The sequence below is a fragment of the Bianquea renquensis genome, assembly GCF_014384895.1.
Taxonomy (GTDB): Bacteria; Bacillota; Clostridia; order Lachnospirales; family Bianqueaceae; genus Bianquea; species Bianquea renquensis.
On sequence record NZ_JACRSQ010000019.1, the window covers coordinates 1 to 57,671 of the forward strand.

Annotated in this window: 43 protein-coding genes, 1 tRNA gene and 1 other RNA gene (1 of these 45 running past the window's edge); 7 read left to right on the plus strand and 38 right to left on the minus strand. The window is 50.0% G+C overall.

The annotated features are described in order from the left end of the window. Together H8730_RS12155 and H8730_RS12160 are read left to right on the plus strand one after the other, a co-directional pair. The coding region (locus tag H8730_RS12155; RefSeq protein ID WP_249289870.1) for a transposase at positions 1-659 on the plus strand (659 nt) is incomplete at its 5' end. 217 nt (positions 660-876) lie between these two features. Beyond that, positions 877-2,100, plus strand: a complete 1,224-nt coding sequence (locus H8730_RS12160; RefSeq protein ID WP_249289871.1) for an ATP-binding protein — start codon at positions 877-879, stop codon at positions 2,098-2,100. A gap of 173 nt (positions 2,101-2,273) precedes the next feature. On the opposite strand, the gene H8730_RS12165 is transcribed toward H8730_RS12160, so the two are convergent. The 15 genes from H8730_RS12165 to H8730_RS12235 form a co-directional block, all read right to left on the minus strand. Continuing rightward, the gene (locus H8730_RS12165; protein ID WP_177715585.1) at positions 2,274-2,864 is read right to left on the minus strand and encodes a GNAT family N-acetyltransferase; all 591 of its coding nucleotides are present in this window, start codon (positions 2,862-2,864) and stop codon (positions 2,274-2,276) included. Between the two features lie 100 nt (positions 2,865-2,964). Next, positions 2,965-3,037 (minus strand) — tRNA-Ala (locus H8730_RS12170). A 23-nt stretch (positions 3,038-3,060) separates the two neighbouring features. Further along, positions 3,061-3,258, minus strand: a non-coding RNA gene (gene ssrS, locus H8730_RS12175) — 6S RNA. Between the two features lie 185 nt (positions 3,259-3,443). Continuing rightward, entirely contained in the window at positions 3,444-4,115 is a 672-nt protein-coding gene (locus H8730_RS12180) for a hypothetical protein (protein WP_177715586.1), read from the minus strand. A 373-nt stretch (positions 4,116-4,488) separates the two neighbouring features. Next, positions 4,489-6,723 carry a helix-turn-helix domain-containing protein gene (locus H8730_RS12185; RefSeq protein WP_177713693.1) on the minus strand — a complete coding sequence of 745 codons (2,235 nt, stop codon included), beginning with the start codon at positions 6,721-6,723 and terminating at the stop codon, positions 4,489-4,491. A gap of 19 nt (positions 6,724-6,742) precedes the next feature. Next, positions 6,743-7,828 (minus strand): sialidase family protein, encoded by a 1,086-nt coding sequence (locus tag H8730_RS12190; RefSeq protein WP_177713694.1) that lies wholly within the window; start codon positions 7,826-7,828, stop codon positions 6,743-6,745. A gap of 165 nt (positions 7,829-7,993) precedes the next feature. Beyond that, the gene (locus H8730_RS12195; protein ID WP_177713695.1) at positions 7,994-10,321 is read right to left on the minus strand and encodes a family 78 glycoside hydrolase catalytic domain; all 2,328 of its coding nucleotides are present in this window, start codon (positions 10,319-10,321) and stop codon (positions 7,994-7,996) included. Between the two features lie 41 nt (positions 10,322-10,362). Beyond that, on the minus strand, positions 10,363-12,939 hold the full coding sequence (locus H8730_RS12200; protein ID WP_177713696.1) for a GH116 family glycosyl-hydrolase: 2,577 nt from the start codon (positions 12,937-12,939) through the stop codon (positions 10,363-10,365). 101 nt (positions 12,940-13,040) lie between these two features. Continuing rightward, entirely contained in the window at positions 13,041-14,903 is a 1,863-nt protein-coding gene (locus tag H8730_RS12205) for a beta-N-acetylhexosaminidase (RefSeq protein ID WP_177713697.1), read from the minus strand. Between the two features lie 75 nt (positions 14,904-14,978). After that, the gene (locus H8730_RS12210) at positions 14,979-15,983 is read right to left on the minus strand and encodes a uroporphyrinogen decarboxylase family protein (RefSeq protein ID WP_177713698.1); all 1,005 of its coding nucleotides are present in this window, start codon (positions 15,981-15,983) and stop codon (positions 14,979-14,981) included. A 33-nt stretch (positions 15,984-16,016) separates the two neighbouring features. After that, complete coding sequence (locus H8730_RS12215) at positions 16,017-16,895, minus strand: N-acetylneuraminate lyase (RefSeq protein WP_177713699.1); 879 nt, start codon at positions 16,893-16,895, stop codon at positions 16,017-16,019. 15 nt (positions 16,896-16,910) lie between these two features. After that, positions 16,911-17,876: a glycoside hydrolase family 172 protein gene (locus tag H8730_RS12220; RefSeq protein WP_249289872.1), complete on the minus strand. Its 966-nt coding sequence runs from the start codon at positions 17,874-17,876 to the stop codon at positions 16,911-16,913. 214 nt (positions 17,877-18,090) lie between these two features. Then, on the minus strand, positions 18,091-19,785 hold the full coding sequence (locus H8730_RS12225) for an extracellular solute-binding protein (protein ID WP_249289873.1): 1,695 nt from the start codon (positions 19,783-19,785) through the stop codon (positions 18,091-18,093). A gap of 74 nt (positions 19,786-19,859) precedes the next feature. Next, positions 19,860-20,759, minus strand: coding sequence for a carbohydrate ABC transporter permease (locus H8730_RS12230; protein WP_177713702.1), 900 nt, complete (start codon positions 20,757-20,759; stop codon positions 19,860-19,862). 15 nt (positions 20,760-20,774) lie between these two features. Continuing rightward, positions 20,775-21,728, minus strand: a complete 954-nt coding sequence (locus H8730_RS12235) for an ABC transporter permease (RefSeq protein WP_249289874.1) — start codon at positions 21,726-21,728, stop codon at positions 20,775-20,777. Positions 21,729-21,973: 245 nt separating this feature from the next. Between H8730_RS12235 and H8730_RS12240 the strand changes: the two genes are divergently transcribed. After that, a complete protein-coding gene (locus H8730_RS12240; RefSeq protein ID WP_249289875.1) occupies positions 21,974-25,120 on the plus strand; it encodes a glycosyl hydrolase in 3,147 nt (1,048 codons plus the stop codon). A gap of 148 nt (positions 25,121-25,268) precedes the next feature. Here the strand turns inward: H8730_RS12240 and H8730_RS12245 are convergent, their stop codons facing one another. The 6 genes from H8730_RS12245 to H8730_RS12270 all read right to left on the minus strand — a co-directional run bounded on the left by H8730_RS12245 (position 25,269) and on the right by H8730_RS12270 (position 30,009). Then, positions 25,269-25,976 (minus strand): acyl-[acyl-carrier-protein] thioesterase, encoded by a 708-nt coding sequence (locus H8730_RS12245; protein WP_177713705.1) that lies wholly within the window; start codon positions 25,974-25,976, stop codon positions 25,269-25,271. Positions 25,977-26,044: 68 nt separating this feature from the next. Continuing rightward, complete coding sequence (locus tag H8730_RS12250) at positions 26,045-26,755, minus strand: endonuclease/exonuclease/phosphatase family protein (RefSeq protein ID WP_177713706.1); 711 nt, start codon at positions 26,753-26,755, stop codon at positions 26,045-26,047. 80 nt (positions 26,756-26,835) lie between these two features. Continuing rightward, entirely contained in the window at positions 26,836-27,612 is a 777-nt protein-coding gene (locus H8730_RS12255) for an HAD-IIA family hydrolase (protein ID WP_177713707.1), read from the minus strand. A gap of 79 nt (positions 27,613-27,691) precedes the next feature. Further along, positions 27,692-28,546: a basic amino acid ABC transporter substrate-binding protein gene (locus H8730_RS12260; protein WP_177713708.1), complete on the minus strand. Its 855-nt coding sequence runs from the start codon at positions 28,544-28,546 to the stop codon at positions 27,692-27,694. A 23-nt stretch (positions 28,547-28,569) separates the two neighbouring features. Then, complete coding sequence (locus tag H8730_RS12265) at positions 28,570-29,292, minus strand: amino acid ABC transporter ATP-binding protein (protein ID WP_177713711.1); 723 nt, start codon at positions 29,290-29,292, stop codon at positions 28,570-28,572. 18 nt (positions 29,293-29,310) lie between these two features. Then, positions 29,311-30,009 carry an amino acid ABC transporter permease gene (locus H8730_RS12270; RefSeq protein WP_177713709.1) on the minus strand — a complete coding sequence of 233 codons (699 nt, stop codon included), beginning with the start codon at positions 30,007-30,009 and terminating at the stop codon, positions 29,311-29,313. Between the two features lie 285 nt (positions 30,010-30,294). Between H8730_RS12270 and H8730_RS12275 the strand changes: the two genes are divergently transcribed. Then, positions 30,295-31,362, plus strand: coding sequence for an ArsR/SmtB family transcription factor (locus H8730_RS12275; protein WP_177713710.1), 1,068 nt, complete (start codon positions 30,295-30,297; stop codon positions 31,360-31,362). A 184-nt stretch (positions 31,363-31,546) separates the two neighbouring features. Here the strand turns inward: H8730_RS12275 and H8730_RS12280 are convergent, their stop codons facing one another. The 3 genes from H8730_RS12280 to H8730_RS12290 all read right to left on the minus strand — a co-directional run bounded on the left by H8730_RS12280 (position 31,547) and on the right by H8730_RS12290 (position 36,429). After that, positions 31,547-34,768, minus strand: coding sequence for an efflux RND transporter permease subunit (locus H8730_RS12280; protein ID WP_177713752.1), 3,222 nt, complete (start codon positions 34,766-34,768; stop codon positions 31,547-31,549). Positions 34,769-34,919: 151 nt separating this feature from the next. After that, positions 34,920-35,732 (minus strand): class B sortase, encoded by an 813-nt coding sequence (gene srtB, locus H8730_RS12285; RefSeq protein WP_177713753.1) that lies wholly within the window; start codon positions 35,730-35,732, stop codon positions 34,920-34,922. A gap of 4 nt (positions 35,733-35,736) precedes the next feature. Further along, positions 35,737-36,429, minus strand: a complete 693-nt coding sequence (locus H8730_RS12290; RefSeq protein WP_177713754.1) for an aldo/keto reductase — start codon at positions 36,427-36,429, stop codon at positions 35,737-35,739. A 136-nt stretch (positions 36,430-36,565) separates the two neighbouring features. Between H8730_RS12290 and pepF the strand changes: the two genes are divergently transcribed. Genes pepF through H8730_RS12305 form a run of 3 tightly spaced genes read left to right on the plus strand, consistent with a single transcriptional unit; the run spans position 36,566 to position 40,584 of the window. Beyond that, positions 36,566-38,368: an oligoendopeptidase F gene (pepF, locus tag H8730_RS12295; protein ID WP_177713755.1), complete on the plus strand. Its 1,803-nt coding sequence runs from the start codon at positions 36,566-36,568 to the stop codon at positions 38,366-38,368. A gap of 15 nt (positions 38,369-38,383) precedes the next feature. Further along, complete coding sequence (locus H8730_RS12300; protein ID WP_177713756.1) at positions 38,384-39,910, plus strand: DUF1538 domain-containing protein; 1,527 nt, start codon at positions 38,384-38,386, stop codon at positions 39,908-39,910. Further along, positions 39,907-40,584 carry a transcriptional regulator gene (locus H8730_RS12305; RefSeq protein WP_177713757.1) on the plus strand — a complete coding sequence of 226 codons (678 nt, stop codon included), beginning with the start codon at positions 39,907-39,909 and terminating at the stop codon, positions 40,582-40,584. Before H8730_RS12300 ends, H8730_RS12305 begins: the two co-directional genes overlap by 4 nt. Before the next feature lie 454 nt (positions 40,585-41,038). Here the strand turns inward: H8730_RS12305 and H8730_RS12310 are convergent, their stop codons facing one another. The 14 genes from H8730_RS12310 to H8730_RS12375 form a co-directional block, all read right to left on the minus strand. After that, positions 41,039-42,304 carry an FAD-dependent oxidoreductase gene (locus H8730_RS12310; protein ID WP_249289876.1) on the minus strand — a complete coding sequence of 422 codons (1,266 nt, stop codon included), beginning with the start codon at positions 42,302-42,304 and terminating at the stop codon, positions 41,039-41,041. Then, on the minus strand, positions 42,304-44,490 hold the full coding sequence (locus tag H8730_RS12315) for a helix-turn-helix transcriptional regulator (RefSeq protein WP_177713759.1): 2,187 nt from the start codon (positions 44,488-44,490) through the stop codon (positions 42,304-42,306). The genes H8730_RS12310 and H8730_RS12315 overlap by 1 nt, the downstream gene beginning before the upstream one ends. A 123-nt stretch (positions 44,491-44,613) precedes the next feature. Continuing rightward, positions 44,614-46,233 carry an extracellular solute-binding protein gene (locus tag H8730_RS12320; RefSeq protein ID WP_177713760.1) on the minus strand — a complete coding sequence of 540 codons (1,620 nt, stop codon included), beginning with the start codon at positions 46,231-46,233 and terminating at the stop codon, positions 44,614-44,616. A 37-nt stretch (positions 46,234-46,270) separates the two neighbouring features. Next, positions 46,271-47,179, minus strand: a complete 909-nt coding sequence (locus H8730_RS12325; RefSeq protein ID WP_177713761.1) for a carbohydrate ABC transporter permease — start codon at positions 47,177-47,179, stop codon at positions 46,271-46,273. Positions 47,180-47,190: 11 nt separating this feature from the next. Next, entirely contained in the window at positions 47,191-48,123 is a 933-nt protein-coding gene (locus H8730_RS12330; RefSeq protein ID WP_177713762.1) for an ABC transporter permease, read from the minus strand. 227 nt (positions 48,124-48,350) lie between these two features. Further along, a complete protein-coding gene (locus tag H8730_RS12335; RefSeq protein WP_249289877.1) occupies positions 48,351-49,604 on the minus strand; it encodes a 6-phosphofructokinase in 1,254 nt (417 codons plus the stop codon). A gap of 49 nt (positions 49,605-49,653) precedes the next feature. Next, a complete protein-coding gene (gene smpB, locus H8730_RS12340) occupies positions 49,654-50,121 on the minus strand; it encodes an SsrA-binding protein SmpB (RefSeq protein ID WP_177713764.1) in 468 nt (155 codons plus the stop codon). After that, positions 50,084-52,306, minus strand: a complete 2,223-nt coding sequence (gene rnr / locus H8730_RS12345) for a ribonuclease R (RefSeq protein WP_177713765.1) — start codon at positions 52,304-52,306, stop codon at positions 50,084-50,086. Before rnr ends, smpB begins: the two co-directional genes overlap by 38 nt. Positions 52,307-52,501: 195 nt before the next feature. Continuing rightward, positions 52,502-52,753, minus strand: coding sequence for a preprotein translocase subunit SecG (gene secG / locus H8730_RS12350; RefSeq protein WP_177713766.1), 252 nt, complete (start codon positions 52,751-52,753; stop codon positions 52,502-52,504). A 108-nt stretch (positions 52,754-52,861) separates the two neighbouring features. Beyond that, complete coding sequence (gene hpt / locus H8730_RS12355) at positions 52,862-53,407, minus strand: hypoxanthine phosphoribosyltransferase (RefSeq protein WP_177713767.1); 546 nt, start codon at positions 53,405-53,407, stop codon at positions 52,862-52,864. A gap of 28 nt (positions 53,408-53,435) precedes the next feature. Further along, positions 53,436-53,972, minus strand: coding sequence for a phosphodiesterase (yfcE, locus tag H8730_RS12360; protein ID WP_177713768.1), 537 nt, complete (start codon positions 53,970-53,972; stop codon positions 53,436-53,438). A 90-nt stretch (positions 53,973-54,062) separates the two neighbouring features. Then, positions 54,063-55,055, minus strand: coding sequence for a sensor histidine kinase (locus H8730_RS12365; RefSeq protein WP_177713769.1), 993 nt, complete (start codon positions 55,053-55,055; stop codon positions 54,063-54,065). A gap of 162 nt (positions 55,056-55,217) precedes the next feature. Further along, on the minus strand, positions 55,218-55,850 hold the full coding sequence (locus H8730_RS12370) for a DUF4397 domain-containing protein (protein WP_177713770.1): 633 nt from the start codon (positions 55,848-55,850) through the stop codon (positions 55,218-55,220). A gap of 70 nt (positions 55,851-55,920) precedes the next feature. After that, positions 55,921-57,671: the final stretch of a S8 family peptidase gene (locus H8730_RS12375; RefSeq protein WP_177713771.1), read on the minus strand. Its footprint extends 1,819 nt past the window's final position; 1,751 of the gene's 3,570 nt are visible here — the last part of the coding sequence; the start codon falls outside the window, past its right edge — the gene reads right to left on this strand; the stop codon is at positions 55,921-55,923.

A 57,671-nucleotide genomic window follows, 5' to 3' on the forward strand; every position in this document is an offset into this window, starting at 1 on the left:
TCTGGCATGTGGACTGTGTCCGCAAGATCGGGGTAAAAGCCTTTACAGAACGTTACAGGGCTTTCTGTAAGAAGCACCACTATATCTTCCAGCCCGACAAGCCTGAAAAGCTGTTCCATGCCTCCAGGGAACTGGTTGCTGTCTTTCCAAAGGAGAAGACCTACAAGCTGTTGATCCAGCAAAGCATCCAGCAGTTAAATCTTACTTCCGCGCATGTGGAACGGCTCCGCCAGGAAATGGATGAGCTGGCCTCTACGCTTCCCGAGTACAGTACCGTAATGGATATCTATGGTGTCGGGAAAACCTATGGTCCGCAACTTATCGCCGAGATTGGGGATGTGTCCAGATTTACCCACAGGGAAGCGCTGACCGCCTTTGCCGGTGTTGACCCTGGTGTGGATGAATCCGGCCAACACAAGTCCAAAAGCAACAAGGCCTCCAAAGTCGGATCCGCAAGGCTGCGTAAGACATTGTTCCAGATCATGACGACTCTGCTCCAAAATGCGCCGGAACACGATCCAGTGTACCGTTTTCTTGACAAAAAGCGGTCTCAGGGAAAGCCCTACTATGTCTACATGACAGCCGGAGCGAATAAGTTCCTGCGGATCTACTATGGCAAGGTCAAAGAGTGCCTGCGGAACTTAGAACAGGCAGAATAGCCATTATTTTCTAAATCACCCCTTTCAAAGCCGGCAGTTCTGGCGGCTTAAAAGTTATGCCTTAAAATATCAAATGGATTTTTTCAAATTTTCTTCAAATATCACTTGACTTTTTATTAGCAGGCTTTCTTAAATTTTGTGAAAATGGGTTGTTATTTTTCTCGAATTCGGCTATAATAATATTATATATTAAATTAGACGAAAGGAATGCTGTTCTGTGTATATCAAAAGACACGCTGAAAAAATCGTGCAGGAGCTGTCGCAGATGTTTGGAGCCGTCCTTGTTGCGGGACCGCGGCAGGTCGGCAAAACAACTATGCTTGAAAAAATAACCTCCGACGTTGGGTATGTCACGCTGGATGATCCTATCGTCCGCGCTAGCGCTGAGGAAGAACGCGGAACCTTCTTCAAGGACAATCCGCCGCCAGTCTTTGTGGATGAGATTCAAAAAGCGCCCGCTCTGTTTGAGCAGATCAAGCTGTATCTTGACCGCGAACGGAAAAAAGGACAGTTTTTCATGTGCGGTTCCCAGCAGTTCAAGATGATGAAGGGCGTCAGCGAATCCCTTGCCGGACGCATCGGCCTTGTCACGCTGCTTGGATTTTCCATGCGGGAAGAATACGGGATCGAATGCGATGCGCCGTTTCTTCCAACGGAGGAATACCTTTCCGTGCGGAGAGAGCAGCTTGCGGACATTGCCTATGACGAGGTCTGGCGAAGAATTCACAGAGGCCCCATGCCGGAGCTTTACAGTAATCCGGATTTTAACTGGCAGATGTTCTACGGCGCATATGTGCGCACCTATATTGACCGGGACGTGCGGGAGTTATCCGAAATCGGAGATACCGTAAAGTTTACACGGTTCATGGTCGCCGCTGCCGCATCCACCGGTCAGCTTCTGAATTTATCTTCTTTAGCACGGGATGTGGGCATCAGCCAACCTACCGCCGAACGATGGCTCTCCATTCTTGTGGCGTCCAATGTGGTTTATCTGCTTCAGCCCTATTCTACTAACATCACAAAAAGGGCAGTCAAAACGCCGAAGCTTTACTTTCTCGACACGGGGCTTGCCGCCTATCTGACCAGATGGAACACGCCGGAGGTTTTGAAAAGCGGGGCAATGGCGGGCGCGTTCTTTGAAAGCTTCGTGATATCCGAAATCATAAAGAGCTATTACAACAAAGGGATTCTGGAACCGCCGCTGTATTTTTACCGGGACAAAGACATGAACGAGATCGATCTGCTGATTGAGGAAAGCGGTACTTTGTATCCCATCGAAATGAAAAAACACGCAGATCCGGTCAAAAAAGACACGGACGCGTTTGCTCTGCTGGACAAAATTCCGGGAATCAGGCGGGGGGCGGGGGGCGTGATTTGTCTGTACGACAAACCGGTAACGCTTCGGGGGGACGACAGGGTGATCCCAGTAAACTACCTGTAAAACAATCGCTTCCCTCCAAATAGCAAGGGAAGAGGGTGTCGCAAAAGCTAGGAAAAATTAGATTCATAGCTTTTGCGACACCCTCTTTTGCGGAACATATCTTTTTTATGTTTCTATTCTGTGAGTGGCACATGAAAACGATTCATTCCTATATTGTTCGGTATTTCCGGTTGTTATTTTAATGCCTTCCGCACAGTTACCCTATCTTCCCGTTGGGCGTATTTGTCAAAGCCACATTTTAAATACATATCTAAAGGGCCCCTGAAGTCATGGTCTGTTTCAACAAATTTCTTGTTGACATAGGCCTCCACAAAATCGAAACCCTCATCTGCCGCATCTCTGCAAACGCGTTCCACTAATTTTGTGGCTACGCCCTTTCGTTGCATTTCCGGTGCGATCACAAAGCAAAATATGGATTTCACCTTAATATCCGCAGGGTATTCCTCTATTGGCCAGAAGGAACGCAAATACTTGATACACAACTGACAATTCGCGTTTGTGTTGCACCATCCCACGATCTGGTTGCCGCCATAGGCAAGATAGCCCTGTAAACTGCCAGATCTGACAAAGTGTAGAGCACGCTCCCTTCTTTCCTCCCGTGTTGGAAACCAGTGGTCACCATGGCTGGTATAGGAATCATCGCTACGCCAAGTCACGCAATAGCATTTATGTTCATCTATGTTGTCGTCGTGGGGCGTTACATCAAAAAAATGTACATACTCTTCGGCAAGGTCGGGTATCAGTTTTCTGATTTCAATATTCATCAAGACCACTTTCCTTTATCTGAAATAGCATCCCTATCACTATTATAACAAAAACCTGTCAAAAAGCAAATTTTTCGCTTTTCGGCAGGTTTTTGCCTTATGGACGAGAAGGGATTCGAACCCTCGGCCTCCGCGATGCGAACGCGGCGCTCTCCCAGCTGAGCCACTCGCCCTTGCGAGGATGCGGTTACACGCATCCTCTCCCAAGATGCCGTTCCCGATCTTTTGATCCCTAGCAAATGCTAGGTGGGTGTCCGCACCGTAAGCTCTGCCTTCCGCTGCCCAAAGGGAATTAACTTGCGGCCTGGCATTACTCAGCGATATTCGATAATTAGGACTCCCGTATTAAAGGTGTAGGTTCAAAATAACAGGCTGTCGAACATCTCAGGATTGAGTATACTCATTATACCCGAAATCCAATGATTTTGCAATAGGTATCGGCAAGAATTTTTTGCTAACTTTTCATACAATTTACGTATTGACAGAAAAGAGTACACAACCTCCCACAACTTTGACAGGAGAATACAGCTGACTGACCCCCATGTGGATTTCCTCGATTACAGCGCTCATCGCATCCCTTCAAAAGAGATTCAGGTCTTCCAGATAGTGACAGTAGATCCGGTCAATTCGCTCCGGCACCCTTCGCTCTCCAAGATGGGTGAAATAGCACTGTAGCGCCTCGTCCAGCATGACCACATAATTGCTCAGATACTGCGCAACCTCCTCCTCGTCGGCACCCTCCAACGGCACCTCGGAGCTGATCAGCTCTCTGGCAAACTTATTGTTGGAATCCGTCGACACCTGCACCATGATCGGTTGATTATGAAACTCCTGAAAACGGTGCTCGTCGATCTCCGACAACATTTCAAAAAAGTTAGTCAAATGTTGCAGCAAATCCTCAGACGTGGACCTGGATGACACCTTGAGGACGGCGTGCTGCCCGTCATCCTGATTGGTAAACTCAAAGCTGTACTTGATACCCGGGTTGTACTTATATCTGAGATAGGTGGCGAACTGAACCCCGCCAGAATCGGAACGAACCTTGACTTGCAGGGGACGGCTCTTCTGGACTCGGTCCGCAACCTGTTCCATGATACTGCGGATCTTCTGTTCCGGCGTCGCCATTCCGACTTGCTGGGCCAGGAGATGGTCGATTAGCTGTGAACGGCTCATCCCTTCCTGATAGGCAATCTGGTCTATCTTTTCCACCACCTGATCGGTTAGAATAAGACTATACATACTCTTCTTCATCAGAACCTACCTCCTCGCCGGCCAATGCCGGCCTTTCATAATCAAGCGGATGCTCTCAATCCACTTCGCTTCTAACACCTAACCGAATCGCTAGCCAACACAACCCATTGAAAGCTGGGACTTTTTCAATTCGGCTAAGGGGGAAAACTCTCTTCCCCTGCTAATATTGTATCGCAAATCAATTAATTTGTCAATTCTTTTATATAACTATAGTGTTATAAAACGGCTGCCTCCCAATACGAAAGCAGCCGTTTGTACACGCGTCAGACGCCCCTGCCAACGGAGAACCCACTGCGCAAAATTCGTATATCAGATTGCAACGGGGCGACATTTTGGATCCATGTCATTCCATACCCGTCAGCAGACAGCGAATCTATCCTCTGGGAAACTGGGAGGGCGTATAGCCCATTACCTTTTTATAGGCTCTCCGGAAAGAATGTGGACTCAGATAGCCCACCTGCTCCGAAATTTCCTGGATAGAGAGAGTTCCAGCCGTTATCAACTCATTCGCCTTTTTTATACGCAACTGTTCTACGTAGCTCTGAAAATTCTGTCCCAGGTGCTTTTTGATTCGGGTGGACAGATGGCTCTCAGACATATGATATTTTAACGCGATGTAGCTTAAACTTATATCATACCGCATATAGTTCTCCTGTATATACTCTAGAATCTCTTTCATGTTTTTATCGGCGTTGTTTTCACTCTTCTTTCGAATTTGCAGACTAATGGTACGGCACAAATTCCCGGCCTGTGCAAAAAACGCTTTGGGTTTTTCGATCTGGAGCAGATTGTCTATCTCTGAAGCCAGCGAGCTGTCATCATTGCAATTCAGAATCGTTCCAACCAGCTGCGCGTACAGCAACTTCTGCATCGAAGCGGATAAGCTTTGATCCTTAAAGTTATTATCATAAATTTCTTGAAGCAGCTGATCGATCCCCTTTAGATCATTGACAAGGATTAGATTGATCAGCTTTTGTTGCTCCTGTATAGAATAACAATAGCGAATAAAATTAACCGACTTATCCGCAATATATAAGAAATGGGCATCCAATTCATTATTGGAATGAACGTCCAACAGTTGCAATGCACTTTCGAAGGACTTATTGATATACAACAAATCATCACAAGCACAGCCAATATAAATAACTGCTTTTACCTGATAAATATTCAGCAGCGTCCGGTAAATATTGCTGAACAGATCGGCGATAGATTCTTCGTCATCGGTATCATTCTGATACAATATGAGGAAACGGTTTGTTTCATCGGCAACCGCACAGGGGAGCAAGTCGTGATAAGGCATAATTGCCTGTAGCACAGCCTGCAGTTGAATCGAAAGCTGATTTTCTGGGAAGGCCAGATAGATTCCCCGAAAACTGGAACCCCAGATTGATATATCCATATCGCGGACAAATTTTTCTAGCGCCGCATGATCCGGAAAACCGCCAGCTGCCAACCTGGAAAACAGGATGCCCTGAATTTGAGATTTCTGTTCCTGTACCTTAGTGGACAAGTCGGCATTATCAAATAAGAGCCCCGATACAGCATCGTCAATTTGACGGATGCCGTCATATTTCCAAGCAGACTGCCGTTTCCAGACAAGTCGGTCTGCGATGCGAAGCAGCTGCTTGTGCTGCCGGCCGAACAGGTAGCTGGCTAATACCATACTGGCACCGCACAGCACAATCAGGCTGATAATAATCACACGCAGGACGTCACTGGACTGTTTTTGAATCACTGTCATGGGGGTAGCCACTGTAAAGATCAGATTCTGTTTCTCGGACACACAATACGAAACAAACATATGCGTACCGTTTATGGTATGTTGAAAGCTGGTAGTTTCCCGCTCCGCCATATACAGTCCTTCCGGAACCTGTTCCTGCTCCCCGTTCAATGAGATAAGCATCTCCCCATTTTTGTTGAATAACAACACCTGATTGTCATTGGCGCTGAAATCCGGGAATAGCAGAGTGGCTATCCGATTACTGTTGACCCGGAAGAATGCAACCCCGATAATCTGCTGTGTGACAGGGTGCCGCACGGGGTATGGATAGATCAGAGTAGGCTCCTGCGCAGAGCCGTACTTCATCGTCCTCGAGGGAAGCAGCGAACCATAGCTGTGAGTCTGCAGGACCTCGCTCTCCCATTGGAAGTAATCCCAGTCGCCATACTGGTAATAACGTTTATAGTAAAGTTCTCCGTTGGGAAATCCCTGCTGAGGGGCAATGATCGAATGGTTTTCCATACTATACAAAAAATACCCATCAATCAGGTTATTGAAATCCTTGATTACCGGCAGGTTGCTTTGCAGCTTTGACATAGAAACGATCAATTCTTGACGGTCACTTTCCGAAATTTGCAGAAAATCGACAATATCCTGGTCTGTGCTTAAAAGAGTGGCCAAATCCATCACATTTGCCAGACTGCCTTCGACGGTTTTCATTGCATTCTGAACCAAACGCATATTGGATTTTTTTGCCTGCTCCAAAAGCGTATTGTAAACCAGGACATAGGTAATGCAGCCCATAAACAACATAGTAATAATCAGTATGAAAAACGAAAGCGATAATTTCCAAAATAAAAGGGGCTGTCTGTTCTTTTTATTTTTCATTATCGTCCGCTCCTCCGATTTAATTCTCCAGGCTATCCGCAGTCAGCCAGCTGAACGGTACTTTTACAAAAACCAACCGATGAAATCCTAGTTGCGCCGTGTTCTCGGTCTCCTGCTCATAAAGACAGTAGATCCAATTTCCGTCCTGAGACACGGCTACATCCGAATAGCCGGCGTATTTGTCCAAAAGACGGGCATAACTCCACGTTTCGCCGTCATCTGCTGACAGCCGAAGCGTAAGCAGGGTGCGGGCATGGGAAAAATTATTTTCCTTACAGGGAAAGTTGGCGCAATTTGAAAACACAACACCGCGTGAAAGATGGGCTTGCGGATTTTGAAGCTTACAGATACTGCCAAAACAGATGGGATCCGGCAACGCAGTGTCAAAAACTGGCTCAGAGAAGGAATGTGCGTCATCAGACCGCGCCACTGCTCGGTAAAAAGTGTCACCCATGTGCCGGATATTGATCACAACGGTGCCGTCAGATTTTTGGAACAGGCAGGCTTCATTTGGGTTGATAACCCCTCCGCCGTCTGGAATTATTTTCCCTGGAATCCAACTTCTCCCGCTGTCCGCGCTGAGCAGGGTCGCCGCCACTGAAGGGCTGTGCGCCCGCACATCCTTTCCATTTGCCATCCACACCGAAAGCAAAAGACGGCCGTCCTCCAGCTCTATTCCATGCCCCGGTCCGAGGGCCATGACCTTCCAGGGATATTGGTCTCGAAATCCGTATACGTACTGCGTTATTTCCACAGGATCGGAAAAACTGTGGCCATCGTCCTTACTGATTTGATGGAAACAGCGGCCGTAATCCATCTGCCACAAAAAATGGACATCTCCGTTTCGGCATGCGATCATCACGGGATTGTTGACTGTCTCTCCATGCTGAGACATGGCGATTGCACGGAAAGGTTCCCAAGTGTCTCCGCCGTCCTCGCTCCGCATCAGACCAATCCCGTGAGCGGACCAGTCTCCCGAACTGTCCCGCATCTCAAAATAAGCAAGCAGACAGCCTCTCGCCGTCAAAACCAGGCCCGGTATGCGACTGTTGGGTAAAGAAGTATGCGCGCAATCGGCCAAAACTTTCTTTATAATTTCCGGCATTTGTCCCACCCTCTTATAGTCCCCCACCCAAACATGATATATTTTCCGTTCCGGCCACTGATGCATATCGTTTTGGTTTCAACGATGAGGGGACCGTTTCAACGCCTACTGTATAAAATTTACTATAATTTTATCATACAGAAACATAAAGGTCAATCATAATCACTAATTTTTTGATTCAACAGTAAACAAATAAAAGCCGTGGAAAATCTGGAGCCGGCATTGGTCAGACTGAATTGTAAGGCCCTGTAGCCTTTTCGGCAAATCTGCTAAATCACCGCCATCGGCGACCAACTGGCCGCGTTCCTTTATCACCGCATTCTGCCCGGATAAAGGTAAAACCACGTGGGCAGAGCAACCATGTGGAATATGGCATTTCAGAGTATACCCGTTGGAACTCCGTTCCCAGCGAACATAGATATTTCCGCAGCTGATTTCCAGTGAGGCTTCGGCAAATGCGAGAGTTTCCGGCAGATATGGCATGATCCCGATTTTTTGGAATCCCGGCTCCAAGATTCGGATGCCAGCGACATATTCTGTCATAATCCGCGAAATATAAGCATTCCATGCATGGCAGTGAGATTCAATATTGCGGAAGCCTTCCCACATTGTCTGATATCCCAGATGGATCATGCGCGCCCAGCTGTGATCGTCAACTTTCGTCAACACTGCATACGCTTCTGCACCTTTCCCGTTTTCGAATAACAGTCTTAACAGATCCAACGAAAGCAGGGTGCTGGTGTGATGTCCTTCCGCCGCAATTTGCCGCAGAAGCGCTGGTTGTTCCTTCCGTGGCACGACGCCGTAAGACAGAGCTGCAACCGATACAGCCTGACTGAAATTAGCGGAGCCGCTGGAATCGCGAAAGCGTCTGCGCACAGGATCGTATAAATTTTTCATAATTGCCAGCCGCAGAGCTTCTGCCTGATCGGAAAACCATTGGGCATCTTTTTTCCGACCGCAATATTCTGCGATACACGCCATCAAAAACGTGCTGCGGTATACCAGACAGTTATGTACGGTGTAATACTCGCCACTCTGCTCAATTTCCGGATACGGCCAGTCGCTGATATGCCAATCCTCTGTTTTTCGAACTAAACCACTCGTGTCGATGCAATTCAGCTGACGGCGCAAGGTGTTTTCTGCCGGTGCATAGTATGTCTCCAGCAATTCTGAATTTCCAGTGTAGTAAAACAGCTTCCACAGCAGCAAAATGAAATGCAAATCCCATTCCGGTATTTTAAGCGAAAAATTGGGATGCTCAAAATTGCTGGGATAGACGAATGGAAAGGACCCATCGGCATGTTGCCCGTCCGTGAAGTCTGTCAGGACTTTTTCAACCATTGAGACAACGTCAAAATGATAGAGCAGTGATTCTGCCTGCAAATCGGCGTCTGCAAGATACTGCGCCTGCTCCCTGTGAGGGCAGTCAACCAGCTGTCCGAGCGCATTATTTTTTTGAGTCTGGATGCAGGCACTAAACAGAGCGTTGAGCAACGGATCCCCGCAGACGAAGTAACCGACCTGGCGGATCCCGGTATGGGCTTCCGCCAGCAGAAGCCCATATTCTTCGGGCAGAGCCATGTCACTCTCGATTTCACAGTAACGAAAAGCCTTGTAGCAGAAATTCGGACTCCATTCTTCCCGGAGACGGCCACTTGCGATATAGCAGTCACAGTAGAATTCGCTGGTATCATTGCAGACATTGTGCTTGACACGTCCATGTTTATCTAAATCTTCTGAATAGCGCAAAGTAAAGCGCTGGCCAGCCTTTGCCCCTTTCAAAGACAGGACTGGCCAGCCGGAAATGATTTTTCCGGCATCATAGACACGGACGTTTTCCGCTGCGTCACAGAGCTGAGGCGTCAGCAACCGCTCTACTGCCCCCTCCTGAATGCGCTGCGGCGTCAGGAGCCAAGCGTTGGTCTCCGCTGCGGCAGGGACCGCAAAAGGCCAGTTTTTGTCGGAAAACCCAGGATATTGCCAGCCATCCGGTTCTTTCCGGGCGTCAAAGATCTCCATGGGGCCGATCCGGCGGCGATGGGAGAACTCCGTGTGATTCTGATACGGAGTGTCCAGCAAGCATCTCCATGTGCCATCGGTACCAATTCTTTGAACCGAACCGTCCGAGTAGGTAAGTTCCAGCTGCATCAGCAGCCCCGGGACACCGTCCACGTAATTTTGCCCGCTGCCGCCCAGATAACAGACCATCGCGCTCAGTACATTTTCGCCGTGTTGAATATGCCGTGTGATGTCATATTCGTTGTAGAGCTTGTTCTTAACGGGATTGCTCGGAGCCGGCGTGACCTCCCCGCTGACCCGCACGCCGTTTATCATAGCCTTGTAATGATTGTGGGCCGTGGCGAGAAGAACTGCCCGGCAAACCTGGCGTGTTATCACAATTGCTTTGCGGAAATAGGCAAATTCATTCATGCCAAAGGCAGCATGTGTCCAAATCCATTTCGCGCTCCAACCGCCATTTTCTGTTTTCATCCCATCACCCTTTCAGGGCATCTCAAGCCGTATTAAGGCTGTCATCCCAGTGCTACAGTCAACAGGTCTCCCTGTTTCATCTCTAGAGGTTGAACAAATTGGATCCGGCCGTCAATCCTTTCAAAAGGCAGCACAACATCCCCCAGGCAGGCTGATACCGCCTGATCCGTTCCGTATGCCGAAAAATTCGTCAGCTCCAGCCTGCCGTAAAGCAGCTTCAGAACGACTGTGTCCTTTTCAAATTGGACTTCACCCCAGCCTGTACCGCAGCTGAAAAAGCTATGGAACTTATCGGGATAAACAGGGAAAAAGCCTATACTTTTTTCTACGCCGTCGTACTGGAAGCCGCTGAAAGCCAGCAGCAGGCTATATGAGGACATGCTACGCGCATAGTTGCTGCCGCATTCAAACTCATTCCAGGGATTGCGCTTTTTCCCATCGAATCGTTCCCGCACGGACCGCACAAGCTGTATCCCCTCCTCGATCATCCCCTCCTGGATCATATGGCAGGCCAGCTGATATTCAACACCGGTCCAGGTTTCTGTCACATAGGGAACAGGAATCGCGGGCCTGGTTTTGCCCTCCGGCCAGGAGCAGAGAATGATGCCGCTTTCATCATTCAGGGAAAATACCCGCCATAGGTTATGGACGTCGCACATCTTTCGATAATTGTAGTGATAAATAGATGACAGGGTCTTCTTTGTCTGTTCTTTATCGAAAATTTCGCCCAAACCAAGCAAATTCGAATGCCACTGCGCCACAAGCTGATCGCTTAAACATCCGTCGCCAACCTGATATTTAATCTCTTCACTTTCTGCATTCCAATAGACATTGAACAGATAATCGTCGCTATCCTCTACATAAAAGGATTTCAGAAAATCATAGTCATGCAGGTCGATCTTCTGCTCATAGTATTCGCCATTAAAAAGTTCCTTGTCCGTATACCTTCTGCCCGCCTCAAACAGTCTCCGGTATTCCGCCGCAGCATCGTCCTCCCCCAGATACTCCGCCATCTCTGCGCCGGCCTTCAAGGCCGCTAGATAGAATCCATTGAGCCAGCCGTTCGGTCCCAGCATCTCCATATCGAGGGTGTGATGCTGTCTGCCGGTTATGACGCCGGTTTTCTGCGCATCCCATTTATCTGGATTGGTGGGGGCCCAGGCATACTCCAGTGAGGCCTTGATATTGGGCCAGTATTTTTTGAGCCACGCAGAGTCCCCGGAAAGCTTCCATTCCCGATATGATTTCAGGACTCCGCCCATCTGGCCATCCACGCAGGCCCGAAAAGGGTTGGGGGCACTCCCCAACGGCAGATTTAAGCGGAAGGACATTTTTCCATCTGGCCACTGGTTGTAGTGGAAATCGTTTTCCCGCATGCTGCGCTCCAAGGCCGGAAAGAGGTAGGGCAGCGCATACGCGTAATTCCAAACGTGTGTACAGGAGCCCTCGCAGCTACCGGCATTGGCCTGGCAACCCTCAAACGCGTAGAATGAACCATCCTCCAGCCGAAGACAGGTCGGAGACTTCAGCACCGAAAGGTTTGACGCGACGGTATCAAGCACTGCTGGATCCAAAGCGGAGCCGTACAAGCTTTTGCGGAAACAGTCAGTCTCCTGATATAGTCGATCCCATTGGATAAGACTATACCTTGCGCTCTGCCGGGCGTCTGGAAACAGGACTGCATAATAGTTTTTCCAGGGCGTTTTGTCCGCCTTAGGGTTCCAATAATTATTCCGGTTCGGATAGTTCCAGCTGATTACAAAATGGCTACCGGCGCTGCCTCCAGCTTCAACCGAAAAGTGAGAACAGATTAGGCCAGTATCCCTTGCATCGGAGTTGTTGTGCTCATATACTCGGTTGGAGAATCGCTCCTGGGAGGTAAAATCGCGCCAAAACATCTCGACTGCGTCGCTCCACCCACCTCGGAACCAGTACTGCTGATAGGAAATATCCCTCGCGTCAGTAGCAATACAAATCTGGCCGTAATCCAAATCGCTCGGCTCTAAGCAGTCGGTCCCGAGAAGAATGCCGCTTATCCTGTTCTCCTGCCAGAACTCGTTTTTCGACTGTTTCCCGCCGAAGGATGAGCAGACAAACAGGCAAATGGCGTACTGGTAGTTTTCATCTGTGTCATTTTCCACCCCGATATCAAACATAGCGCAAGGGATGCTAGAATCGTCCTCGTTCAGTGGGATAAAAGGGTTAAATGCCTTCATCACGACCTGCCCGGGAAAGTCTACATCCCAGAAGCGCAGCTCGGCAATGGGGAATTCCCCGGAAAAGGAATGGCCGGCAAAATGGCTGTACCCAGCAAAAGTCTTTTCAATGGGGCCGAAGCCGTAACCGGAAAAAATCATTTCGCCCTGGCGGTTTTGTCCCATATAAGGCGGCTGATATGGCCCGGCTATGATTTTGGCGGATACGAGCCGGTCGCTCTGGTATGCCTTAATCGCAAAGCCGCTATATTGGTTTAGAGTATTTTTGTTAGGCCTGTTGAAAATCTCCCAGTCAATCAGGGTTCCGGTTCCGGATAGACCTATACATCCGCTTCCAATACCACCGAGAGGAAAAGAGATCTGAGAGGTGTGTTCCCCGGTATATAGATTGCTCTTTTTCATAGTATTCTCCATTCTGGAGCGCTAGCGACAGGGCGAATTCTGCCCCCAGAGCAATTTGTGACGCTCCGGCACAAATTGCCGTGTTGTTGTAATACTTGCAGTTACACCTGTGTCAGTTCTTGATATTCCCTCAAGAGGCGGCGCATATTTTCCATACTGTCCCAAAGTCCATCCAAGCGGTTTCTCCGCAGCCAGATCTGCCCGTATTCTTTCATCAGCTCCTCCAATTCCCAAGCCAGCTGCTTTGCCAGTTTCTTTGCCTGCATGGTTTTCCTCTGCAGCAGGAGCTGCTTAAGCTTGCCCAGTTGGCAGCCGTGACAAAAGAGCCGGGCATTGTTGATAAGCTCCCGTTTCCAGAGATCACATTCCTCACCACTCATCTGGCTGGCGGCAAGTTCTGTGAGAATGACATCCACCTCCCTGCACAGAGAGTCAAAATCATAATGCAGAATCTGCTGGATGGACTCCGTATTCTTGATTGCGTCTTTGAAAATCGACGCGATTAAGGAGGCATTTTCCTTCTCCAACGGATCTGGAAGCTGTCCGAGTCGTAGGAGCATTTGTCCTACCCTTCCGGCTTTATCTTCGAATAGCAGCAGATCAAGCCCGTGGGCTAAATCAATTTCGAGGTTTTGTGAATAGGCCCAGCTTAGGGCAGCGCCGTACAAATATCCGGGGAACGCGATGGGAAAATGTTCCCAGTGCCCGCGGTCACCCCAACTCGTTACCAGATACCCTGCTGCACCGTACCGTAGGCCATTTTCCGCCGCATTTTCCTGATTCTTTCTCATTTTGTCAATGCGGCCAATCAGAGAAAGCCAGCAAGCTGTTCCAGGACAGACGTAATAGCGCAGCCCGGCCTCCTGGTACGCGGCACAGTATTTTTCAAAAGGAGAGGCTGGATCATAGCCCCATTCCAGCAACGTGACCTCTTTAGGAATGGACTTGTATAGGTCTGGATAGTGCTTGACCACATCGCCCCACATCATCAAAGACTTGCCGTGCTTTGCGGCTAACTCTTGCAGCCACAACACATATTCCAGATAGACACCGTCCTTCCCGATTTCATTGCATCGCTGCATGCTCTTTCCCATGCCTAATTCATAGGGTTCGTCTAGGCACACATTATATCTTTGAGAAGAAAAGTAGGGTAGGAAATCTTCTGTCATATTCTCGACCAGTTCCCTCGTGCCCTTCAAATACGGGGCAAGTGTGCCCGGCTTCTCGACTCCACCGGGAGCCCAACTTGCAGGGTAACCATCTTCGCATTCAGCCAGATGTTTGAATTCCTCCCGTTCCAGCCATTTGGTCATATGACCGAGGCAATTCTGGGTAGGTATCAGCTCGATACAGCGTTCTTGGCAGTATTGGTCCAGTAGAAGAATCTCTTCTCCAGTAAGGGGAGTGCCTCCTTCCCAGGTTTCCGGATAAGAGGCATAGGCAAATTTCAGCCCCTCAACATGCAGAAAAAGCTGATTCAGTTTAACGTCAATCATAAAATCGATGAACTTGTACAACGTCTCTAAGGTTGGCATACGGTCACGGCTGATGTCATACAGGACGCCGCGTTGTGCATAGTCGGGTTCATCCTCGATATGCAGACAGGGCAATGTTCCCTGGTACTGCAAGAGCAGTTGTTTCAAAGTGGAAACTCCATACAGAGCGCCTGCCGTCCCGCCGTAAATCAGCGTCACACCCTCAGGGGCAATATCCAACTGATACGCCTGCGCGCCTATCTGCATTTCCGACTTTCGAAATCTAAACGCCGCTCTGCATGGCGATTTGGTCAGCAATCTGCGATCAAGCTTTTGACCGCAGATCTGTTGGCAAAGTTGTTGTAATCTTCTGGAAGCAAAATCTAGCTCCCGGCTATCCAGCAGAATGACGCCTTTGTGGGGCAGTACAAAATCGCCCTGCTTCACTTCCACTTTCTGTGGTCTTGGCACTAGATATATATTTCTCATAAAATCCCCCTATGGGCTGTTCTGCAAATCCATGTCGATTCAAGTTGCATAGGACGTATTCCATCAAAAGAAGATTCAGATGGTCTCCTGAACAGCTTTTCGCGCATATTCTTCGTAAAGGCACCGGAATATCCGGTAGTTTTCAAGGGAAACGTCAGGCGGAGTCTGATGGTCTACTGCCGGGATGAAGCTTCCCATGCGCATAACAGGCAGCAGCCGCTCAAACTCTTGCCGCATTGCTGCCTCCCCCAGATGCATGATCGTTTTATCAAAACCGCCCAGCATTTTCCACTTGGGATACTGTTGACGGATTCTGCTAACATCGACTCCCGCCTGTCGTTCTAGGGGCAGAACGCCTTCAATGCCGCATTCCGAAAACCAGGAAATCATGGGCTCTACGTCACCGTCCGTATCGATCAGCACCGAAACGCCGTAAGACTGTAGAGCGGGAACGACTTTCTGATAATATGGAGCAATAAATTCATCAAATAGACTTTTGGAAAGCATCGGCCCATGATTGTAAGACATATCCTCCGCGATTGTAACAAAATCCGGCGGAAAAATAGTGCAGGCAGCGTCTATCGCCTTAAGACAAAAGTCGCTTTGATCCTGATTGATGCGATGCAACAGATCGGGACAGTCGTAGAAGGAATACAAATGGGGTTCGATTCCCAGCAAGGTCCGCGGAAACCAGAAAAATCCTTCAAAGGTAAGCCAGACAACTGCTTCTCCGCTATCGCGCCGCGGCCTGACCTGCTGCATCCATTCCACCAGCTGATGGATGGATCGATCCTGATATAAATATGGCCGAATCGCATTGTAATCTGCCTCGTCCTGAATGATCCCCAATCCATGCCCCGCAGGTCTTGGGCAACCTTCTCCGGCAGAACGCAACCAGAATTGCAACATGGGATCCAACTCCCAATAAGCTGTTACGTCCGGATTCTTGAGTCCTACCGGCAAACCATCATCCTCCCAACGCGCCACCGTCTTATCCCACCAGTCCGCCCATTCGATCATAGGCAGACGGTCCTTCGGCCGTCCGCTCAGAGCGGCCTGAAACCGTTCTCGATTCGTCATACAATACATCCTCCCTTGCTGGCACGTCACTGCCTATAAAGTCTGCACATGCGGCAGTACCGCGCGCAGTTGCTCCATTTCCTCAGAAGAAAGCGTGTGAAAAGGCGCACGCGCATTGCCTGCCTCAATTCCCATGAGAGTCAGCAGTCCCTTGATCCCTGGGATCACGCCTACGCGGAGCAGGACGCTAATAACTTTGTTCACATCCGCTTGAATGCATCGCGCCTCATCCCAGCGTCCTTCCTGTACCAACGCATACATCCGGATGAACTTTTCTGCCATCAGGTTATACGTGCTGCCGATCCCACCAGTGGCCCCCGCCACCAGTCCGGAAAGAAACATCTCGTCATATCCGTTGAAGAGATACCTGTCTGGAAACCTGGTGTGCAGGCGCTCCAACACGAAGAAATCGCTGGACGTGTGTTTCAATCCAATGAAGCGCGGATCCTCCAAAAAGGATGCCAGTTGATTCTCCGACAGCTTCACGCCAGAGTAGCCGGGGAAATGATAGAGAATAACAGGCAGACCCGTACTTTCAGCCAGCGCATAATAATAGGATCGAATTTCCTCAAAGGTAAACGGATAGTAAAAGGGAGCAACGGAAGAGATAGCATCTACACCAAGGCCTGCCGCGTGTCGGGCCAGATCGGCGGCACCATCCTGTGAAATCTCCCCGATGTGTGCAATGAGAGCTGCCTTTCCAACGATTTCCTCAGCACAGGTTTCCAGCACCTCTTTCCGCTCTGTATGAGACAGCATGAATGCCTCAGCTGTGCTCCCACAACAATAAAAGCCGTTGACGCCTTTTTGCAGATTCATACGGATCAATTTCCGTAGCGCAGGTTTATTCACCGTTCCATCCGGCAGGAACGGCGTTACAAGAGCGACAAAAATTCCGTGAAGATCTTTCAATCCATTCTCCTCCCTCTAGATGATTTCCCGGTGATCGCGGTCCGGCAATTGTGGAAACTGCTGAGTCGGCAGTGCCTGATACCAGAATGCGACAGATGCTATGTCATCCTGTAAAGGGTAAAAACGTCCATCATCGCGCCAACTCAGCGCTTGGATTGTCACACGGATATCCCGCTCAAAACGAATTGGATCCTGAATGTGGAACCGGTATAATCCGAAGCGGCGTTGGCTTTTATATAAATTGTCCATCCGGACAACTTGAAGTCCCGTATAAGGAGTTGAAAAGGGCAGATAACAGGCGTGAGTCTGCGGATCTTCAAAATTGTAGGAACCGCCGAAATAATCTTCAGTCCCCGTACCGCAGACAGTCGGATGTATTCCATCGCCATCGAGATAAAACTTAATCTCGCCTTCCCCCCACCAGCCATTGCTGTTGACGCCCCAGGCTAAATAGGTCCCTACGTAGTGTCCCTGTCCCTGTACACCGTCCAGAATCGTATACTCCTCCTGATACGGCAGTGGGTTTACCCGCCGGAACTGCGCGTGAAAATAGGCGACCTCATCCGGAAGTTCTGTCAACGTGTAGTTGATCTGATAGTACAGGCTGATCGTATCGTCCCCCGTATTTTCCAATGTGATGCGGCAGTGCCGTCGAAACGGCATCGTCCAGTAGCAGTTAAAGCCGCTGCCCGGATTTACACATACTGCCAACCCGTTAATCTGTGAAAATTCGTTCCATCCACAGCAGAAGAAATCCCCAGCCGGACACTCCACGGAAGGCTGTTCCTGCCAGTCCCAATAAAAGCGCAAAATGGCATTTCGCCATTTTCCCGTCACGGTCATCCAAATTTGCTGGATTGCGCCAGGGCCGGCAATGCTGGCCAGCTCCCGAGTTTCATTTGGTTCAATTCGCTCCTTAGGGGAGGCTTTCCAGCCGCATCCAAGATCCCGGGCAGGCGAATCTTCACCCGGTATCGCCATAGCGCCCTTTCCCTTTGCTCCCGTTTTATTTTCTGAACTGATTGAGCGGCTGACTGCATGGGATAGAAAAGATAAGTCCTTCATCCCGTTTGTTAAACCGTAGAACATTGTTGCTTATGCGGACATTGGCTGCCGAACCGTGTTGCCGCATACTCCCTTCAGCTTTTTTTGGATAAGCCAGGAGCCCAGAGGCTCCCGGCTTTCGGCACGACATTTACTGGTTATAAACTTCCTGCATGATCTCGGTATACTCTTTCAAGCCTAAGTCTTCTAGCTCCTGACAATAGGTTTCCCATTCAGCATCCAGATCCCGTGTGCCTATGACAAAGGCCACTTCGTTCTCCTTAGTGTACTCGCCGAACAGAGTGCGGAAGTTGTTCTGCCGCTCCGCCAGCTGTGTATCAGAACTCCAGCTGACCAGTGGCTTGCCGGTATAAACCAGATAGTCGTTGTACGGCTGCGCCACCTGCCACAGCAGAGTGTCAATATTAGTGGGGTCATAGGTCATGGAAAAACGAACATCGTAAAAATCGCAGCGCGGAATAACGGTGTTGAGCCAGTTGATATTCTGCACGGGATCGGAGCTAAACAGATACCGATACGATTTTTCATCACCTCTCACGCTGGGCTCGTCGACGACCTCATAGTCTACCCCCTCTTCCCAGCCGTAATACTGAATCCAGGTTGCCTCTTCGCCAAGCCAGTAATCCAGCCACTGCACTGCGATTTCAGGAATCTCGCATTCTTTGGTGATGGCGCAGTCATTCTGAAAGAAGGTGTAGATGCCATCCGGGCAGGTGGTGGCAGTCTGCTGCAGTCCTGTCGGGCCTTTCAGCGGCGGAATGGCAACATAGTCATACTGCTTATTCACACCCGTATTATCGTTAAACATTCCCTGCCAAATGCCGGATGAGCATCCCACCAGCACGCTGCTGTCGTCTGTCGCTGCAACCACTGCGTACAACTGCGTCATATCCTGCACAAAAGTTTCCTCTGTGATCAGGCCTTCTGCATATAGATCCCGCATATAGGCCAACCCGTCGCGGAAACCATCCGTGTTGCGCTTGTAGACCACCGTGCCATCCTCTTCCCTAAAGAAATCCGTCGACAATTCAAAGGGATCGATCATGTAACCGAATGGGGAAGATCCTCCCCAGCCCATGCAGGAGAGATATGGAATTTCATCTTTTATCCCGTTTCCGTTGGGATCCTGGTCGCGGAAAGCGATCAGCATTTTCTTAAAGTCCTCGGTAGTCTCCGGCACATCCAAGCCGAGCTTATCCAGCCAAGGTTTATAAACAAACATCTTATTTTCCGCTAGCAAGTGCGTGCCGGTATCTGCGTCGAAAAAGGTATAGACGTTTCCATCCGGGGCAGTCATATACTCGACAAAAGCGGGGTTCTCCTCCCATTTCTGCTTGAGATTGGGGCCATATTCGTCAATCAGGTCGTTGAGCGGCAGCAGAACGCCGTCTTCCGCACACATCATGATTTCGCTGGTAGAGAACCGGCGGGCATAGACATCCGGGTACTCATGGCTGGCTAGAGTCAAGTTAAATGCGGTTGTCGCGTCAGCGCTTTCGATCGAAATCCAGTTGACATGTACGTTCGTCTGCTCCTCATACCACTGGGTAAGCTTATTTGTCTCCAGATCCTCGACCTGCGTTGAACGAATCGTCCAAATTTCCAATTCAACCTTTTCATCTGAGAGGGGAAATCCTTCTTTTCTCTCAACAGTGCCGCTCGTCGATACAGAAGACTCGGAACCGCTAGTGTCCGTGGAAGACTCGGAACCGCTATCGCCAGTGGAAGATCCGGAACTGCTATCGCCCTGCTTAGAACAAGCGGCGGTTGAGAGCGACATTGCTGCAATGATGAGCATAATTGCTATCTTTTTTAGATTTTTCAAGGTTAGTACCTCCTTCTTATTTTGTATTTGTATAACGGTGGGGATGTCCCTGTATTCTTTCCTCCTTTCCACCCCTATCCTTTTATTGCACCAATCATAATGCCTTTGACAAAATATTTCTGTACAAAGGGATATGCTATCATGACCGGCAGGGATGCCACAACAATAACCGAATACTTCATCAGATTTTTCCGCTCCATCAGCGTTCCCAGCAAGCCTTCATTGCCGATAAGCGTAGTCGGATCCAGAGTATTGGTAATCAGAATCTCCCGCAGTATGAGCTGCAAGGGGAATTTATTCCGATCCTGCAAATAGATCATGGAGCTGAAATAGGAATTCCACATGCCGACTGCATTAAACAAGGCGATAACCGCCAGGATTGGAACAGACAGCGGCAAAACTATACGCAGCAGATAATAGATGTTGCCACACCCGTCTAGCTGAGCAGACTCAAACAGCTCGCTGGGAATCTGCGTTCTGAAATAAGTGCGGATCACAATCATATTGTAGACCGACAGCGCTCCGGGCAGGACAACCGCCCACAGGGTATTATTAAGTCCGATGCTGTTGATAATGAGATAGCTCGGAATTAGACCGCCCGAAAAATACATAGTGATCAGACACATCACCATAATAATGCCGCGGCCTTTAAAATCGTCGCGCGAAAGGGGGTACGCACAGCATATGGTAACCGTCAGACTAATCACAACATACAGCACTGTGTAAATCAGGGAATTGCGGTATCCGATCCATATATATTCATATTCAAACACTGCCCTATACCCCTCAAGAGAAAACTGCCGGGGAATCAGAGAGGCGCTCAGAGTGGAGTTCGCACTGTCAAAGGATGCCGAAATAATAAACAAAAGTGGATACGCGATGAGAAGGAAGAAAATGAACAAAACAATAAAATCAACAGTGAGAAAGACCCGATCCGCCCAATTATATCGAGTGAGCTTATTTTTCCGGTGCATATTGAATCCTCCCTCCTACCATAGGCTGTTTTTCGTGAGCCATTTGGTAATGTAGTTAACCAATATAATAATACACAGATTGATGACCGCTAGAAACAGGCCCACAGCTGCTGAATAAGAATACTGGGGCAGCGCAGCGGCAAGGCTCTGCTTATACACATAGGTATCGATAACCTCCGAAACAGAAAGGTTCATTGGATTTTGCATCAATAAAATTTTCTCAAAGCCGGTAGCCAGCATACTGCCGCATCGCAGGATTAAAAGAATCGATATTGTCGGAAGCAGGGATGGCAGATCGATATGCCAAATTCTTTTCATGATTGTTGCGCCGTCAACGATTGCCGCTTCATGCAGTTCAGGCGAGACATTCGCTAGGGCTGATATGTAGATGATGGAGCCATATCCCAAGCCCTGCCATACACCGGACCACACATAGATGTGAGCAAAAGCGGACGGACGTCCCATGTAATTGACCGCTTCCATTCCGAACAGTCCCGTGAAAGCATTAAAAAGACCTGTTCGCGCATCAAAAAACTGTAGAATCATGCTGACCATAACAACAGTAGAAATAAAATTCGGCGCGTAACTCACCATCTGCACTGTTTTGACGAAGCGCCGTAATGGTAGATAATTGACCAGCAGCGCAAAAATAATTCCCAGCGGAAAGGTTAGCAGACCATAGAGATTCAGCGATATGGTATTCCAAAGAATTTTCCAAAAATTAGGGGTTTCCAGGAACTGCCGGAAATATCGAAGCCCTACCCATTCACTCTCCCATATCCCACGCGAGGGGCGGTAGTCCTTAAATGCAATTTGGACACCATACATGGGGGCGTAACTGAATACGATTAGAAACAGAATAGGAATAGCGACTAACACATATAAACTGGCGTTTCGCCTTACCTCTTTTACTACACGTTGATCCCACAGTCCTTTTGGCGAGATTATTTTCGTTTTTTCCTTTACCATACATTCAGTCACTCCCATATAATTTATGAGTCGCAGCAGGCCATACCGAAATCACACATCAAGAATAAAAGAACCGGTTCCACAAATCAAGGTTTCTTTTTTTTGCGGCGTACGTTTTTTTTAAAATTCCCAGCACGAAAAAAAATGTACCATCCAGATAAAATGGACCTTGCATATATACTTTCGAACTGTTATGATATCACATCAATAAAGACGAGTACTTCATGGTGCAGAGAGGAGCTTTTATGTCCGTAACAAAACAATCTTTCATGCGGGAGTTCGAAAACCCGACTCCCTTTTACCGTACTATGCCTTTTTGGGTGTGGAACAGCGATTTTTCCAAAGACGAAATTAGAGCACAATTGCTCGAACTAAAAGAACATGGGTTTGGAGGAGCATTCGTACACCCTCGTCCAGGCTTGATCTCGGAATATATGTCACAAGAGTGGTTTTCTGAGTGGGATTGTGCATTACAGACAGCAAAAGAGCTTGATCTGACATTGGGGCTCTACGATGAAAATTCATATCCTTCTGGTTTTGGGGGTGGTCACGTCCCCGCCATGTGTCCACAGTGCCTTTCGCAAAGCATAGGCTTTAAACGCGTAAATATTGCTGAGGCAAAAGCCCGACATAGCCGCATGCTGGACAGACCTATGAAAATTTTTGCATTTCAATCAGAAAAAGGCTCCATAATAAAAGATGTGACGCTCTTGCCGGCTAACGAATGGGGGCGCTACTCCCATGAGTTTTTAATAATTTACCTGCTGAATTCCATCGGCACGGCGTGGCAGGGAGGATTTGGGCCAATCGATGTTTTGCGCCCGGAGGCAACGGCAGCATTTTTAAGTTGCACACATGAAAAATATTATAGGAGATATGGGGAGTATTTTGATTCGCTAATCCATGCAGTATTTACTGATGAGCCGTATATTCAAAATGCGAATACTTCATGTGGCGAAGAGGTGAAGCTTCCCTTCAGCTACTGGTTTGCTCATCAATTTCAAAAAAAACGCGGCTATAGTATTATCGAAAATCTTCCTGCGCTGTATGGGGACGTGGAATATGCCGGATTTTCGTTTCCTCCATCCAAAGTCCGCTACGATTATTATGAGACTTTGCATGAGCTCTGGAAAGAAAACTATCTGCTTCCCATCTACACATGGTGTAAAGAACACCACCTTCCCCTAACCGGTCACTATTTTGAACATAATTGGCCCCTCGCCAATGCAGGAGCGGTGTCACCAGATGTTATGTCAGCATATGAATTTATGGATTGGCCTGGAATCGATATTTTGTTCTCTCATAATTTAAAAGACTCCCCGATCCACCCTCTCCAGATCGCATTATGGGAAGTGAGAAGCGTAGGAAATCAACTCGGCAAAAAAAGGATCCTGTGTGAAGTCAACGGTGCAGGCGGATGGGATTCAACATTCGCTGATTATAAAAGGACTGCGGATTGGCTTTTCGCAGGCGGTATCAATTTTCTTTGCCATCACCTTTGCTATGGCTCTATTTCAGGTGCGAGAAAACGGGACCATCCCCAATCGTTTGATTGGAGACAGCCATGGTGGGATGAGTTTGGCCAATTAAATACCTATTTCGGACGCCTTTCTTATACCCTGAGCCAAGGGAGTGCAAAACAGAGAGTATTGGTCCTCCACCCTACAACGACGGGGTATTTGCTCCCACGCTTACAAGAGGGAAAGACCATCGAAAAGGGGAATATACCAGACAACCCCTCGATGGAAAAATATTGGCACCTCCTGACAGAGCTAGAAAGAGAATTATGGGATTTTGATTTAGGCGATGAGTACATTTTGGAGCGCCATGGAGCGGTAGAAGATACGACCTTGATGGTTGGACAGCAGCAGTACAAGGCTGTCATCATACCAGGCGATATGAAAAACATGCGGGGCAGCACCTACGAATTGGTGCGCAAATTTGCAGAAAATGGTGGCGCAGTTTTATGTTGTGGGAGGCCTGGGGCCTATATTGACGGGAAAGTTAGCGAAAAAGCATTGGTAGACCTGTTTTCTCTGGAGCACCTATCTATTTTAGATACCGTAGATGAAACCTTCCAATTGCTAAATCAGCTTATCGGCAAAAATATTGAAACGCCTGTGCCGTTACCCCACGGATTTCATCATATTTGCAAAACTCTTGAAGATGGGATCTCGGTCCACTTCTGGGCAAATCACAGTGACAGCACTGTTGAAACCGAGTTCACTGTACCGGGAAATTCTGTCTGCCTACTCGATCCGTGGAATGGCAAGGAAAAGCTGCTTCCCTACACATTGAATGCTGCCAAATGCAGGGTGACATTTCCTTTGAAAATTTCGCCGGGAGAGTCAGCCCTTCTGCTGGCCTCCACCGAAAAAATGTGGGATGCTAAGACCCCCCAAAGACGTATGGATCCCCATGCAATGGTCCTGATGCCGCATCGTATATATCCAGAGAAAGAAAACTGGCTTCCCTTACAGTATTGTACACTAACGATTGATGGCCAAACTTACCGTGATGTATATTTTTTAAATGCGTGTGAACTACTGTACCGGCATCGCGGATTTCCAGGGAATCCTTGGTCCAGCGCTATACAATATCGAAATGCGTTCATCGATCAGGCTGAATATGATCCTGGAAACGGATTTTCCCTTCGATACAATTGCTGTATCGATTCACTGCCTAAAGGGGATCTTCATCTGTTAGTAGAACATCCTGAATTATATGCTTTAGAAGTTAACGGAAAGCAGATACGGTGGGAGAAAAATCGCGACGAGCTGGATCACCATATGGGAAAGGCCTATATCACCGATGCGGTCCAGCCTGGAGAAAACACGATTGTATTACAGTGCGATCGCTTCAGCGTTAAAGGGGAAATAGAGCCCATCTATGTCAAAGGGAATTTCACAGTTCATAGCAGTGGAAGCCAATGGACTATCGCACCCTGTAATCCCATGGGACCAGGAACCATCATATCGCAGGGATACCCATTTTATCCCGGGGCAATCCTCTATGAATATGAATTGAATTGTCACAGTACGCCTGCAAGTGCAGTCCTTAAACTCCTTGGCACAGAGGCCACCTGCTGCTCTGTAAAAGTAAATGACAGCGCGCCGCTTTTGGTTGGGGTAAAAGAAAAAGCAGACGTCATCGATATAGCGGATTGTCTATTAGAAGGAAAAAACCGAATTACAGTCCGTTTATGTGCAAGCTACAAAAATACCTTTGGGCCTCATTTCGATGCTGCAAAGCCCAGACGTGAGGCTTGGCCCACCATGTGGCGAGAGGCGCCGCCCCATTCTCCGTCACCGGATATGTACGATCTTATCCCCTATGGGTTTGACGGGAGGATGGAAATTTTCATACGTGATAAAGCTTCGTCGCAAGGTTAGAGAGACCTATCTCTTTATACAGGAGGCTGTGCCCCGCTGATACGACCTGAAATCTGTCCAACGGGAAAAAGAGAGCGCCCAGCTCGTCTTTGCAAACTGGACGCTCCCACCCATGTAATCTAGGCGGATTCGATTTTACCGTACTATACTATCCCATGTATCCAGCCATCTGGATACGGACGAAGGGTTCGCCATCTTCACGGCAGAGCGCTACATGCACATCTTCACCTGTCTCCGTCAACCTCGGCGATACCTGGTCTCCACACACCGCTGAATGCTTGTATTCCGCTAATAACTCCTGTAACGGCCTCCCGGACGGCCAGTATGGCAGGGCCATTTCCATCCACCTGATATTGTTGACATGTCCGTTGGTATCCAAATCCCGCCTCTGGATGCGAAAGGACGGCGCTAACTGGCCCCCGTCAATTTTCCCCGGGCGCCGCATGGAAAATAGCGCTTTTCCCTCCGGCGCAAACGCACGGATCATGTCTTCGGGCGGCTCCACCATCGTCAAGCGATCTAGATCCATCAACGCCCACAGCGATGTGGCCTCCACGAGAATCCCACCCTGCCGATCAAAAATCTGAAAATTTCGACGGCCAAAGGGTCCCCGAAAATCGTAGGCCCATGTGCGAATGCGGATTTCCTCATTCCACCGGACCGAGCGGCCAAATCGGATATGCCAGCTCAGCAAAAACCAGCCTCGCCGCATCTCCAGCATTCGATAGATATCGTATCCCACCTCACCCGCGTGAAATATTGCCGCGTTCTGTAAATAGTTGGCCAGCGCCGACGGAGATGCCACTCCCTCACAGCCAACTTCGTCGTATCGGATGCGGGACGTATATTCAAACATAACGATTTCCTTTCCTGTGCGTATTCGTATGTATTGTAGCAAAGAAAAAACCGGATGTCAAATCCGGCTTAAAGTTCAATATCCGCGATGTAGGGGCGGTGATCCGAAGCCCGTGTCACTGGCACAAAGACATGATGGACCTGAATCTGCGGCGATACGAGGATGTGATCGATCTTGCGGTCCGGCCTGTCCGACGGCCAGCTGAGCAAGGGGTCCTCTGTGATGAGCGCTGTGTCTTTCAGAACGGTAAACAGCGGTGCAATCACGTCGTCGTGCGGCAGCGCGTTGAAATCTCCCATGAGGACCACAGGTCCTTCGATCCCCCGGAGGGTCCTCATCACCGTCTCCACGGCATTTTTCTTTTCCTGTCTCGCAAGCCCAAAATGGGTGACCAACACCGTGATTTTCTGTTCAAGCTGAATCTCATTTTTCATCAGGCAGCGGGTCTCATAGTAGGTATCTTCATTCTTAACTTCAGGGTCGGGAATGGGGATTACCTCGGTTGACGCTGCAAACTTGCTCAGCATGGCATTGCCGTACAGCCCATCGTTCATCGGCAACGCCGGTCCAAAATACCCGTACATCTCCAGCCCTTTCGCTAAAATCTGCGTCTGCGATGTATACTGGCTGACTCTGGAGTTCTCCTGAACCTCGTTGAGTCCCACAATATCTGGCTGGTATTGTTCTATGACTCCCTGGGCAAAGGCCAGATCCTGCCTGCGATCCTCCTCATAATTGTGCCCTGACGCGATATTGTACGTCATCACACGCAATTTCATTCTTCATCATCCTTTCCTACAATTTTTAGACCTGAACGGCGTCAGCAGCACAGGTAAAAAATCTTGACCACGCCATACGCTCATGCCCCCGTGGAAAACAATTCGCCAATATGGTCCACAATGATATCGGGTTTGATGGCAGATGTCTCCACATCCGCCCGCGACGTAACGCCTGTAAGCACCAGCACGGACGTAACCCCATTGAGCGCCCCCAGCGCGATATCCGTTTCCAGGCGGTCTCCGATCACGACCATCTCCTCCTTTTGACATCCGGTGCGCTCCATGATCATCTGAAGGGTCTCCATGTGTGGTTTGCCAAAATACCGCGGCACCTTGCCTGTGGATGCCGTGACAAGGGCGCACAGCGAACCGGAGTCTACCATATATCCCCGGTCCACGGGGCAGTTGACATCGGGATGGGTGGACAAAAACTCCGCCCCATTTCGAACATAATGGCAGGCCCTGTCCAGTTTCTCATAGGTCACGCCGGTATCAAAACTCACCAACACAATATCCGGGTCGTCCTGGACAAGCGCAATTCCCGCCTGCCGAAAACTCTGTTCCAAATCCGGCGTTCCCAGGAGGAGTACTTTGGAGCTGTCGCGGTAGGTTTTTAAGAATTGTATCGTCACGTCGCCGGAGGTCATAATCTCATCTGGCGTCGCCGGTATGCCCATGGACGCAAGCCGGCCCTCGTATGTCTTCCTGGAGCGGGAGGCATTGTTGGTGAAAAATATGTACGCCCCGCCTGTCTCCTTAATATGCCTCAAAAAGGGGAGCGTCTGCGGAAACAATCGATCCCCCAAATAGACTGTCCCATCCATATCTAGGATAAATAACCGTTTCTCTTCCAGCATAAAAATTCCCTCATCTCATGAAAGAAAAATCCCGCGACAGCTCTCGCCTGGCGGGTTTTTCCAATTCTACTTATTCCTCTTATTCTCCAGACACAACTCCAACATAATCCAGAATGATCTTATCGATGGTTCCATCTTCGGTCATGGCTTTCAGCACCTCATTGAGCTGCTTCACCACCTCCGTCTCTCCCTTTTTCACTGCGATTCCGAATTTTTCATCTTCAAAGTATTTCTGATCGGTGATGATCTTTAGATCGTTGTCGTCGCCGAGAAATGTCTCCGCCACGGGCTTGTCAATGATCAGCGCGTCGATGCGGCCATTGCGAAGATCTGCGGCCCCGTCCACGCCCTTGGTATAGTGCTCCAGCGTGACGTCGAACGTTGCATCCTTCATGGTCAGCGCTCCGGTGTAGCCGGTCACCACGCCGACCTTTTTGCCAGCCAGATCCTCCACTTTTTGGGTGGTTTCATCCGACGCTGGCACGACGATGGCCTGAATCGCCGTATAGTAGGGATCCGAGAAATCCGCTTCCAGAAGGCGCTCCTCCGTGATTGTCATACCCGCAAGGGCACAGTCAATCCGGTCAGAGTCCAGAGCCGGAATCAGCGAGTTGAAATCCATATTGGAGATCTCCACTTCCATCCCTAGGCGCTCGCCGATCTCCTTTGCGATCGCCATGTCGACTCCATCAAACTCACCGATGACACCGTTTGCCTTGACGTACTCAAAGGGTGGGAATTCCGCGTTGGTGCCGATGATCAATTTCTGTCCCTTTTCCAGCTTCTTCGTCCCCGTCGCTTCGGAATTCGCCTGGCTGCTCTCCTGACCGCCCTGCGATGCGGCGGACGAATCACTGGAATCTGCCTTCTTACAGCCGGCCATCATCAACACTGCCAGACTGACAACCAGCACCGCTGTCAAAATCTTTTTCATCTTACTTCCTCCTCGCTTTTCTCCTAAAGAACTTTGCTCAAAAACTCTCTCGTTCTCGGATGCTGGGGATCCTGAAAAATCGTTCTCGGATCTCCCTGCTCCAGAATCTTTCCCTCATCCATAAACAATAACTTGGATCCGACTTCCCGGGCGAATCCCATCTCGTGGGTGACCACAACCATAGTCATTCCCTCCGTGGCCAATTCCTTCATGACGCCCAGTACCTCGCCAACCATCTCGGGGTCCAGGGCGGAGGTGGGCTCATCAAAAAGCATGATATCCGGCTGCATCGCCAGCGCCCGAGCGATGGCAATGCGCTGCTTTTGTCCGCCGGACAGGCGCGAAGGATATTCCCTCTCCTTATCCAACAGCCCTACTTTTTTCAGAAGGGATCGGGCCAACGCCTCCGCCTGATCCTTCGCCATATTCTTTATGCGAATGGGCGCTAAAGTTAAATTCTCCAGCACCGTCAAATGAGGAAACAGATTAAAATGTTGAAACACCATGCCCATCTTCTGGCGAATCCGATTGACATTGACTTTGGGGTCTGTGATACATTCCCCCTCTATGTAAATCTTCCCCTCCGAAGGTGTCTCCAGAAGATTAAGGCACCGCAGAAACGTGGATTTCCCCGACCCAGACGGGCCGATGATCACCAGCTTTTCGCCTTTTTCAACGACCTGATCAATCCCCTGCAATACCTTCAGCTCGCCAAAGCTTTTGTGCAGGCCAGAAACTTGAATCATATCCATACGCCCCACCTCCTACATCTCGGATTTCCGCAGCCGCTTCTCAAAGACCTGTAGGCCTTTGGACAGCAGCTTCACCAGAATGAAGTAGATGATCGCCGTGGCGAACAGCGGCATAGAACTCCATGTGATGCTTCGGATAATATCGCTAGCCTTGGTGAGATCTTGCAGCGCTATGTAGCCGGCAATGGCGGTTTCCTTGATCAGAACGATGAACTCATTGCCCAAAGCCGGCAAAATGTTCTTGATCGCCTGAGGGATTATGATCAGCCGCATGGTCTGGGCCGATGTAAGCCCCAGCGAACGCCCCGCCTCCATCTGCCCACGGTCCACAGACAAAATACCGCCTCGCACAATCTCCGCCACATAGGCCCCGCTGTTGATCCCGAAGGAAATAGCGGCAATAACCACCTTGGGCATATTTTTGAAGGGTGCAAAGATGACATAATAGATGATCAAGAGCTGCACCACCGTGGGTGTGCCTCGAATCACATCGATATAGATTCCCGCAATCCAGTTCAGAAGCTTAATCTTTGACAGGCGAAAGAAGGCCATAATAAATCCAATGATACAGCCCAGCAAAATCGCCATCAGCGAAATAAGAATCGTCGTCCCCAGGCCCCTGACAATGAGCATATACCGGTCTTCCACGATAAAATTCTTCACAAAGGATTCCGCAAAAGACTGCCACGTCTTCTGTATCCATTCGATCATTCCTGTTCCCCTCCCACAATGCTCTTAAAGCGTAAGTATAGCACAGATTGTATAATTATTCAATACATTCTCCGATTATACAATCAATAAAAAACCTCACAAAAAAAGTGCAAATTTCGGCATAAATATGGGAAAAGAGCCCTTACCGCAGAATTGTAATAGTCATCCCATAGGAGTCCTGCGCCATCCCCTCCCGGTTCATCCTGTGAAATCATTTTGCCTATTGCATTATTCACAAAATTATGGTAACCTAAAAACATATTATGTGGATTGAGGTGGTCTGCGATGAACATTAATGAAACCGTTGGGATAATTTATGATACAATTTTTTATGGTGTAGCCTACTTCAACAGAAAATCTTTGGCTATGCATCCTGACTTGATTGGCACCGATGAACGTACTCGATTCTTTCATTATAATAACCTGCGGTCAACGACCCACGTCCCAGATCCCCCCGATTGCCTGCTCCCTTTGTTTTATTATAACAACCATAGATGTAGTGTTTTGACTGCCTATTTCCATAAATACTTTAACTATTTCAGTGATACACTTGCGGATTTTTATTCTATGCTCCGAGATAAATCCAGGTTCAAAAAATTTGTTATGGACTATTACTTTCACGATACTTTTAACGAGAAAGAATTACAAAAATTGTGTTTATCCGAAGGCCAAACTGTCCTAAGGGCAGCAGAAATTCTTAGTCAAATAATTGAAATTAAATATCATTCAGCCCTATTCTATCACTTCAATGAAATGGTTGATACGGCTGTCGAATTTTTGACGCAGCTCATTCCCTTTATTCAGACGTACCGTTCGAGACGAAAAACAGAAGCATTGGATACCCTCCAAAAATTTATGGTAGATGACATCCAACTTCTAGTCAAAAAAAGACGGCTAAAGCTTGATGACAGCCACGAAGTTCAGCTAGAAAAACAGGTATATAGTGTATGCCATATTAACCAATACATCGTTGCAGACTTCTGTATCGGCAATAAATACATTTTTGTCCTTGGCGTCGATTGGTCTAAGGTGTTCTCCCATGCGCTCAATCCCCCCCACGTCACTATGCAATCCGTCATGACTGCCTTAGGTCATCCCGTCAAGGTTGAGATTGTTAATGAACTGAGACAACAAGATTTAACCATATCTCAGCTAGCCCGCCGTTTACATCTTGCGCGAACCTCTATTTCGCGCTATGTACAGGATTTATTGAATGAGCTTGTCATTGTTAGGTCACGCAAATCTGGTCCAGAGATTTATTATACTTTAAATTCGACATATCTGCGGTACGCAAAAGCTACCTTTGACGAATTTTTAGATCAAGCGATTCTTGATTCTGATAAAGCATTGTGATATTTGCATTCTGTATTCGCCGCTTGACGAAAAATTCTCTTACTTTTAAATTCGGGACAAGGTGGGAATCCTCGAACGAGTCGATTCCCACCTTGTCCCGATTATAAGCGCCCCATTACTCTTCTTCCTCAATCTCCTCGTCCTCAGAAAACATACCGGCCATACCATCAATACAAGAGCGCAATCACTGAGCGTTTGCCTCTTGCGGTTCATGGACCTTAGTCTCCCGGCGGTGGAATACGTCGTACAGCACCGGCACAATAAACAGTGTCAGCACCGTGGCATAGATCAGACCTCCGATGGTCGTCAGCGCCAGCGGTTTCATCATGACCGCGCCGGCGCTCTGGTCAAAGGCCATGGTGGTCAACGCTAGTATTGTCGTCAGCGCAGTCATCAAGATGGGCCGGATTCGGTCCCGACCAGTTTCAAGCAGCGCTTCCCGCTTGCTGAGCCCTTGCCGCCGCATTTGATTCACATAATCCACAAACACGATCCCATTGTTTACCACAATGCCCATGAGAAGGATGAGTCCGATGAGGGCTACGACGCTCAAAGGCATACCCGCAAAGTAGAGGGCGAAGAATCCGCCGGTAAAAGCCAGAGGAATGGTAAACATGACAATAAAAGGGGATAGGAGGGATTGGAACTGCGCCACCATGACCAGATAGATGAAGACGATGGCCAGTATCAACATCAGATATAAATCGGAAAAGGCGTCCTGGATGGATTGATTTTCCCCAGCGATTTCGTAGCGCGTTCCCGCAGGCAGCGTCAGCTGGCTAAGCTTCTCTTCTATAACTGCGCTGACCTTGCCGATATTGTACCCTTCCTTCAGAGAGCCGGTAACCGATACATACCGCTCCTGTCCAGAGTGCCGGATGGACTGAAATCCATCCGCCTTTTCCAGAGTGGCAACCTCACCTACGGTCACGGTCCCCTCCCCAGTCGCCTTGGGAACCTCAATGGATTCTAGATCCTCGCTGGTAACAGGTGCGGTCCGCTCATCCTTAACATAGACGTCTACATCCTGATCGCCCACCGTCATCGTGGTCGCCACCGTATCCGCAGCCAGCGCCTGGGCCACCGCCAAATATACCTGTGCCGTGGTCACTCCATTTTGAAGTGCCTTGCTCTTGTCAACTGTGATGCGGATCTCCTGGCTTTCTTTCCCTAGGCCACTGTCAATCTCAATGGCGCCTTCCACCTCACCGAGGGTTTCGGCAATCATCTGTGCCGCCTCCCGCAGTTCGTCCAGCTCGCTGCCAAATACGTTGACCGCGATACTTCCGCCGCTGAGGCTGGACAAATCCGCGCCGGCAGACGAAACGGATACACGGAAAGCAAATCCCTCCGTCCTGTCTCGTATCTCTTGCACCACCTCGTCGGTGGACATGCTTCGATTCTCATCCAATCTGACGTAGATTGTCGTTCCGCCGCCCATTCCCATCATGCTCATGGAGGATGCGGAACCTTCAGAATATAGAATGCCAGCAGTCTCGATGGCGGGAATCTGGTTGAGGACCGAGGACAGCTGATCCAGCGCCACGAAGGTATCCTCCTGTCCGAAATCGTCTGGCATCTCCACAGACACCGATATATTGCCAGTGTCACCGGAGGGAAATAACTCCGTCCCCAGGGAAAAGGACGCAAGGATACTGGTGACAAACAAAACGAAAACTAGCAAAATTGTAACCCATTTGTGATTGAGGGCATGGTTTAGCAGCCGTGTATACCCTGTCTGAAACTTGGAAAAGATTCGGTTCTTGCCTTTGATCTCTTTTTTCAGAAGGGTGGCCGATGCCATAGGAACCAGGGTCAGCGCCACCAACAGGCTGGCGAGAAGGGAAAAGGCGATGGTCAGCGCCATATCGGTAAACAGCTGTCTCGTAAGTCCCTCTGTGAAAATAATGGGAACAAACACGATGATCGTCGTCAGCGTTGACGCCGTGATGGCACCGCTGACCTGCTTAGCCCCCTCAATGGCCGCCCTCTTGCGGTCCACCCCCTGAGATCGAAGCCGGAAAATATTCTCAATGACAACGATGGAATTATCCACCAGCATTCCAACACCCAGAGCTAAGCCGCTCATGGAAATTAGATTCATGGTGATTCCAGAAAAATACATGAGAACAAAGGTGGTAATGACACTGATCACAATGGATAGGCCCACGACGAATGTGGGCTTGATGCTCTTTAGGAAGAGCCATAGAATCAGGATGGCCAGAAGGCCGCCAAAGACTAGATTCTGAATAATGGTATCCATCATCAGATGGACGTACTCGCCCTGATCCATGAGGACTTGAAACTGAACCCCCTCATGGCTGTCCTGGATCTTTGGCAACTTGTTCTGAATCGCCTCCGTCACTTCCGCAGTGGAATACTCCGATTGCTTTTGCAGAGAGAGGATGGCGGCGCTCTCTCCGTTGACCCGGCAATATTTGGAGGCGGAGTCATCTGTCTTGACAATCTCCGCGATATCGCCCAGGGTAATGTCATCCATATCCGGGATGCTCAAAATGACCATGTCGGCCAGCTCATCGAAATCCCGGAATTTATCCCCTGTCCGCACAAGATAGCTGATTCCATCCTCCTCCACACTTCCGGAGGGCATACTCAAGTTCTGTCCCTGCAAGATCTGGGAGAGCATCTCCTTCGTCATATCGACCTTCGGGATCTGGTCTTCCGGCAGCTCTGGCTCAATGTCCGTCACACCGGGAATGACCGTCCCCGCCGGCAACCCCATCTCGGCCAGCGTCGCGTCAATCTGTTGCTGAATCTGCTCCTGTGCCTGCTCTAGAATCTTGTCATAAATTCTCTGATTGACTGCGTCAATTTTCTCCTGCGTGATGCTGACGTAGGCCACATTGCTCACCAGCCCTGACGCGCTGACCGATGCCACTCCCTCAACGCTTTTCAGCTCTGGAAGAATCTTGCTCTCCAAAAATTGCGATGAATCGCGGATATCCGTCCCCTCTACCGCCGCCGACATGACCATGACCGGCATCATGTCCGGATTGATCTTCATAATCACAGGAGATCCCGCGCCGTCAGGCAGATAGGATGTGATCATGTCCAGCCCTTCGCGCATTTCAATCATGGCCGTGTCCATGTTTGCGCTTTCCGTGAACTGTAGAATGACCATGGATATATTTTCGGATGAGATGGAGGATATGGCCTCCATATTGCTGATCGATGCCATGGACTGCTCCACAACCGAGCTGACCCTCGTCTCCACCTCCTCCGGCGACGCGCCAGGATAGGCGGTGGTAATCATGGCGTATGGCAGGTTGATGCTAGGTATCAGGTCAACCGTCATATTGGTGTAGGAGACGCCCCCCAGTATAAGCACGATGATAATCGCCACAATGACGGTAAAGGGTTTATTCACGCTGAACTTGGAAAACACGTTGCCATTCCTCCCGCTATACAATAAATCTCGACCGGCCGGTCGAACAGGGTTCATTATAGCATACGAGACCTGCCCTGCACAAGGGGGATGGTGGATTTTCTCGGTTTGGAGGCCGGAGCCATATCCCATTCTCGAACAAACCTACCCCCTAGTCTTCCACTAGCTTCGCCTGCATCACCAGGCGCCCTTTCTCTTTATCGAGGGCATAATCGCAGGTGGAGAGGGTTATGATTGTATCCTCCGGCCCAACCGTGACATCGGTAGCATACTTCGAATGGCGTCTGCATTCTTCGATGAAATTCAGATAATCCGTGTCGCTGTCAAATCCCACGCGGTTATACTCAAAATCCGTGGTCGTCTGATACACAGCAAAGATCTCGCAGGTATACACATGCCCGTCTGTAATAAAAGTAAACCTTGGGTGCTCCCGGAAGAAATCTTCTTTGAGAAATTTTGTAATATTTCCAAACATGGAGGTGTCCTTCATCCGATGGCCGTAGAGAACAAGATTATCCCGTCCGGCGGAGAGATCATTCCGATAATCCATGAAAATACTCCCCGCGCTGTTGTACTCCCGGTAAAAATTCTTCGTCAAGTAATAGTCGTTATCGGTTGTCTGGAGCACCGGATAATCAATGAGGGTGTCCGGCACTTGAATCCACCCCACGACATCGGGATTGGTTTCCCGCAATTTTTCCAGGGAAAGGGTATAGTCCTCAAAAGCAGCGCTCTCCCCAAAGGACGCTTCCTCCCCTCCACTGGCCTGCTTCAGCGTGGAATCCCCGTAGAAGAGGGTTTGTACCTGGGACTGCACCTGGCGATTCTGATAATAGCCATAGATTATGACGCCTAACTTATACAGACAGAACACAAATACCACAATACAGACAAACAGCAGAATGTTTAGAATGATGCGCTCCGCCCTGCTTGCTTTTCGCTTCGGCTTTTTCTCCTTCTTCATATCCTCATCCTTTTCCCCAGGAAAGTACTTGTTCAAAGCCCATGGACTCATCCAAGAGCCAAAGGGACACATGGTCCTGCCGCTCGTCTAGAAAGCGGCAGTCCGCCTCCAAATCCTCGCTAGCTTCCTCCGGTGGAACGCTGATGCTGCCCACCTGCGCCTCCAGACAGAAATCCAGAAGGCTCACCTCTTCCTCCGCGCTCCCTCGGCTCCACGGGTATTGTAGGGTGTCATACCACCCATACTCGAGGGCCTTGACTGCAATCTCCCAATTTCCCGTTGTAATCCCAATGTGGTGAATTCTACCTTCCCCCCTAGCCTTGGTCAGGGCATCAAAGAGTCCGCTGCCGTCGCCAGGGCGCGGTAAAAAATCAGGGTCATGAATCTGGAGGATATCCAGATACTCCGTCTTCAGATCCCCCAGCATAGCCGAAAGATCCCGCTCTAGCTCCTGCGCCGTGGAAGGAATAAAACTTCCCGCCAGCACCACCTTCTCTCGAATCTGGCCCAGCCCCCGCCCAACTCGCCGCTGGACCTCTGCACAGGGGAGTCCTATATCAAAAAAAGTGACGCCAGAGTCTACCGCCCGCTGCAGTATTCTCGCCGCTTCCTCATAGGATCGATTTTTTAGGGGGCTCAACTCAAATCCAACGCTCCCAACCTGTAACCCGGTCCGTCCCATATGCACCATTTTCATCTGACTGTGTCCTCCTTAGCCGGATATTGCATTTTTATTGTATCCTACTTTCTTTTTACCGTCAAGTGCATTGCTTTGAAATCAAAAGGATGGTATACTAGATGTAACACCAGTCAATAACTAAAGGAGGTACTGTATGGAAAACACCGCCATTCGCCCCCGAGCCGAGATACCAGTCTCGGACACGTGGGACTTGACTCGTCTGTACGCCGATGAAGAAGCCTGGGAGAAAGACCTAAGCGCTCTGATGCCTATGGCCGAGGCCGTTGCCGCTTTTGCCGGCACTTTGGGAGACGGCGCCGCCACAGTAGCCCGTTGTCTTGCGTTAGAGACCGGTCTTTCCCGTAAAATGGAAAACGTGTACACCTACGCCAAGATGCGGCAGGATGAAGACAATACGCTGGACGCTCCCCAGACCATGACAGATCGCGCCATGAGCGTCAATGTGGCCATCAGCGAAAAGCTTGCCTTTCTACAGCCGGAGCTTCTGTCACTGGACGACGCAGTTTTAGCATCCTACCTGACCGCTGCCGAGCTGGCCGAGTATCGCCGCCCCCTTGAGGAGCTGATTCGGCAGAAGCCTCACACCCTCAGCGCACCGGAAGAACAGATTCTGGCCGGGATGGGGGAGCTGGCTGCCAGCCCGCAGCATATCTTTACTATGCTCAACAGTGCCGATATGAAGTACGATCCGATTCTTACGGGCGACGGCACCCGTCTGGATGTCACCAATGCAAACTTCATCCTTCTGCAGACCAGTGAAGATCGCTCCATCCGCGAAAAGGCCTTTGCCAGCTTTTACGCCGGATACCGGAGTCACGCCAATACACTGGCGGCCGCCTACAGCGCCAGCGTCAAAAAAGACGTCTTTTATGCGCGGACCCGCCACTATGCGTCGGCCCTCCAGATGTCCCTGGATGATGAAAACATCCCTATCGCCGTGTATGACAATCTGATCACTGTCATCCGCGACCGGTTACCTGTTATGCACCGGTACGTAGAGCTGCGGAAGAAATTGCTTAGCCTTGATGCGCTGCACTGCTACGATATGTATGCCCCATTGGTGGCGGAATTGAATCAGCACTACTCCTTCGATCAGGCGAAGGAGCTGGTGGCGCAAGCCCTGAAGCCATTGGGGGATGAGTACGGTCAAATTCTGCAAACCGGTCTCAACAGCCGGTGGATCGACGTCTACGAGAACAAAGGAAAATCCAGCGGCGCTTACTCCTGGGGGACCTATGACAGCTCACCCTATGTCCTGTTGAATTTTACCGGCACCCTGGACAGCGTCTCCACGTTGGCCCATGAGATGGGCCACTCGCTCCACAGCTACTATTCCAACCAGCATCAGCCCTATCAGACGGCAGGCTATAAGCTCTTTGTCGCGGAGGTTGCCTCCACCGTCAATGAGAATCTTCTGATTGAATATCTGCTTCGCCAGGACATCGAGGATTCCTTCCGGCTATACTTGCTGAATCAATATCTGGAAAACTTCAAGGGGACGATGTACCGGCAGACCATGTTTGCAGAGTTCGAGAGGGAGACCCACGCCCTGGTGGAATCGGGAAATGCTCTCAACAGTACGGTACTCTCCAATCTATATGCCTCCCTCTATGAGCAGTACCATGGACCCGCCCTGACCATGGATGAGGATATTCGGTATGAATGGTCCCGCATCCCTCATTTCTACCGGCCATTCTATGTTTACAAATACGCCACCGGCTATTCGGCCGCTGTGTATCTGAGTGAGCAGATTTTGTCCAAGGGATCCAGCGCCGTGACGCCATATCTGGAGTTCTTAAGCCTCGGCGGGAGTCAGGATCCTCTGGACAGCCTGCTTCACGCCGGCGTGGATATGACCCGCCCAGAACCCATATCCCTGGCCCTTGACAAATTTGACAGGATCCTGTCTGACGCTGAAGAGATTGCAGCCCGCTGAGGATAGGAGGAACGGATGAATAAAAAATTAAAAGAAAAAATATTGGAAGCTTTATCGTCCGTACTGCCCATAACGCTGATCGTCGCCTTCTTAAGTATCACCATCGCGCCGCTTTCTGTTGGGACTCTTGTTCTCTTCCTTGTCGGCGCCATGCTGCTGATTGTCGGTATGGGGTTTTTCTCTCTCGGCTCCGACATGTCCATGATGCCCATCGGGGATGGCATCGGCGCTCAGCTGACCCGCTCTAAAAATCTCCTTTTGATCATCGGAATCGGCCTTTTGATCGGCACCGTCATCACCATTGCGGAACCGGATCTGAAGGTCTTAGCCACCCAGGTTCCGGCCGTCCCGGACATGGTGCTGATTTTAACCGTCGCCGTAGGCGTAGGACTCTTTTTAGTTGTTGCCATGCTGCGCACCATCTTTCGGATCAAGCTATCGCACATGCTCATCGCCTTTTACCTTCTGGTTTTCATCTTGTCCATTTTCGTTCCCAATGACTTTATCCCTGTCGCCTTTGATTCCGGCGGCGTCACGACTGGGCCCATCACGGTACCTTTTATCATGGCGCTGGGGATCGGTATGGCATCCATCCGCGGTGATAAAAATTCCCAGGATGACAGCTTTGGCCTCGTGGCGCTGTGCAGCATCGGCCCCATTCTGGCGGTCATGCTGTTGGGGATCTTCTACAATCCTTCCACTGCCAACTACCAGCCCAGCACCATCTCCGATCCGTCCACCACTGTGGATGTGGCGCAGGCATTCGGCTCAAATTTTCCCGTCTATTTTGAAGAGGTTCTCGTCGCCCTCGTCCCCATCCTCGTCTTTTCCATCCTCTTTCAGCTGATCTCCCATTTCTTTAGGAGAAAACAGCTAGTCAAGGTGGGCGTGGGAATGGTCTATACTTTCATTGGACTGGTGCTGTTTTTGACCGGCGCCAATGTGGGATTCATGCCTGCGGGACAATTTATCGGGTCTTCCATCGCTGCCTCCCCCTATAAGTGGCTGCTCATTCCCATCGGCATGGTCATCGGCTATTTCATCGTGACAGCGGAGCCGGCCGTCCACGTTTTAAACCGGCAAGTGGAGGAGATCTCACAGGGCGCGATTCCCCAGAAATCCATGCGGCTTTGCCTGTCCATCGGCGTCGCTGTCTCCATCGGGCTCTCCATGGTGCGAGTCCTGACGGGGATCTCCATCTATTGGATTCTGATTCCTGGATATGCCATCGCCATCGGGCTGACTTTCTTCGTTCCGCCGATCTTTACGGGTATTGCCTTTGACTCCGGCGGCGTCGCCAGCGGTCCTATGACCGCAACCTTCCTGCTTCCCTTTGCCATGGGAGCCTGTGAAAGCCTTGGCGGCAATATCTTAAATGACGCCTTTGGGGTTGTGGCTATGGTGGCCATGACTCCACTGATCACCATCCAGCTCATGGGCCTGATCTATAAAAAGAAAATGGCGCGTATCGCGGATGACGCCGCAAAAGAAAATGCGGATGACGCTGATGATATCATTGATTACGAGGAGATTTCGGAATGAACAAATCCAATATCAAACTTCTGACGACCATCGTCGACCGTGGTCAGGGAGAAAAAATCGCCGCGATCTGCCGGCGACAACAGCTTACCTTTCATTTGGTCTGTCTCGGCTTAGGGACTGCCAGCTCTGAGATTTTGGACTGGTTTGGTCTGGGTGAAACGGACAAAGACGTGGTGCTGACCTTGGCAAGCAGCCAAAAAGTTTCGGCCATGCTCTCCATCTTTTCCGATGAGCTACAGATTAAGCGCCCTGGCAAGGGAATCGCCTTCTCGATTCCACTGTCCGGCATTGCCGGCTCCTTATTACAAGCTTTGTCAGAAGAATCCACACCACTCGAAAAGGAAGGAACCTCTATGGAAGAGTCTATCAAATTTGAACTTGTCATCGCCGTCGTCAACCCCGGGTACTGCGATCAGGCCGTCTCCGCCGCCAGAGGCGCAGGGGCCACCGGCGGAACCGCCATTCACGCTCGGGACGTAAGCCATGAGTCCGCAGAGAAATTTTTTGGCATCTCCATTCAGCAGGAGAGGGAAATCGTAGCGATCTTGATCAAAAAAGAGATCAAACAGGCGGTCATGCAAGCCGTCAATCTGGCCGTCGGCGCCAAGACGCCGGCCAAAGGGCTTATTTTTGCACTGCCGGTGGATGATCTGATCGGCCTGACATTGAAATAAGGAGTCCCGCTTTATGAATTGCCGGGAGGACCTCCGCCCAGACGAGGTCGCCACGTCGTAAAATACACGCTTGTGTCATTTGGCAAGAATCTATAAATCTATTATAGACATGCACTGATTGAAAGTCTGAATGTAATTCGCTTAAAGGGGTAAAACAACTGCTATTGGCGTCATATTTGCCTGTGGAAATCATCGGAAACAAGCTGGATTTGTCAAAGAGTATTACTTTTCTGCCATCTTCATCAGAAGCATAGAGAGATGTAGACACAGCTTCTTACCCGTGAAAAGCAATCAGAATCCATAAATAGTCGCCTATTTCTACTTGGCATGATTTTATAAAAAGCGGCAGAATGATCTATTCATTATGATTTGATCGTCGTTTACAATATTATGATTCTGCCAAATCTCATATGGAGAATGGGAGATGGAAACGGTACAGATTGGGGGGGAGCCATCACGGTACAATAGCGCCATCCGCCCGCAAAATCGCCTTGATCCGTTCCAAATCGCATCCCCTCGTCTGGCCGCCATTCTCCCGCACCGCAACCGCTGCCGCAGCTCCTGCCGCCTGCCCCATGGCCATGCAGGAGGCCTTGACCCGGAATGCGGAATTGGCAAGGCGATCTCCTGAAGCACATCGTCCCGCCACATACACATTGTCTAAATCCCGAACAATCAGAGCGGATAGGGGGATCTGAGGAACCTGCCCATCTATCAGGAAAATCTGGTGGATTTCCTTCATTCCATCTTGGTGCAGGTCGATGGGATAGAAGGAATAGCAGATGCCATCGGGATAGGAAATTCCCCTTTCATATTCCTCCGCTGTAATATACCAGTCGCCCAGAATGCGCCTTGTCTCCCGCATACCAGTCTCCGGTGCGATATTTTCCACTGTGAGCCCTGTCTCCGCTTTTTTTAGAGCCTTCATCACGCGGTAAACGGATCGCCGACCTTCAATGTCGGCCCACATCTTACTTTCACTGTCGGCCCCGTTAAAACCGGAGATATGATTCACATTGTTTCCGTTTTGACACCGCAGCGTCTTGATGGGGTGCCGCATCGTATCCTCTTCCAGCAGCTCGCCCGTCTCATAGAAAGCGCTGAGCGTCTTCTCATCACGGACCTTCCCGACTTGTGCAGCCTGAAAATAGTAGCGCACAGTTCCTGGCTGAAGGATCCCGGATTCAGCGTCGCCACACTCGTAGGCGGCTCCCGCCCAAGCGCAGATATCTCCATCCCCCGTACAATCGATAACCATGGAAGCCCGGATTCTCCGCAGCCCCCCTTTAGTGCTGATGATCACGGCCTGAACCTTTCGCCCCTCCGTCTCCACAGCAACGGCCGGCTGTCCATAATACAGCCGTACACCGGCTGATAACAACATCTCGTCCATCCAGTGGCCCGCCGCCGGAATATTAACTTTAACCCCCAACTGGGAATGGGGAACATCTTTTGTCATGTCCGGAATGTGGGCAAATCCCCGATCTGCAAGACTGACCACAAACTCCCATCCGATGCCCCGAATCACTTGCCTTTTATGCGCGTAAAACAGCGCAACATCGTTATTTCCCATAACTGTCATAATTCCGCCTGGCATGCCGTAGCGCTCAACTAGCGCTGTTTTCATACCGGCTCTGGCCGCCTGCACCGCAGCACAAAACCCTGCGCTGCCTGCGCCGCAGACCAATACATCCACCGCATCTATATCGTGACATTCCATCACTCTACCGTCTCCTCTCTGCTCAACTTCCGATACTCTGATGGTGAGATATGAAAGGCTTTCTTAAATTTTCTTGCAAAGCTAACTCCATCCACATAGCCCACGCGTTCTGTAATCTCCTGCACGGAGAGTTCTGTTTCCCGCAGAAGCTGTCTAGCCTTCTCCATTCGTAGCTTTGAAACATACTGGATATAGCTACAGCCAACCTCCTCTTTGAAGTAGCCGCTCAAATAATGCATTGATAAGTGAAAATGGTCCGCCACTGCAGATAGTGTCAAGTCTGTGTCGGTAAAATGCTCCTGCAAATAGGCTACAATATCTTCAATGGAGTTCCCCTCCCTGTGCGGCCTCAGCACTTCTTTCTCGATGTCGTAGAATACCGTCTCCATCTGCATTTGAAATGCATGCCTCTCTTCACAATCCAGGCTCAGAATCTCCGACGCCAATTCCTGACTAAGCTTCGCCTGCATCACATGGTGGAACACCTCATGGAGCAGTTCATAATAATGAAAGCGCTGTTTTTCTGCCGATAGGTTTTGCTCCTCCACTTTGTCCAGCAGCCTCCGAAAAAGCACTGTTATCTGCTTCGCATTTCCAATCTGAAGGCTCCTCCGAAAAGCCTCCAATTCCTCATCGCAGAAATAATAACTCTCGTTGCACAGCCGGGCCATTCTCTCAAAGAAGGAGGCGCCTTCGACCCCTGTTGTCATACATTGCCTGGCGCATACGACCGCCTCCGCATAGGATCGCCCCATTGCGCTAAGGCTTTCATATACCTGTCCGAAACAGATTAGCTTAGGTTCCTCCCCCGAATCTTTTAAAAACGCCTGAACCTGCGCCGCCGCCATCCGCCGCTGTTTTCCATGGGAATCCTTCCCGCTCAGCTGGAGCAGAACCGCCGCCGCCATCCGCCCCTTGATGGTGGTCAGGCGGTGAATACTGTAGCGGCGTTGCTCAAGAAGGCAATCGCAAATTTCATCCATCCCCACCCTCTGGGCGGCTATGATAAGCATAACGGCGAAATGATCGCCCTCGATGCTAACCTGGCTCAGCTCAAAGAATTTTCGGAGGAGATTTTCCTCCTGGATCATCCCGGAAAAAACTAAAGTACTGGTCTGCTGTCGGAAGACAGGGCTAATCTCATACAGCCTGCGGGATAGCGCTTGATTTTCCATAGCCTCCAAGTTCATGACCTGAGAAATGGCGTCAAATTCATTCTTCGCCTTCTCCAGCGGCAGTGTCTTCCCATGCTCCATGGCCATGCGGCTTAAAAAACCGATGGGACGGTAATTTCTCCGGCTGAAATAGATCGATAGCAGCACGCTTATGGCAAACAGAAGGATGAGCACGAGATAGCTCATCTGCTGCATCTCCCGAATCCGGCTAAACATTTTGTTCTCGTTCAACGCCAGTTCAATCTGAATCCCCGTTCTATCTGATTGATAGGCGTATACGGCGATTCCTTGCTCTCCCTCGAAAGAGATTCCGCTGTCTGGCGTATCAACTTTGGCAAATACCTGGCCTCCGGGTATGATCAGCCGCGCGCTGCTGTCATAGTCGCGGAGCAGGTTCTCTAGCATCGTTTCCATCCGGAACGCTGGCACGATAAAACCCACTGTGGCCACAACCGTTCCCCCACTGCTGAGGGGATAGCAGCACAGTAAATACGCGGATCGATTGAGCTCCCGCCCCTCGGATGTGTACAAACTGAAAAAGGCAATGGTGTCAATCTCCATCAGCGCTTTTATGGCGGCGGCCGCACTCTCCCCATCTACACCTAGGATTCTGCTCATATATACGTCGGCAGTGGCCTTTCCCCTGGCAGAGAATATCTCTTCCGTGTGATACGTGATAAAAATATCCTCAAAAAAAGAGTTGGACGCGCGAATTTTTCCTAGCTCCTCAATCCCCTGGATCATGCGGTAATCTCCCTGAGACAATTTATACCGCATTAAATACCCATTGCTGAGACAGAGATCGGCAATATTTTTCAGAGATTGCACCTCTTTATCCAGTTCCATACTCACCTGGTGAAATTGCGCCATGACCGATGTTTTCGTCTCCTCCCGCAGGATTTTAACTGCGTTAATGAAAAGAGCGGTGATCACAATAAAAATAAAAACCGCCAGAACGAGATAGGACAAAAAGTACCGAGCCAGGGTTTTACTTTTCAATCTGAAATCCATCCTGGAACGCCTCCCATACAGATTTCCATCATCTTAGACAGCGACAAGCGTCACCGCGAAAATCGCGACGACGCCGGTCTTTTTCTATTGTGAACGACATCACCCATCCACATGCCAGGGGGTTCACTGTAAATTGGAGCGGTATTCATCGTAATAGGGCTGATAGATTTCCACGACGGTGTCAATCCCCATGCTCTTCAGATCTCGGATATAGGAGTCCCACTTCCCATCCAGGTCGTCCTCCCCCGTGATAAATCTGGCTCTGGCTTCCTTGACAAATGTGGTCACATCGGTTATGATGGGCGTCACCGTATTCAAGTCCTCCTCTGAGAGGCTCAGACTGGGAAATTGGGAGACAAAGTATGGCTCGCTGTATTCCATAGTCATCTCGTTGAGCCACAAGGCATTAGACGAATTCTGCTTGTTCTGATAGTCCACACGGAGCCACGTGCAAAGCTTTCCTGCTGCCGTTACAACGACTCTCCACGCTTGGGAATTGTCATACCCCTCTGGAACAAAATTCTCCCACAGCGTCTTTTCATCATCGACCCACTCCCAGCCCACTCCTTCTTCTCCGTTTCGGCACACGATGGAGCCTTCCTCTGTATAACAGTAGTCTAGAAGACGCAGGGCAACCTCTGGGTATTGACAAGCCGTTGTGATGGCTGTGACACCTGGCGTGATTCCTGTGCCGGCGGTGACTAGCTTCTTGTTGCTAAGGGATGAGGTAAGGGCATCGAACTGTGTATACTCATACCCGATCTCGCTGCCGCAGGTCATGTAGGAGGCAGCGGAATGAAAGCTTCCCAGGATTCCTGCCTCCCCCTTCGCTGTCATCTGTTCACTCGTCTGCACAAAAAAATCATTGTCCAACAGTTTTTCTTCGTAGAGCATCCGAAGGTACCGCAGATATTCCCTGTACGCATCCGACGCGTTGAGACAAAAGACGGTGCCATTCTCGTCGGCTGTCAGCTGATAGTCGGCGCTGTTGGCATTCAAGCCCAGGGCATTCAGAATCAATCCGTCCACCGCCACTCCTCCAGTGCCTGTCAGCGGGATTTCATCGTTGGGATCCCCATTGCCGTTGGCATCCTCCTTTTGAAATGCCCTCAACACTTCCGCGTACTCGTCCAGTGTCGTCGGTACCTCTTTACCCACGTTTTCAAGCCATGTGGTGCTGATCCAGTAACGCAAATGCAGATCCCGGGGAACCTGGTTGATCAGCGGCAGCGCATAGATATTCCCGTCTGCCGAGGTACTCATAGCTTTGGCATCTGGTATCTGTGAGAATGCATCCTGAATGTTGGGTCCATACTGGGTAATCAGATCATTCAGGGCTAAAAGCTGTCCGCCGGAGCCGTATTCCATCAGCTCCGCGTCGGTGAATTCCCCGCCGATAAAGATGTCTGGCAGATCATCCGATCCAAAAAACAGCGCTTTTTTCTCCCGAAACACATCATCAGAGTATTCTTCAAATGTGAACTCGACCCCCGTTACCTTCGTTAAGTGTTCAAAGAGGTTCATCCCAACGTAGGTTGGAGAGCTACCGAGAGAGCCGCAGATCGTTAGCGTGATAGCCTCGTTGACAACGGGATATCCCGTGGGATTGAAATTGGAGGATTCCTCCGACGCACTCCCTACCGATCCAATTTGACTCTGCTCTGAACTGCCCTGCTCCTTCTGACATCCTATGAGCCCCAGCAGCAGACAGCAGGCTAAACCCCATGCTACCTTTTTTTTCATTGCCATTTTCTCCTCTCTTTTTTGCTATATTAAAGGACTAGCCTTTAATCGCGCCTATCATGATGCCCTTCACAAAATATCTCTGCAAAAACCCATAGACCAAGAGCATGGGGGCTATGGAGATGACAATCGCCGTATATTTTATCATGTCGGAGATCCGCGCCTGCCGCGCCGCGCTTTCAATGAGATCTGAGTCCACCATGGCCATCTCCGCCGCTACCTCGCTCTGGATCAAAATTTCCCGCAATATCAGCTGTAGCGGATACAGACTCCGGCTTTTGAGATAGATCATGGCCCCAAAGTACTCGTTCCAATGTCCAACCCCGAAAAACATGGCCATTACCGCTACGATAGGCATAGACAGAGGCATGACGATGCGGATAAAGAGTTTCCAATTGGAACAGCCATCGATGACGCCCGCCTCCTGCAATTCCATAGGGATTGTCGAGGAAAAAAAAGTGCGGGAGACGATCAAGTTGTAGGTGGCCGTCGCGCCCCCCACAATGAGCATCAACCTTGTATCCAGCAGACCCAGCCGCTTTACCGTGATATAGGTTGGGACCAACCCGCCAGTGAAATACATGGGAATCATAATGAGCAGCATAAGCCACCCCCGTCCCACAAAATCCTTTCGCGACAGGGCGTAGGCGCATGGCAGTGTAACCACCAGATTTAGAATGGTCCCCGCGATGGTATACACAATCGTATTGCCATAGCTTACCCAGATCTCGCTGTATTTTAGCAGATATTGGTACCCTTCCAGGGTAAACTCGACGGGATAGAGCCACATCTCGCCTGATGCCACCTTATAGGGATCGCTGAAGGAAGCTCCCAGTATATATACGAGGGGGTATAATACAATCACAAGGACTGCAGTCATCAGACAATAATTGATGCTATCGAAAACAATATCATCTTTGGACCTGTCAAAACGGTTTCTCCTCATCTCGTCGCCTCCTACCATAGACTCGTCTCGCCGAGTCGTCCCGCTATAAAGTTTACAAGCAACAACAGTATACAGTTGATAACGGAATTGAACATCTCCACCGCTGTGGAAAAGCTAAAGTCCGACTTGATCAATCCCACCTTATAGACGTAGGTGGAGATCACTTCCGACGCGCTGAGGTTCGTATCATTTTGCAAAAGGTAGACTTTCTCGAAGCCAACGGATAGAAGGGACCCACATTGCATGATCAGCAAAATGACAATGGTAGGAACTAGCACTGGCAAGTTAATATGCCAGATTCTCTGCCATTTATTCGCCCCATCGATGCGGGCGGCTTCCAGCAGAGCGCTATCCACCCCGGCTAGCGCGGCAAAATAGATGATGGAGCTCCACCCCGTCTCTTGCCAAATTCCCGACAGTATATAGATCCATTTGAAACCCGATGCGCTCTGTAGATAATTGAAGGATGTCAGTCCCAGTGCGGACCGGATATGGTTGAATAATCCAGTGGTCGGGTTTAAAAAAATGATCAGCATGCCACACATGACCACGGTGGAAATAAAATGCGGCGCTAAACTGATGGTCTGTATCAACTTTTGGTACTTAGTATGTAGTATTTCATTGAGCAGCAGAGCAAATAGAATGGGCACGGGAAACCCAAGGAGTAGACTCAGCCCCGTGATTGTCAGCGTATTTCGAATGACCGTTCCAAAATAATACGAGCGAAAAAATCGAATAAAATGCGCAAGCCCAACCCACTCACTGCCAAAAAAGCCATCCGCCGCTTTATAATTCCGAAAGGCAATCTGAATTCCATATAAGGGTACATACTTAAATATGATAAAATAGGCAACGGCCGGCAACACGAATAGATAGAGCTGCCAATTTTTTAGAATTCGTTTTCCAAGCGGAGCTTTTGCCGCAGCGGAAATACTTCTCGTCATCTGGATTCCCCCTGTGTTTGATCTGTTTCTATTACAACACAGATTGAATTGGCTGTAAACATGCCAAATTTAAGCAACGTCACGATTCTCTGCCTGTTTTTTTTGCTGAATGTCACATTCTTGACCGATTTCAGCATATAAAATCGCAATTTTTTCATTAAAAATGGCATGATATAAGGCCACCGCATACAAAAAAATCTGTATGCGGTGGCCCGTATCGGTTGAGATCAAGAAATCCGGTTGGACAGTTTCGAGCGCCCTTCGCAGTATAAATGCCGCGGCAGGCCATCCACCATAATAGGTGTCAGCTCCGCCTGAATCAGAGGGCGCACATAGCTCAAAAATTCTGGTGTAACGAAAGTTCCCTCCTTGTTGATCCACTCACGGGGAACCTTCTTCTCCGCGTTGGCGATGGCATGGACATCCGCCAATGCCGTCGTACACTGGTATGGCTCGTTGGAGATCCTCCTGAGAATGACCATTTTGCCAGTGTCCCCCTCAAAGGCAGCTTTGACGGCAGCGCCCCCCGCCTGAAAGGCTTCGGTAATATCCACCCTGGACGCGATGTGTGCGGCGCAGCGCTGTAGTGTGTTAAACTCGATGGCCCGCGTCTTACATCCGAGCTCGCGGTATATACGGTCTGATAGATACCGCGCGGTCCCGTATAGGATTTTATGGCCAAAGTCGTCCTTAAACTCCAGATGATCGGTCAAATCGCACACATACCGCCCATCCGGCACCCGGATCCCCTCCGACACGGCTATGACAACGGATTTCTTATGTTTTTGGACCTCGTCCACGCGGCTGATAAACTGCTGGATATCGAAGGGAATCTCGGGCATAAAGATCATATCCGGCCCCTCACAGTCCTCGCACGCCGCCAATGCCGCTGCACCCGTCAGCCACCCGGCGTTTCGGCCCATGATCTCCACGATGGTCACGCTCTTGAGATCATAGACGAGCCCGTCGCGGATGATTTCCTTTAACATGGATCCAATGTATTTGGCAGCGCTCCCGTATCCCGGTGTGTGATCTGTCACCATCAAATCATTGTCGATGGTTTTGGGAATGCCGACAAACCGAATTGGGCTCCCGATGGAGTCCCCGTAATCCGTCAGCTTCTGTATCGTGTCCATGGAATCATTGCCGCCGATGTAAAAGAAGGCCCTGATCTCCAACTGGTCCAGCCGGCGGAAGATCTCCTCATAAATTTCTTTTCCCTCCTGCCTCTCCGGCAACTTATACCGGCAAGATCCCAGATATGCAGAGGGGGTTCTCTTCAGAAGCTCGATGTCCAAATCAGTTTGGATATGCTCTCGGAGGTCAAGATAGTGCCCCTCCAGGAACCCCTGAATCCCATGGACCATTCCATAAATCTGCCCGGCGCCCCGCTCCCGAGCGGTTTTAAAAACTCCAACCAAACTGGCGTTGATCGCAGCTGTGGGGCCTCCGGATTGTCCGACAATCACGTTTTCTCTCATGGCTACCTCCATCCCAAAGCACTAGGCGGAACTCCTCGATTCCACCCGTCTAATACAAATTTTTAACCTTAAAGTCCTTTTCCGCTTCCCGCCGCTGATCCTTCTTGGCCAGGTCCTGCCGCTTATCATACAGTTTTTTCCCCTTTGCCAGGGCGATCTGCATCTTGGCATAGTTCCCTTTAAAATACACTTGAACGGGGATGATGGTGTAGCCATCGGTCTTAACTGCGCCGATCAGCCGCTTGATCTCCTGCCGGTGCAGCAAAAGCTTTCGGGTCCTGAGCGGATCCCGGTTAAAGATATTTCCCTTTTCATAAGGGCTAATGTGCATATTCCAAATAAACGCTTCGTTGTTCTGAATGCGGACAAAGCTCTCCTTGAGGCTACATTTCCCCATGCGCAGCGACTTGACCTCTGTGCCGGACAATGAGATTCCCGCCTCAAATAGCTCCTCCAGGAAGTACTCATGTCGTGCTTTTTTATTCTGTGCAATCAGTTTGATCGATTCCTTGCCCATTCTCTATCTCCCCCGCCTCCAAAAAATAAACCGTATAGGTGTCCATATCGGACCCATTGTAGTATACCTGGATCTTCTGCCCCAGGGCGTAGACACGGTGGGTGTGTTCGCCCTCCAGGCGGTAGCGGTCCCGGTCGAAGATAAAATAGTCCAGAGTCAAATCCTCGACGGGAATGAATCCCTCCACCGTATTCTCCAACTCAACAAAGATCCCTTTGGCTATGACGCCGGAGATCACGCCGTCGAACCGGGTCTTTCCGTGATCTTTCTTGTAGCGGTTCTTCATATACAGCGCTTTCATATACCGGTCGACATCTCGCTCCGCTTCCTGCGCTCTTCGCTCCGTGGCGGAGCACTGTTCTGCCGTCTTCGCCAATGTCTTGCCCGTCTTTTCAAGCCAGGCATCCTCATACCCGTGGTGCAGGGTGTGCTTGATGATCCGGTGGATCATCAGATCCGGATAGCGCCGGATGGGCGATGTGAAGTGGCAATAGTATCGGGCGGCCAAACCGAAATGGCCGGTCTCCATGTTGACGGTGTATTTGGCTTGCTTCATCGACCGGAGTGTCAGCCTGGCCAGGATCCCTTCTTCTGGTTTTCCCTCCAATTCCTCCAGGAGTGCTTGCAGGGCCTTGGGGTGAACGTCCCCGCCCTTGCTCCCCTTGATGCGATGGCCCATATTATAGACAAAGGTATTCAAGGTGCGAATCTTTTCAGGATCCGGCTTCTCATGGGTGCGATATACAAAGGGGACGTCGCGCCAATAATACTCCTGCGCCACGGTCTCATTGGCCAGCAGCATAAACTCCTCAATGATCCTCGTGGCAATATTGCGCTCGTAAGGTTGGATTTCCACTGGATTTCCCTCATCATCCGTGGTAATCTTACACTCCGGAAAGTCAAAATCAATGGCGCCACGGTCATCGCGTATCTGGATCCGCTTGCGGGCCAGCTCCTCCATTGCCGCAAAGTCACCAAGAAATTCCTGATGCTCTGCCAGCAGCGCCTTCTGCTCTGGAGACCGCTCAGACTCCAAAAGTTTCAGGGCCGATAGGATCTGGCTCACTTGGGTATAGCTCATGCGGCGCGCCACACAGATCGCCGACTCAACAATTCGATGGGACACAATCTGACCTTCCTCGTTGAGCTCCATGATGCAGCTCAGCGCAAGGCGGTCTTTTCCCGCATTGAGGGAACAAATTCCGTTGGACAGCTTCGGTGGCAACATTGGAATGACCCGGTCGGTCAAGTACACACTGGTCCCCCTGCTATATGCCTCCCGATCGAGGGGGCTATTTTCCGGCACATAGTGGGAGACGTCTGCAATGTGGACACCCAGCTCATATCCGTGTTCACAGCGTCGGATGGATACCGCATCGTCCAGGTCTTTTGCGTCTTCCCCGTCGATGGTGACCATCCTCCAGCGCCGCAGATCTTCCCGTCCCTCCAGCATCTCCTCGCTCACCCGATCCTCGATTGCCTCCAGAGAGCGGAAAACCGCATCGGGAAATTCTCCAGGCACTCCGAGCCGGTAGATGACGGACTGGATTTGAGCCGTGGGCTGGTTTCGGTGTCCGAGATCCTCCACGATCTTTCCCCGCAGCCCCTCCTTGTCCTCCGGCCAGGATATGATCTTAACTACCACTTTATGCCCGTCCTTGTACTCCTTCGCCTGCTTCAACCCAATTTTGACCGTGCGGTCGAATCGCGCCTCGTCCGACCGGACATATGCTGCTTTCTTCTTGTTGATCAGGGTTCCAACTAGGATGTCCGTGCCATGTTTTGTGACCGACACGATCTGACCGGACGCTTTCCTATCCCCCTCTGCGCGCTGTAGGACCTGACAGAGCACCTGATCTCCGTGCAGCGCCTTTCCCACGCCCTCTGCGGGGATAAAAATATCGTCCGTCCCATCCTCCGGAGTCACAAAGCCAAACCCTCGCGCCGTCCCACAAAATGTTCCCGGGACATATCGGACCTTGCCCGGTACGATCCGTTTCTTCTCTATATCGATAGCGCCTTCTCCGCGCAATTCGCTGAGCAGGCCATCCAGCACTGCAAAATCCTCCTTGGGCACAGTGAGAATCTGTGCCAACTGCTTCTTTGTCATCGGCTTATACATAGGGTGGTTGATAAAGTCCAACACTTTCTGCCGCCGCTCTTCCATACGTTCTTTTCCTTCCATGGTTTCCTCCACGCCGCCGCATCTGCGGCCTTTCTCGCTTGCTCCTCTACTCTCCAGTATCTCCGATTTTATAAGCCGCGATGCAAAAAGTTTGCCTTCGGCAAACTTTTTGCAAGGTAAAAAACGGCTTATAAGGAAATCCCTCTAAGCCGCTTGTTAACCTCTATATGACGGATTCACTGCCGTGTTCGCCTCTCATTTGATCGATGCGATCATCAGATACAGGACAAAGGCAAACACGATATAGACGATAGCCAAAATCTTCGTCCAGCGCTCAAATTTTCCTTCCAGCGTGCGCGCCTTGTTCTTTCCGAAATAGGTCTCCGCCGCGCCGCTGATGGCTCCTGACAGTCCAGCGCTCTTGCCCTCCTGCATCAGCACGATACACGTCAACACAATGCAGATAACAAACAGCACAATCGAAACGATAATACTGGCGACTTGCATCCCCTCTTACCTCCTTTACTTTCCGTCGGGAATCTCGCGACTCCAGCGGGCACTAAACCGATTTCACTCTAAATCATAATAGCATAAATGCCATTTTTCGTCAAGACGCTATTTTTCATACACGCTCCTTTTTAGTGAAGCGATATAGGGCAGGTTGCGATATTTCTCCGCATAGTCAATCCCGTACCCGATGATGAACTCATCGGGCACCTCAAACCCAATGTACTCTACCTCCACCGGCTTGCTCCTGCGGCATGGCTTGTCCAGCAGGGTGCAGATGCGGACGGACGCCGCTTTCCGGTTGCAGAGATACTCCTTCAGATACGCAAGGGTCAGACCCGTATCGATGATATCCTCGACCAATAAAATGTGCTTGTCCGTTATATCCATATCCAAATCTTTTATAATGCGGACGACACCGCTTGTCTCCGAAGCATTGCCGTAGCTGGAGACAACCATAAAGTCAATGCTGATCTTGCCTTCGATCTTTCGTATCAAATCGCTCATGAAGAGCGAGGCGCCCTTCAATATACCAACGACGATCAAATCCTTCTCCTCATAGTCCTCCGTTATCTGTTGGCCTAGCTGCCGGATTCGCTCCGCCAACTCGCCTTCACCAATCAGGATCTGCTCGACATCGTCCTCGATTCTCATGTACTTCCCCACTTTCTCCATCGTTTCTTCAAAATTCCAAGTGCATCAGCTCTCGGCCAGACATATCCCGAATCCACAATTCCCGTCCATCCAGCACGCCATAGCTTGCCGGAAGCCCATCCTTAGGCAGCGTGATCGAACCTGGATTGGCGACATACACATCCCCTTCTTTTTGTGCCTTATAGATGTGTGTGTGCCCGTGTAGCAGCAGGTCCCCCGGCGAAAGACAAAACGACTCCATCGCCAGATGGCCATGGGTTGCCACAATCTTCTGTCCCTCTGCGGGAAGAACGACATAGGGCGCGCCGATGGGAAAGTCCAAAAGCATCTGGTCAACCTCCGCGTCACAGTTCCCATGGACCGCTATAATCCGCTTCGCGTATTGATTGAGCGCCTGTGCTGTCCTTTGCGGATCATAGCCATCGGGAATCGGATTTCGCGGTCCGTGGTATAAAAGATCTCCCAACAGCAAAAGCATGTCCCCATTGTCCGCTTCAAACCGCTCCAGACCTTCACATAGACAGCGGTAGGAGCCGTGGATATCCGATAAAATACTATATTTCATGCGTACATTCCTTTCTGTCATTGCTTTTCTTTAGCATTCTACCACACTTTTGACTTCCTGGCTACATATTTTTGCCGGTGAGCCTCCCGATCACGACAATTTTTGTTCAATTGGCAGAGTCACGCGGAAACAGCTGCCGACTCCTTCCTCGCTTTCCACCTGGACGTCGCCGTTGTGGGATAAGGCAAAACATTTTACCAGATACAGGCCGATGCCCGTTCCCTTTGCTTGTCCAATGGCATTGGCCGCCCGTTCATACGGCTCAAAAATAGTTCCTCTATCTTCTGCCCGGATTCCGATCCCGTTGTCGTGGACCTCAAGGATGAAGTTCTCATCCCTCCGCAATACTTTGACGAGGATGACCCCGCTGGAGTCCGTATACTTAATCGCGTTGCTGATGAGATTTGTGACGATCCGTTCTATCTTTTCTGGATCGAATGTTATTTCTAAGTCTTCTATTTTCGGATCGTACTCCAGCTTCACCGTCTTATTCCCGGCTTCAAATGCCGCCTTTGAGACCAAGTCCTTGACCATTGGAAGGATTGGTTTCGTTTGCATATGCAAATCCAGAAAATCCAATTTTGACTTTGTCGCGTCCAAAATATTGTCGATTAAATGCTTGAGCTTTTGACAGCTATCTTTTATATGATGGACATATCCCTCGCCCACCTTTTGCTTGACCTCACCGTTTTTGGTCATCTGTAACTGCAAAAGATCGGCCGCGCCTTGGATGATATTGAGAGGACTGCGCATCTCATGGATAAGCTGTGCGTAAAAATCACTCTGTTTATTCACATCATGCACAATCATCAAATAGCCTGCTTCATATTTCATAACGGAAATATCTGACAAAGTATATCTATCCCGATTAACAGATTGTTTAAACTGAATAATTTTTTTGTTTCCTGTCATTTCCTCCTGTTGACAACGCTCAATCCATTCCAACATTAGGCTCTTAAAACTTTCTTCCCGGAGGGTGTCTCCAAACCGCTTAACCGCTTTGGGATTGCGATAAACGACCTCGCCGTCCTGATACAAGAAAACACTCTCCTCCAGTACATCAAATAGTTCTAACACTTTCATTGTCGTCCCCCTTAAAGGTAAAGGCGGAACGAATCCTTCCACAGCGTTTGCCGCATTCGTCCCACCTCTCTAAACCTTTCCTTCGCCGTAGATGATTTCACTATATATTCTATAGAACTTTACATCATTTTACAACCCTTTTTCCATATATTTTTGGGATTCTTATAAGTATGAATTTCCATCCAGCGGAATGACCGCGATGAGCGGAAATTCGGTTTCCCCTTCTTTCCCCTGTCCGATCATATAAATACTGTAATACCGACCTTGCCTTAAATTAATATTGGGAACCCAGAGTACCCGTTTCTCGCCGTTGGTCAGCTGTACGTCCATGGTATACCGGCCTGGCTCGATAATCGCATATTCTGTCACTTGCCCGTATTCCACATCCGGAAAGAGGTCTTCGAATTCCCCCTCCCCCAGCCTCAACAGCGCATTGACCGGCTCCATCCCTGGCGCCATATTGCCAAATCGCAGCGCAACTCTGTCCTCCGGCAGATGGAAACGCGGGTCCTCCACTGGCGCTAGCGCAGGCAGGCCCTGCCGGTCCCCGATGATCACCGTATAAATTTCCCCGCTGGGAACGACGACATCGTTTTTAATCAGGGGAGCATTTCTCTCCCCGGCCGGATACATCACAAGCATGTACCGTCCCGGATCTACTGCTGTGTACGGCGTGAATCCCCCAAAGGTTAACCCGCTTGCAATCTTTCTGTCTCCCAAATAAAGATCCACCGCTACATTGCTTGGAAATCCGTGGAAGAAACGAAGATATGTCTGTTTATTGTTGGCATCCATGACTTAGCCTCCTTTAGTCTTACTCCGCATTCTCTGCTATTCTATGCGGGAACCCTCAAAAAAAGTACGATTACTGTTCTAAACTGCGCAATACATTTAGCTGCCCATATCCCCATTCATTGTTGGGATAGACAATGCCGCTTTTTCGGTCTGCACCGCGGATCAGATAGGTCTTCATAATGGTTGTGTTCATTGTCCGCTGATTTCCCAACAGAATCCCCCATTCCATCAGCTGCGCCCCTGCTCCCGCTGCGATAGCCGCGGCGGCACTTGTGCCCGTCACTGGGGCATACCCTTCCAGCCCGCTCGGACCATAGATCCCCACTGCTGGCGCCACGATGGTCGGTTTCAGACGCTGTCCCCTCGTGGGCCCCCGGCCTGTCGCCTCGTACAGACTTTGGCTCAGGTGGTTATATCCACCTATGGTAATCACGCCCTCGTCTGTGCTGGGAACCGTCACGGTTGTGTAGGGGTCCGGCCTGAGAAATCGGGTCTCCGCCTGGCTCCAATTGCTGAGAGGCAGCCAGACATCATAGCGGCCATTTAAAATAATATCGCCATAGAGGTTAATCCGCCAAAGCCCCGGCGTCGGATTCTGAAGCTTAACCGAGATACACTGATCGCCGCTCCCCTCTGTCTGGAGATAATACCGCACAAAAACACGGGTTCGCTCTGATGGCAGCGGATAATCAAACAGGCTTCCCACCATGACCGGCAGCCGCTCAATGGTATATCCCCGAGGTGACGTGATGGAGATGGACATCTGGTCTGGGACATAGTTCCAAATGAAGAGACTTAACCCGGCTTCTCCCTCCGCCACAAAAAACTCGATCTCCTCCACACTGCCCGTCTGTCCTGCAGGAAACATTCCGGACATATGTTTGCTCTTATTGCCCTCATTTCCCGCTGCTACGAAGGCGCCAACCCCTTCCCGCTGCGTAAGTGTCGGTAAGTACTGCTCCAGCCCCATCGTCCCGTCATGGGCCCCCATGTTAGTTCCTAGACCGCAAAGCACAATGAGCGGTCTGCCCTTTGCCCGATCTATGGCGAATTCGATTCCCTGAATAATGTCTGTGTGCTGATACGCGATGGCATCCTCTGGAACCTGATAGAATTGTCGCAAGTTCTGTTTTGCTGGTTTTAACTTCACGACAATTAAATCAGCCCCCGGGGCCGCCCCTGAAAAGTCTTGCGCATAGTCCGGCATACCGGCTGCGATCCCGGCAATCTGCGTTCCATGTCCAACTTCATCCCGCATCGGTACGATCTCCAAAGGAGTATCCGACGCCAACGCCTCATCAAAATCTTCCCGTGTATATTCTGTCCCAAATAAAAATCCTGACGGCGGATTGTTCTGCCAATTTGTTTGGTCCCAAGCCGCCAGAATCTTGCTGCTCCCGTCTTCGCGGATAAAGGCTGGATGTTGATAGGTGATGCCCGTGTCAATGATGGCGATCACGACGCCCGCTCCTGTCAGCGGCTCCTGCGTTAGCTGGCTGAGCTGCGTTATGCCCGACGCCTGTAGTGCCGATGTATCGGCGCAAAGCCCATAGAGCAGCGGAACTCTTGACAAGCGAAAGAGTGAGTAAATTGCCTGGGCAGAGGTATATTCATCTTGATGCAGAAATAATAAGAGATAATCGTTGCCAATTGGCTGTAAACAGACATCCCCTATGGACTTAAGCAAATCATCCACATCCTGATTGATCTCCCCTTGAAACAAAAGATCCAGATATTGATCTGACGTTACGATTTCCTCGCATGTGACACCTGCTTCCCTTTGCTCTCGAATATAAGCAAAATTTCGCAGCCATAAGTTGA

Bases quoted from the DNA above. Each gene is read 5' to 3' on its own strand.
- pepF (WP_177713755.1), top strand. From the start codon at position 36,566: ATGGAAAACACCGCCATTCGCCCCCGAGCCGAGATACCAGTCTCGGAC.
- H8730_RS12245 (WP_177713705.1), bottom strand. From the start codon at position 25,976: ATGTTTGAATATACGTCCCGCATCCGATACGACGAAGTTGGCTGTGAG.
- H8730_RS12265 (WP_177713711.1), bottom strand. From the start codon at position 29,292: ATGATTCAAGTTTCTGGCCTGCACAAAAGCTTTGGCGAGCTGAAGGTA.
- H8730_RS12275 (WP_177713710.1), top strand. From the start codon at position 30,295: ATGAACATTAATGAAACCGTTGGGATAATTTATGATACAATTTTTTAT.
- H8730_RS12210 (WP_177713698.1), bottom strand. From the start codon at position 15,983: ATGACGAATCGAGAACGGTTTCAGGCCGCTCTGAGCGGACGGCCGAAG.
- H8730_RS12315 (WP_177713759.1), bottom strand. From the start codon at position 44,490: ATGGATTTCAGATTGAAAAGTAAAACCCTGGCTCGGTACTTTTTGTCC.
- H8730_RS12195 (WP_177713695.1), bottom strand. From the start codon at position 10,321: ATGAAAACAGAAAATGGCGGTTGGAGCGCGAAATGGATTTGGACACAT.
- srtB (WP_177713753.1), bottom strand. From the start codon at position 35,732: ATGAAGAAGGAGAAAAAGCCGAAGCGAAAAGCAAGCAGGGCGGAGCGC.
- H8730_RS12290 (WP_177713754.1), bottom strand. From the start codon at position 36,429: ATGAAAATGGTGCATATGGGACGGACCGGGTTACAGGTTGGGAGCGTT.
- H8730_RS12300 (WP_177713756.1), top strand. From the start codon at position 38,384: ATGAATAAAAAATTAAAAGAAAAAATATTGGAAGCTTTATCGTCCGTA.
- H8730_RS12370 (WP_177713770.1), bottom strand. From the start codon at position 55,850: ATGGATGCCAACAATAAACAGACATATCTTCGTTTCTTCCACGGATTT.
- H8730_RS12320 (WP_177713760.1), bottom strand. From the start codon at position 46,233: ATGAAAAAAAAGGTAGCATGGGGTTTAGCCTGCTGTCTGCTGCTGGGG.
- H8730_RS12335 (WP_249289877.1), bottom strand. From the start codon at position 49,604: ATGAGAGAAAACGTGATTGTCGGACAATCCGGAGGCCCCACAGCTGCG.
- rnr (WP_177713765.1), bottom strand. From the start codon at position 52,306: ATGGAAGGAAAAGAACGTATGGAAGAGCGGCGGCAGAAAGTGTTGGAC.
- H8730_RS12230 (WP_177713702.1), bottom strand. From the start codon at position 20,759: ATGCACCGGAAAAATAAGCTCACTCGATATAATTGGGCGGATCGGGTC.
- H8730_RS12205 (WP_177713697.1), bottom strand. From the start codon at position 14,903: ATGAGAAATATATATCTAGTGCCAAGACCACAGAAAGTGGAAGTGAAG.
- H8730_RS12305 (WP_177713757.1), top strand. From the start codon at position 39,907: ATGAACAAATCCAATATCAAACTTCTGACGACCATCGTCGACCGTGGT.
- hpt (WP_177713767.1), bottom strand. From the start codon at position 53,407: ATGAGAATCGAGGACGATGTCGAGCAGATCCTGATTGGTGAAGGCGAG.
- H8730_RS12180 (WP_177715586.1), bottom strand. From the start codon at position 4,115: ATGAAGAAGAGTATGTATAGTCTTATTCTAACCGATCAGGTGGTGGAA.
- H8730_RS12220 (WP_249289872.1), bottom strand. From the start codon at position 17,876: ATGGCGATACCGGGTGAAGATTCGCCTGCCCGGGATCTTGGATGCGGC.
- H8730_RS12235 (WP_249289874.1), bottom strand. From the start codon at position 21,728: ATGGTAAAGGAAAAAACGAAAATAATCTCGCCAAAAGGACTGTGGGAT.
- H8730_RS12250 (WP_177713706.1), bottom strand. From the start codon at position 26,755: ATGAAATTGCGTGTGATGACGTACAATATCGCGTCAGGGCACAATTAT.
- H8730_RS12240 (WP_249289875.1), top strand. From the start codon at position 21,974: ATGTCCGTAACAAAACAATCTTTCATGCGGGAGTTCGAAAACCCGACT.
- H8730_RS12365 (WP_177713769.1), bottom strand. From the start codon at position 55,055: ATGAAAGTGTTAGAACTATTTGATGTACTGGAGGAGAGTGTTTTCTTG.
- H8730_RS12190 (WP_177713694.1), bottom strand. From the start codon at position 7,828: ATGCCGGAAATTATAAAGAAAGTTTTGGCCGATTGCGCGCATACTTCT.
- secG (WP_177713766.1), bottom strand. From the start codon at position 52,753: ATGCAAGTCGCCAGTATTATCGTTTCGATTGTGCTGTTTGTTATCTGC.
- H8730_RS12260 (WP_177713708.1), bottom strand. From the start codon at position 28,546: ATGAAAAAGATTTTGACAGCGGTGCTGGTTGTCAGTCTGGCAGTGTTG.
- H8730_RS12200 (WP_177713696.1), bottom strand. From the start codon at position 12,939: ATGAAAAAGAGCAATCTATATACCGGGGAACACACCTCTCAGATCTCT.
- H8730_RS12325 (WP_177713761.1), bottom strand. From the start codon at position 47,179: ATGAGGAGAAACCGTTTTGACAGGTCCAAAGATGATATTGTTTTCGAT.
- smpB (WP_177713764.1), bottom strand. From the start codon at position 50,121: ATGGGCAAGGAATCGATCAAACTGATTGCACAGAATAAAAAAGCACGA.
- H8730_RS12185 (WP_177713693.1), bottom strand. From the start codon at position 6,723: ATGAAAAATAAAAAGAACAGACAGCCCCTTTTATTTTGGAAATTATCG.
- yfcE (WP_177713768.1), bottom strand. From the start codon at position 53,972: ATGAAATATAGTATTTTATCGGATATCCACGGCTCCTACCGCTGTCTA.
- H8730_RS12330 (WP_177713762.1), bottom strand. From the start codon at position 48,123: ATGACGAGAAGTATTTCCGCTGCGGCAAAAGCTCCGCTTGGAAAACGA.
- H8730_RS12165 (WP_177715585.1), bottom strand. From the start codon at position 2,864: ATGAATATTGAAATCAGAAAACTGATACCCGACCTTGCCGAAGAGTAT.
- H8730_RS12270 (WP_177713709.1), bottom strand. From the start codon at position 30,009: ATGATCGAATGGATACAGAAGACGTGGCAGTCTTTTGCGGAATCCTTT.
- H8730_RS12255 (WP_177713707.1), bottom strand. From the start codon at position 27,612: ATGCTGGAAGAGAAACGGTTATTTATCCTAGATATGGATGGGACAGTC.
- H8730_RS12310 (WP_249289876.1), bottom strand. From the start codon at position 42,304: ATGGAATGTCACGATATAGATGCGGTGGATGTATTGGTCTGCGGCGCA.